The organism is Chryseobacterium capnotolerans (assembly GCF_021278965.1).
GTDB lineage: Bacteria > Bacteroidota > Bacteroidia > Flavobacteriales > Weeksellaceae > Chryseobacterium > Chryseobacterium capnotolerans.
Genome location: NZ_CP065589.1, coordinates 5,001 through 62,671, shown reverse-complemented (window position 1 = coordinate 62,671; position 57,671 = coordinate 5,001). Strand labels below are relative to the sequence as shown.

Genomic DNA, 57,671 nt, shown 5'->3' with positions numbered 1-57,671 from the left:
TAGGAAAATCAATTTTATAAACAGAGTATTTCTCCCCATCAATAAACATGAGTTCCGGAATTCCATCACCATCCATCTCGATTTGGTAGACCCTATCAAAATTTAAATATAAAGACCCTCCGGGATTGGTTAGATTGGGTATTGAAAATGGAATAGTTTCTGTTGAAGAACCTAAGGTTTTTCCTACTTCAAAAGCATTAATCTGGAGAGGTGACCATGCATCACCCGGAATGAAATGTATTAAATCTAGTAGGCCATCATTATTAAAATCTCCTGAAACATAATTATCACAATTGGCAGAAAGATTAAGAGACATTTGTCCGGTCATGATATCCCAAGTCCACGTCCCATTGGACTGAAATCCCGTACTCATTGTTCTCACTTCCTTTGTCAGAAGATCAATGACTCGTAAAGTAGCAAAAAGTCCAGTATTAGCGATAATCAATTGATCTCTATCCGTAATTTTATTATCATTACTAAGGGCCTTTCCCACAATTAACTTTGAACCTGGCTCAACCGGAATCCAATCTATTTTACTGCCTTTTGAACTAATTAGTGAAAAAGAGCCATCCGTTCCTTTTGCAATATAGAAAGTCACTAATTCCCCCGTCCCATAAAAGTCTCCTGCAACAATGTCTCCCAATTCTTTTGTTTCTTTCGGAAACTTACTAATACCCTTTACATATTTATTTACGTATCCTGTTGTTACCCCTAAGTTATAATCAAAAGCCAAAGGTTTAAGTCTTGATCCGTCCTTATTCTCAACATCAATACGTCTTATTCTTTCATTGGTATTACTATTGATAAAATCATGGTCCAATATATATTTTCTAAAGATCCCATCATAAGTAGAATGGCTGTAGATATTTGAAACCACATACTTATTAATATATTTTATCCCATTTCTATATGCCTCAGTCTGGGCTTTTCGTAATTTATATTCAAAATTAATACTAAACGGATCCCCTGTTCCTCCGTATGAAATCTTGGTAATCCTTGCAACATAATTGTCTACCTGATAAGTATAATTAATCGTATTATTAAAAGCATCCTGAAATACTGATATGTAGAATTGCCCTGGAGTAAGTTCTTTATACTTAGCCACTTTCCCATCTGTATACTGAATAATAAACTGAAATTCTCCGGTAGATTGTTTTGTAATCTTAATTTTAGAAAACTTCTCCGTTACAAAATTATTATCATCCAGTTTTATCAATCGAACTCCGTCCAGATAATAAGGATCTGTAGCATCATATTGAGCTCCTCGAGTAATACCATCAATCTCTTTATTCTGCCCACCTATCGAAATAGAGGAAAGTCCCATAATATTCCATCCCCATCCGGCCATTCCGTTTCCGCCCTGGCTATTATACGAAAGAGCAATATTAGGCTGAAAGTCATTGATTCCTTTATGAATTTCTATAGGCAGAGTATAAGTTAATGCACCCGACTCTCCCACAGACATTTCAGCACTGATGGTAGGAGTCAGTCTATCATCAATACCTTTCTGTGCATCTGCTGATTGGGGCGAACCTGCCTGTTTCTCCGCATACCCTGAAGTATTATACTCAAGAGGAACCTGGATAACTTCCTGAGATTGAAAACCTGAAGCGAAGAATAAAAACAATAATATATGAAGTAGATTTTGCTTTCTCATTTTTACCATCTTAAAACGTTCTTAGAAATAATTTGTCCTGTATGTAACACGAAATTCACTACAAATGCTCCCGGTAACTGGTTCTGGAGATTAAAACTTGTAGTACTCACTCCTTCAGCAGGCGCAAATCCATACACCGTATTGGCTGAAGAATTAAACACCTGAATATTATTAATCGTATTTAAAGCCGCTCCTGACCATGTAATTGTCACATTGTAAGAATCAGAAGCCTTGGTAGGATTAGGAGCGATCACGATGCTTTTTTTAATAGCATCAAGCTCATCTGCAGTATATTCCTCATTTCCGGATCGTAAAGCATCTTTAATTCCTGATGTACTGCAATCTTTTGTAACGATAAAGTTTCCGGCCGTATCATATATGAAACAATTACTGGATCCTGTACTTGATGTCTTAGGATCTTGTGAGATCCTTTCTATATTAATAGGACATATTCTATTCAGCACTTCATCCACATTATCCTTCCAGTCTAGATGAGCATAATTGGCTGTAAAGTATCCGCCCACCATGGATTCATAGCTTTTAATTGGAGGTTTTACTACCGCTTCCAAAGGATTAGGTATCCCTTCTGAATAAGTAGAAGTGCCATTATATTGTAAAGAATTGATGGTATAAAATTTATCTGGTGTACTCCAAACATTCGGTATAAAATTAGGAGCAGGCTCTTCATCATGCTTCCAATTAAAATCAATGCTTTCTACAGGGATATAACTGTTCAGATCCTCACCATTGAATGAATATCCCAACTCTACTTTTTCTCTTAAATTTCTTAGCATCACCCTATTTTGATAGATGATCTGATCTTCCTTTCCTGCTGTTGTAGTAAAATAGCTGGGAAAATCTGTCATATTATAAGGCATAGGACTATAGGCAACCACCATGAGCTGGCCTGATTTAATAATTTTGTCCGGAAGCCAGGCATAGCTTGCATAATCTCTTATAAACCAATTTCGAAGATTCAGATCCTTATCACTATAATTATAAATCTCTATAAACTCCCCCCTATGATGCCTTTTAGCGTCTACTGTTCCTTGCCCGAATTTAGGTCTCTCATTAGCAGGAGTATTATAATATACTTCTGTAATCATGATCTGCCCACTCATTGTTACGGCAAAAAGGAAACTGATTAAAAGTATAACTCTATTGCTCATATCTTTGATATTTGTAGGTTAAGATTCTGTATATGAACAGGTTTATCATAGTTCCTATTCATATTGATTAATGCCAATAATTTTACCAAATCATCTTCGCCATCCGCAAAAGATCGTGGCTGCATCGCAATTTTTACAATACGATTTTTACCATCTTTATCTCCGCTTTTATGATAAAACTCTGCTATAACAACATTCATTTTATCTATAATATGCGAATTGGAAAGACCTCTCATATTTTTACACTGCACTAAAATTTGTGCTTTAGCTTCTGGCAGATTATTTTTATAAATATTTAATCTTATTTTTCGAAGGTTTACTTCGAGTTCCATATTAAAATCATCCACCTCTTTTGCCATACTAACCAATAAAGAATCTAAAGTGGGAGAAAACGAGGTATTCTGTTCTTTTGATTTTAAAAAATAAATATCGAAAAGAGAAATAGCAGACCAGAATGAATTCTTTAACGCATGATTTTGAGTCTCAACTGTAATAAGGGTATCAAATTGCTTTTGATAGCGTCCTAATTGTCTGATATATCCTAGAAACAACGGATCTTTTTTGTCAATTGTATTATAGTAAGTAAGTGCTTTATTAAAGGCTTCAGGACCCTTTTTCTCTTTTTTAAGTGTGGTAACGCTTACTTTATACAGTTCTCGGATGTGTTGTTTTCTATCCGGAGAATCGGGTTTGGCTAACAATTCTTTCAACTCAATCTCTAGCTGGTCTGATGATAATGCATCAAATCTTTTTTAAAGCTTTGATATTGTTTTTTATTATACGCCTTTAGAGCCAAATTTTTATGAGGATGCACAGTATCGGCATTGAGTTCTACCAGTTTACAGATTTTAGAATATTGCTTATCTCTGTTATTACTTCTGGCATTAATGTCTGTTAAACCTTCAAATTTACTTTTAACCTCACTAAGCAAACGTCCGTCAAAGGCAATAAGTTTTTTGATTTTTTTATTCCCCAGAGAAGCATTCATATATTCTTTATAAAGACGACGCTGAAGATCAGAACTATCAGGATTTAAAGCCAGTGCAGCTCTAAACATAAGGATTACTTCCCATTCTTTCTTTTTATCAGATAGCAGGGCTTTTCTCATCCCGTCATAAGCTCTGATTTCATTAGGATATTGCTCAATAATTTGTTTGTATTTAGCTTGAGCTTCACTCCATTTCTTTTGCTTTCTTAAATCTGCGGCCAACTTCAAAAGCTTATTGACATCTTCAAAAGAACCAGGTTGGGTCTTTGAAAATAAAAAACTAGGAAATAATAGCGAAATCATCCCTAATGAACTTAGAGATAAGAATGTTTTTCTGGTTATCATGATATAGTTTTTTTAAAAAGGGGAAGACAGGATTTTCGGCCTGTATTGCGATACCTCTAGAGTCATAATAACAATTGTTCGACTTCCCCTTGATAACAAATTTAACATTTTTTATGACTTCTCCAAATAATTTCTGTTTTTTTTTCACCCCAACATGTAAAACCCTTTTAATACTGGATTTCAAAACATTACAAATTACAAAAGAAAGATAAAATTGATAAAAGATGAGCTGCTTTATATTACCAATTATTAAAGTTATTGAGTTTGAATTCTGATTTTACTCCATTATTTAAGATAAAAAAATAAAATTTTAATTACTTTGCAAAACATAATACTATCTTTTACATTGGTATGATTTTTAATACTACCTTTGTATAAATTTTCTATGATGAAAACAAACCAACAAACTATAAATCAAACGAATCATAAAATAAATTGGTTCCAGAAGTTCCTCATGATATGCTCCGGCGGGAACATCCATATTTTAAGAAAGACTCCAAGTGAGTGGAATAAATTTTCCGGTATTGGAGGAATTGTCCTATTCACCGCAGTATTTGCAACTCTATCTGCGGGGTATGCTATGTATACAGTATTTGATGATATATGGACATCAATAGGATTTGGAATTCTGTGGGGATTAATGATTTTTAACCTCGACAGATATATTGTGTCTTCCATCAAAAAAACGGGAACATGGTGGAATCAGATTCTCATGTCTATTCCTCGTTTAATCCTTGCTACATTTCTAGGGATTATTATTTCAAAACCTTTAGAGCTTAAAATTTTTGAAAAAGAGGTAAACAAACAACTCAACACCATTATCCAAAGGAATAAAAAACAGCTTCAGGGTGAAATGACGGGAAGAATTCTTCAGCAAAGCGGCCCTTTTGAAACAGAGAAGAAACAGATCGCAGAAAAAACTGCTTTATATCAGCAATCATATGATTCTGCATCTGTAGAACTTGAAAAGGAAATTTTGGGAAAAGAATCTGGTTTAACCAGTGGAAAAGAAGGATATGGGCCTAATGCCAAGCGTAAACAACAATTGAAAGAACAACGCAGACAGGATCTTGAAAATTATCAAAAACAGGTAGCTCCAAGACTGGAATATCTGGATAAAGAAATTTCAAAAGTATATACCAATCTTGAAACAGAAAGAAAATCTACAGAAACATTCGAAGATAAGTTCAATGGTTTTGCAGCCCGACTTCAGGCATTGGATGAATTGGGTAAAAATTCTGCCATTATAGGACTGGCAGCTACATTTATTATGGGGCTTTTTATCTGTCTTGAAATCTCTCCCGTTCTGGTAAAACTTATTTCCCATGTGGGACCTTATGATTATCTCCTGGAAAAGACTGAAAATGACTTCAAGCTTTATTCCAGGGAAAAAATTGAAAAGGGAAATGCATTGACAGATTTCAGAATTGATGATTTCAAGGATAATCTAAAAAAATAATGTATTTTTCATCTATGATTATTGATAAAGAAGAAATTCAGAAGAAAAAGAAAAAGCTGGACGATTGCAAAGCTTATCTTAAAAAAGAATTCATCGGCATAGATAAGATCATCGATGATATTATGGAATATATTCAGATCTGGTATCTGATGCCTGAGATTCTTACCCGTCCCGTGGTGATCAATCTATGGGGAATGACCGGAGTTGGAAAAACGGATCTGGTGAGAAAGATGGTTCGTTTTCTTGATTTTCAAAACCGTTTTGTAGAAATTGAATTAAGCAATACGGATGAAACATCCTGGAGTAAAAGTGTTTCAGATATCCTGCAGACTAACGGATTAAGTGATGAGAAACCCAGCATTGCCCTTTTTGACGAAATCCAACGTTTCAATACTATTGATCCGGATGGCATACCGGTTCCACAAACTAAGTTCACTGATTTTTGGGAGCTTTTGAGCGATGGACGCCTCAGCAAAAGAGAGCGGGAGGATCTTGAACATTATTTATTCTCTTACCTTTTCCGAAAAAAAGAAAACGATAGACGAAAGCTAAACGGAGAAACAGAACTGGATGAGAATCCTTACCTAAATCTATGGGACGCCAAAGAATTAAAAAAATACCTCAGCATGGATGATGATGTCATGAGCATCATTGATATGAAAGAGGAAGATATGATTAAGCTAATCCGCAAAAAACAGAAAGAAAAGAAAATCTATGAGCCGGTGGATTACAGCAAAATGCTTATCATCATTAGTGGAAACCTGGATGAAGCCTTTCAGATGTCAAGAGAGACCAGTGAAGCAGATGTAGATGCCAATATTTATCATGCATTCACTAAAAAAATAACGGTAGTTGATATTAAAAATGCTTTAGCCAGAAAATTCCGGCCTGAGCAGGTTGCCAGATTCGGGAATATTCATCTGATTTATTTTTCATTAAAAACCGAAGATTTTCATAAGCTGATCCAGCGGGAGATCAATAATCTGAAGCATAAAACCAAAACGAAATTTGGAGTTTCTTTAAAAATAAATAAAGCGATCAACGAACTGATCTACAGAAACGGAGTTTTTCCGGTTCAGGGAGTCCGCCCAGTATTCAGCAGCGTAGTAGATATCCTGGATACCAATCTTAGCAAGTTTCTTTTCGAAGCAATTATCCATGATGATAAGACTATCGAGATCAACTATCTTCAGGAAAGCAAGATTATTACCGGAAAAATTGGTGACAGAACTATTGAAATTCCATACCTGGGAAGAATCGACAGCATAAGACAGGCCAACCAACAGGATGCTGTGGCCAATATCAGTGTTCATGAATGTGGGCATGCGATTTCTTACATGCTCTATACAGGCTTTGCTCCTTTACAGCTTAAAAGTAAGGTAGCAAGCAGTTATGCAGCCGGGTTTACTTTTCCACATCAGATCCACGATACAAAGGAAAGTCTTTTGAATAGAGTCAAAATCTATCTTGCAGGGGGAATTGCCGAAGAAATTATTTTCGGAAACCAGCATGCCAGCATCGGAAGAAGTCATGACAGAGAGCAAGCAACAATCCTGGCTATTGATTTTATCAGAAAATATGGTTTCGAAGATGATTATCAGGCGGCTTATAATCTTGAAGCGTATCCTCACCGCATGCAGCAGCACATCACCGATGAAAGAATAGAAAAACTAATACAGGAGCTCGCACATAAGACAAGAGAAGATCTAATCCTACATCTTGATTTGCTTAAAAGTATGAGCATTACTCTTAGCGAAAAAGGAAGTATGTCTCCAAAGGAAATCTATGACATAGCTGCCCAACATCAATTAGTTGTGAGTATTAAAGAAGAAGGATATCTTCATATTACAAATTATCACGATTTATTAAATTCCTAGAGAAAATATCTATAGAAACAGCAAAAATCATTAATAAATTCAAACCTTTTAGTTCAATCTGAAAGGTTTTTCTTTTTAAATTTATACTAATAAAAATCGATTATCATGAAAAATTTACTTTATGCATCTACACTGTTTATGATCAGTGTATTTTCTCCTATACTAAAAGCTCAGGCATCAGAACCATTTGTAGGACAAATTGCTTTTGTTGCTTTTAATTTTGCACCGAAAAATTGGGCAGAATGTAATGGGCAACTTATGTCAATTGCCCAAAATCAAGCTCTTTTTTCTCTTTTGGGAACTACTTATGGAGGAGACGGAATTACAACCTTTGCATTACCCGACATGAGAGGAAGGGTACTTGTACACAATGGGCAAGCTCCCGGAGGACCTACCACTTACACGATGGGGCAGAATGGCGGTGCTGAGAGCGTCACTTTAACAGTAACTCAAATGCCTGCTCACAATCATACAGTAAATGCAGTAACTACTGATGGTAACCAAAATCTGCCTACAGGAAACCTTCCCGCCAATACAAAAGTTTTGGATAAAGAATATTCGGATGCAGCAACAAATACTACAATGAAGAGCACGATGCTGAACAATACCGGAGGAAATCAGGCTCATGAAAACAGACCTCCGTTTATTACTCTGAAATGTATTATTGCATTATATGGAGTATACCCATCACAAAATTAAAATTATGAAAATTCTTTACTTACTATGTCTGGCACTCGCAGGCTCAGCTTCAGCCCAGACAATCACTTTTAACGGATGTCATAATCTCTTTGAAGATCAAGATTTTACCTTCAACAAAACAGGAGTAGATGCTTTTAACAAAAACATCTATATGACAACCCCTATTAATGATCAGCAGCCTTGTGGTGGATTGGGTAACTGTGAGTTTAAAATTCAGTGGAACAATGCACTTACAAGATGGGAATTCCTTGGTGATGAAGGAGATGGTACTTTTACAACTCCCGATTTAATTTATTACAACTCAACAGGGAATAATTCCCTTCCTATACCGCCAGGCAATAATGCTGGAACATGGATTGAAAACACTGCGGTAACCACCGGCCAATGCAGTGGTAACTTAACACCTAATAATTCTATAATGACAGGTGATGTACAGGGTCCCGCACTTGGAATACAAGAAGTTTCTAAAGACAAAATTCAAGTTTTTCCTAATCCTGTTTCAGATTTCATCCAAATTTCAGGAATTAAGGATGGACAGATTATCCAGATTTACAATATTGACGGTCGACTTGTAAAATCCGAAATATTCAATTCAAAAATTGATGTTTCAGAACTTACTTCAGGTGCTTATGTGTTAAAAATTACAACCAGAGAATTTCAATTCTATGAGTTTAAATTCATAAAAAAATAGAATCGCATTTTTTTATAAAATTAATGAGAGCTTCTGGAGTTTCCAGGAGCTTTTCTTTCTCAATTCAGGGAATATTTTTTGATCGTAATAAATATGCCTTCTAGTGTTGTTAATAATTTTATATACTTTCCGGAAACTGAAATATTAAGAATCATATATCAGTCTGGGGCTGTATACGACTATTTTAAAGTACCACTTCACATTGCTGAAAACTTTGGCAAGGCATCTTCCAAAGGGAAGTTTTTGAATAAGGTTATCAAACCAAGATTCAAATATAAAAAAGTGAAATAAAAAATGCCTCCATTCATTGGAGGCATAAATATTTACTTAAACTTAATCAATTTATTTGATGATCAGCTTAGAAGTTTTGCTGTCTTTTCCATTAGAAACCTGAATCATATAAACCCCTTTTCCAAGTTGTTGATTTACTTTATAAATTCCATTTCCTTCTTCAGATACAGATGGACTTCCAACCAGTCTTCCTGCCATATCAGAAATTGAAACTTTCAAATTTTTAGCATTTTTAGCCTTGATGAAAACTTTATCTCCCGTAGCAACAGGATTAGGATAAATCATTAAATCAGTATTATTAGTTTTTACTTCATTAGTTCCAAGATTTGAAACTAATGTTACAGAATAATCCTCAGCTTGCCCATAATTTAGCTGTCCACATGCAATCATTTGTGCAGGGTCAGCATAATCAACCAAAACCCTCATTCTTAAAGGTGTACCTAATACTGCACTTGCAGGAGGTGTAAAAGAGGCAGAAAAGGCTCCGATCTCAGTAACTGGGTCAATTGCCACATCATCTCCAGATGCAACCAATTCAGAATCTTCAAATGTACCGTTATTGTTATAATCTATCCAAACTCTTACAGACTGATCATTTCCAACAAAACCAACCTGTATATTCTGTGATTGATTAACACCTAATGTTGTATGAACATTCGCTAAACAATTCTTTGATGTATAATCAATGTAATAATAAGGATCTCCAGCCCAAGAACCGGCAGTAGCATTATTAATTTGTCCTAATTTGACAGAAATAGGACCGACCAACGTTCCAGTTGATGGTGCATGAGCAACTCCAGAAGGAAGGCATACCGCAGCAATCGGAACAGTAGAGACAGTAGTTCCAGATAGTGCAGTTGCTCCTTTTGATGTTGTCAAATTGCTTCTAACCAGCATAAAAAGACCGTTTATTTTATCACCTTGCCCCGGAGTAAATTTCTGAGCTATGGAATTGGTATAATTCATCATATTATACTGTACTCCCTGATAGTTAGCTTGTGTACATGGGTTAATCTGAGCGTTTGTTGGAGGATAAGTTAAATAAGCAGCTCCCGCTCTTTCTGTGTCACAAACCATGTCATCATCTTTAGTACAGTCTCCCGTAGTAGGAGGGCAATAATCTGGACTTGTACTTGGAACCTGGTAGTCTCCTCCCTCGAATGTATGATATAATCCCATAGCATGCCCAAACTCATGAGCAAAAGTTGTATCATGTAAATTGGTAACTGTTCCTGCTTTCATGAAAGACTCGTACTGGTTATCTGGTGAATTTGGAAATGTTGCAAATCCCATCAATCCTGAGTCCTGATTTGTATCTCCATCAAACATACTTATTAAATAAATATTAAAATAAGAAGCTTCGGGCCAATGTGGAGCTAAATTCTTAATAGCAGCTCTTGTTGCACCATTTGGTGTATACTGGGCCATTCCGGAAGTGGCATATCCAGGCAAAGAGCTTCCGTTATATCTTACAATACCTGTTGTTTCTGTACATTGTGGGGTTCTTTTTGCCAGTACCAGCTTAATAGGAAATACAGCAGAAGTACCAAAGTCACCCGGTACCCCATTAGAGGGCCATGGATAAGTCCCTGCATACATTTTATTAGCATTTTCAATCCAAGCCTGAATCTGTGCATTCGTTCTGCTAAATGCACCATCTCCTCCTTCAATTACGTGTACAACAACCGGAATTTCATAAACTCCATTTACGGTCTTATTAAAAGCTGATGGATTCTTTTTCTGTTCTAACTGAATTTTTCTAGCAATATTCTCAAGAGCTATTCTTGCTCCTGGGTTTTCTTTGTCCTGTTGTTTTAAAAGCTGATCAAATCCACATAGTTTCTGTTTAGGTGGCTGTTGTTGAGCTGTTAATGAAAGCGAAAATAGCGCGGCTCCATAAAGGAAAGTTTTCTTCATTTCTATAATTTTTAAAAAGTTTTTTCAATTCACATTTCAGTCGCATTTTAATCAGTTACATTCATTTTCTACATATAAAAAACAAACACACTTTAAAAATCATAATGGTTAGTCGAAAAACATATTTTTTTGTTACAACAATCTAAATATTTATTTTCAAAAACAATTAGAAGTTACTTAAAACTAATTAAATGAATTATTTATTTTGATTAGTAATTCAAAAACCTCACTTTATTCATAAAAAAAGACTGCCTTTATGATGAGGCAGTCTTTTTTATATTATTTAATACTTTTATAAAGAATAGTTTGGAGCTTCCTGGGTGATAATCACATCGTGTGGGTGTGACTCTTTCAAACCACTTCCTGTAATCATTACCAATTTGGAATCTTTCTGTAAAGTTTCAATATCTTTAGCTCCACAATATCCCATTCCTGCTCTTAATCCTCCAACTAACTGGAAAATAACTTCTTCCAATTTCCCTTTACTTGGTACTCTTCCTTCAATTCCTTCCGGAACGAATTTTTTAGCCTCACTTTGGAAATATCTTTCTTTTCCTCCTCTCTTCATAGCAGAAAGGCTTCCCATCCCTTGGTATGTTTTGAATTTTCTACCTTGGAAAATGATTTCTTCACCCGGAGCTTCATCAGTTCCTGCTAAAAGAGATCCTAACATCACTGCTCCTGCTCCACTCGCAATTGCTTTTACGATATCTCCTGACAGTTTAATACCTCCGTCAGCAATTACTGCAATATTTTTAGTCTGAGCATATTCGTAAACGTTATAGATCGCAGATAATTGAGGAACCCCAACTCCAGCAACCACTCGTGTTGTACAAATAGAACCAGGACCAACACCTACTTTCAGAACGTTTGCTCCAGCTTCAATAAGATCTTTCGCCGCTTCAGCTGTTACGATATTTCCACCAACGATATCCAAATCCGGATATACTTGTCTGATTTCTTTGATCTTATTTAAAACTCCAATAGAATGTCCGTGAGCAGAATCAATACCAATGATATCAACTCCTGCTTTTACAAGAGCCTCGATTCTTTCCAATGTATCTTCGCCCACTCCAACACCTGCACCAACGATTAATCTACCGTTTTGATCTTTGTTTGCATTTGGGTATTCAAGCTGATTATCGATATCTTTAATGGTAATTAGACCAACCAATTTGTTTTCAGCATCTACAATAGGAAGTTTTTCAACTCTGTTTTTAAGAAGAATTTCTTTTGCTTTCTCAAGATTGGTATTTTTATCAGAGGTGATCAGGTTATCTTTAGTCATGATCTCTTCAACCTTTACATCAAGGTTTTCCTGATATTTTACGTCTCTGTTTGTGATAATTCCGATTAATACATTATTGGGATCAACCACGGGAAGGCCAGATATTTTATATTTAGCCATTAATTCTCTAGCTTCACCTAAAGTATGATCTTTTGAAAGCGTTACAGGGTCAGAGATCATTCCATTTTCGGAACGTTTTACTCTGTTTACTTGTGCAGCCTGTTCTGCGATCGTCATATTTTTATGGATGAAACCTAAACCACCAACTCTTGCCAATGCAATCGCCAAATCTGCCTCTGTAACAGTGTCCATTGCAGCGGAAACTATCGGAACATTCAGCGTGATTTTATCGGTAAGTCTTGATTTTAAAGAAACCTGGTTAGGTAAAACTTCTGAATAAGAAGGGACTAGAAGAACGTCATCGAAAGTGATGGCTGTCTCTACAATTTTGTTATGAATAGACATCTTTACTTTCTTTGCAAAATTAGGTTATTTTGATGACATATGAAAATCATTTTTAATAGTTTAAATAAAATTTAATAATCAATAAGTTAAATCGAAAAACCGCCCTTTTTAAGAACGGTTTTCCTTCACAAAATAAATTTAGTATATCCGAAACTACTTGTCTAGAGTTAATATTTTAAATAATTATGTCTATTTCAGAATATTTCCATTTTCGTCCAGATTCTCAATATGAGTCTGATTATTTTTATCAACGTATAACTTTAATCTTACTTTTCCTTTAGTATCACGAATAAAAACTCCCACATCTCCATTCGCAGCTTTGCCTGCAAAAAATCGTTCATTGGTTAACTTCCCCTGTTCTCTAAGCATGGCGTATGCTTTTTTGCTTGCAACAGGATCATTGAGCTTTTTCAGAGAATCTTCAAACTTAATAATCGCTTCTAGCGGAAAATCATCCGGACGATCCCAAAGTTTTAAACCGTACACTCTTTTTTTATCTTTTCCGGTTTCTTCCATATATTGTAACTGCATTATCTGATCTGTATTTCTCTGATCTATTGAATACACCATCCCGGATCCTTTTTCATCGGCATCATATACAAGTCCACCACATTCATCTCCTAATGAATTAAAGAAGATCAATCCTGCATCTCTTTCTCTTTGCTTCATATTTTTGTGATTCACCATCCCCGGATGCTGACGTTCTTTATTACTGATAACCATTTTTAAAGTTCCGTCTTTTTCAACAATATTGATGCGTTCTACATCTATCTCTTTAAAACGTTCAACAGAAGGAGTAGCTTTAAATGCCAGTATAAAAAGTAATACACAAACTACAGTAAGTGAAGCTGCATAAATTTTCAAAATACGAACTTCTTTGATCAGCTTTTCCATAAGAAGATTTTTGAAGTGAAAAAGAATTACTTATCTGAAACAGCATTAATCATTTTTGAAATATCATCAGGAGTAAAATCTCCTTTTACGTCCACAAAAACGAGTTCTTTATCAGAATTCACTGTAATCAGCATATTTTTAATGGCCTCTCCTTTTTGCTTTACACGAAGGTTAACATTTTCGCCATTATGTTTTATAGTAGCCCAGTCTTCGTAACGATTATTATTCAAAAATTTCGCATAATCATTCAGCATTTCTTTGCTTCCGTTTTCTACTGTAAGAACCTTTATTTTAGAAACCTTTTTGATAAGGCTGATGAGTTCTTCACTTTCCCCGTCTTGCCTTAAAGCTTTTTTGATGTATGGTTTAGCCAATAATAATGGCACATTAAAGCTTGTGAACTTGGCATCTTTGAAATCATACCTGGTATCTGAAAAGAAATCCATATTGGGTTTTTCAGAAACAATACAAGATTGAAGGCTGCCAATGACTAAAATTGAGAAGACAATAATTCTGAATGTTTTCATGGTCATGATTTTAATCCATTGGTCTTAGCAGTCCTCCAGAGGTTTTACTGATATTCGCATCGATTTCCGGTCTTCCTTTATATCTCACAGATCCTCCTGAAGATGCTCTTACTTTTAATTTATCCGATACGTTTACGGTAAGATTTCCTCCGGAAGTGGCTTCCGTTTCAAGGTAAGTGAATTTTAAATCATCTGCTTTACATAAGGCTCCGCTGCTGATATCTATCGTTCCGGAATCTGCTTTCCCGCTCAAACTCATATTAGATCCGCTTGAACTTTTGATTCCTATATTTCCGGCCGTTATTCCAGCTCTCACATTAGATCCTGATGACACTGAAATAGTTGCCGCATTTGAGATTTTGAAATCACCGGTAATATTAGCTCCGGATGAAGCATCAATTCTCATGTTTTTTTCCTGAATAGAATTTACAATGGTAAGATTAGAACCTGATGAAACATCAACACTTTCCATTCTTGGAGAAGATACATTAACACTTAAATTTTTAAATCTCAGGTTTCTTACCCCTTTATTATCAATATAAATTCTTAGAACACCATTCTCCACTTTGGTAATAATGTATTCTAATTTATCTGAATCTGCAATTACTTTTACACTGGTTGGTTTTTCCTGTTTAAAGATTACATTGACACCAGTACTTACCTGAATTCCTGAAAAATCACCTACATTTCTGGCTTCCCCGTTAAGGTAAGATGAATTATTATCAGAAGTAAGACTATTTCTTGTGACAGAGATCGGGCTCTTTTTCGTTTCGCTGGAATTAATAATCTTGCTTACATCATCCATAGACAGTTTTCCGTCAAGCATTACAAAAATACTTTCCCCGCTTCCGCCGTCAATACTTAGCAACAGATCGTCCAGAATACCGTTTTTAGCTTCTGCAGAAAGGAATTTTACCTTTGCTCCCGCATTATTTACGGACATGATTTCGTTGTAGTTCAGATTCTTTAAATAAGAAGAAATATCCTTACTCAATTGAGACATGTTACTCTGAACCTTACGTCCTTCGGCAGTATTTCCTTTCTCCGGATTTTCCGTGATAAGGATCTTAAGTCCGTTGATCTTTGACAATAACGGTTTTATCTGATCCAGCTGGGAATCATCAATATTGAGACTGCTGAGCATTCCGAACATCGGTTTGGCAATCTTAATGGAAGTTACTCCCTCTACTTCCTGATATTTGTCAAAGAGTTGATCAAATTTATCTTTTTGTCCATATACATTAAAGAAATGGGAAAAAGCAAGAGCGAATATTATGAATAGTTTTTTCATGAGTCAATTTTATTTTTTTTAAGTTAATGATGGCAACTGTTGTTCAGATTAATAATCATCATCTACCACCGTAGGCTGTGCCAATTTTTCACTAACGTTATTTGCAAATATCTGGAATGAGTATTTTGTTACATTAATTGCTTCTTCTACATTATCAATTCTTTTTCCGTTGACAATAACGTAAGAATTTTTATATCCTGTAGAATCTTTAGTTTTATTATTAAAAGAGGAATTGTCAGCATATCTTGGTTTTTTTTCCTTTTTCAGTCTTCCTCTTTTTGGTAAGATTTCATCCATTACATCTTTTTCAGCCACATGATTATCCTGAAAAATGGAATCTTTTTTGGTTCCTGAAATAGAATCGGTGTGATTCACTGCCACTTGTTCCTGATGATTATGGTTTTCTTCAATAAACCCGGACTTTTGTTTCAACACTTCATTTTTCACCATGTTTTCCTTATCCTGAACCTCTGCTCCCGAATTATTTTTAAGGAAAAAACCGATTCCAAAGACCAACATTACACTGGCTGCCATCCAGAACCATTTGGGAAAAGAGGGTTTTTTCTTTTCATCTAAAGGAATAATTGGCGTTGTATGGTCTTCAGAGGTTGTGCTTTCAGCCTGCTGAAGGAAGTCATCAAAGCTCCATTCCATTTTTTCTTCCTTTATCTCCCGGAAGATTTCATCGTATTTATCTTGTAATTGATCTTTTTCATAGCTCATCAGTTGTGAGATTTGTTCTTTTACTTTTTGTCTTGCCCGCATAAGGTTTACCCTTACTGCATTTTCCTCCATTTCCAGCATCTCAGAAATTTCGGAAACATCGTACTCTTCTACATCTTTCAAGTGGATCACCTGCTTCTGTTTTTCGGGGAGCTGATTGATAAATCCTACAATATGTTCCTTAAGGTTATCAACTTCCATACTGTAAAGCTCCGACCGGTGAAGCTGCATATCCGCAAAGCCTATCTTCACATCGTGATGCTTCAGGCGGTTCAGGCATTCGTTCCGGACAGACTTCAGCGCATAGGATTTTAAGTTCCCAAACTGCCCCAGTTCATCCCTTTTCTGCCAGAACTTCATCATAATATCCTGCACTACATCTTCTGCCTCATCACTACTCATGACGAATCGCTTCGCAAAACGATACATCTCGTCTTTGAGAATAAACACCGTATTCTTGAAAGTTTCTTGGGTCATGAGTTTTGTTTCTTATAGGTAAGACAACTGGTCTTTACAATCTATTACATCAAAAATAAAAAAACTTTGAAAAATTTGAAGTTTTTATTTTTCATGGGATCACCACATGCGACAAAACCATTCCTAAATCTTTTATTGAATTCGTTTTTTGGATGGTATTAATGTATTAAACAATAATATAGAAAAATTTTTTTTTAAAAACATTATAAAAATCTCCATGTTGTGATGTAATAAAAAATATTTATATTTAACGAATTAAAAAACACCCGTATGAAGAAAAATTTAGCACCGCGGCTTATGCTGCTGTTTGCTTTAGCCCTGTCTTTACAGTCCTGTAGAACCGGTGAAGATTATCTCTCAGCTAAAGAAGAACAATATTACTCCAACAAGTTTCAGGTATTTACCTCTTTCAATGATGAACCTATAGATTATGCCAAAGGTTTCAAAACTCTTATGGAAAACTATGATGGGATTCATAAAACGCATTATACAAGAACTTCTGCCATAAAATCGGGAAATCTGGGTAAAAGTGATGAAGAATATGTAGAATTCAGGCTGCATTCCCAGAGTATGCTTTTGGAAGATGAACGCTGGATTATTTATCCGATGGTAAGAAATGGACAGGTAAGCGGATTAATGGCCGGTATTCTGAGGAATGAAGAAACTGAAGTGGAATTCAGAAAGTTGGATTCCGGAAACGACTACTATGATGAAGTGCTGAAAATATTCAGTATCGCTTATCTAAAAAATAAACTGAAAAGCGGTTTGAATAAAGGCAGCGGCTGTGGATTTGACTCCAATGATGCCTGCGATATCGGAAATATTGATATTTCTCCACCCAAAGGAGGTCCGAAAGGCACTGGCCCCAAAAGTGGCTGTACAGGATTGAATAACTGCATCAAACCGGATGTGAGTCCTGGTGGCGGTGAAAGCAGTGGTGGCATGGGTGGTCCACCAACTAATCCTTGTGAGAAAACCAAAAACCTCCTGAACAAACCCAAAGTCCAACAAGGAATAAATGATGTAAAAGCACAGGCGTTGAAAACACTTAGCGACATGAAAGCTGGAGAGATCGGTTTTAAAGAGCCGAAAAATGGAGGACCTCTTGTTCCTGCTGATGTAAATCAAGCCCACAAAGTTGTATTTAATGATGTAATCGATTCATATGGTGGCTATCATAACCATACCGCAACCGGAACCCATATGTTTTCACCTCCTGATATTGTGGATGCTCTGTTTGGATTTGCAGCAGCACAAAGTGCACAAGATGGGGTCGGAAATGCCTATCTTGGCATGATTGCAGCAGAATGGTGCAATACTTGCCCTAATAATGCTCAATATATACATTATGTAATAAAGTATACAGGAACAGGGTCAGAATTGGGAGGCTACGTTTATACACCTGCACAAATGAATCAATTTGAAAAAGATTATCGTAAAACTGTTAAGGAATTAACTGATACAAATTTAAATGGAAACACATATATTAAAAATTCAGCCGGTGATCTTAATGAAAAGGGATTGGAAAAATTATTTTTTGACTCTTTAAAAAACATGGGATTGGACGGAAAAGTAAATTTACAACGAATAGAGGCCAATGGAACTGTTAATAATGTAGCTTTAAATAGCAATGGCATACCTGTTGGAACACCATGTCCTAATTAATAATTTAAAAATAAAATAATATGAATATAATACAATCCAAAATACTAATGGTATTTATATTAACCATAAATCTGATATCATGTAAAGGGCAAATTTTACCTCTTAACACTGCTTTTTCAACTATTCCTAATGGTGCTCACCTAAAAGATACTAATAACGAGTTAAATCCCTATATAGGAATCTACAAAGCTAACTTTAATGGTAATGAAGTTACCATATTCATTACCAAACAAGAAAATAAATTAGAAGAAAGTGCTAAAAAAAATTACTATATGGATGCATTGATAGTAAAGTATATTGTTAAAAATTCAGCAGGAGTTACCTTACAGGATACACAAAATAATAATTTATACAATATTGAATTATATAGCATTGGCACAACACCTTCTCAAGGTATCATCAATTTTATTTATAGTGGGACAAATTGTAGCGTAGGATGGGGAGATATTCGTTTAAAGAAAATTAATTCAACTCAGTTATCTTGGGAATATCGTCCGGATGATATTGTAACAACTGCAAGCAAATGTCCTCCAACTTTGGATACAAAGATCTATTTACCGGAAACGAAGGATTTAATTTTTACTAAACAATAGTGAAATGTTTATTTAAAATATTGGGAATATTTGTTGTGCTTTTTTGTAAAGCGCAACAAACTTATCCTTTGTTAACTTCAGTAAATAATGTTCCTAATATGTCTCACTTGAAAGATACAAACAATGAACTTCAATCATTTGTAGGTATATACTCATCAGTTTATAATGGAGTTCAAATCATTCTTTATATTACTAAAGAAAATGACAAGCTTTTTTAATACTAAAGGAAAGCAAATCTACAGGGACGTTCTATCTGTAAAATACATTGCCAAAGATTCTTCTGGCGCTATATTACAAGATACTAAAAATATAGGATTACCCGATAATAGCCTTAAATATACAATTTATAGCTTATGGGTTATAGAAAATGGAAATAAAGCAGAGTTAATATATAATGGAACTAATTGTAACGTTGGTTTTGGAGAAATTAAATTAAAGAAGATTAATTCAACACAAATCTCATGGGAATATAGACCCAATGATATTGTAACAACAGCCAGCAAATGTCCTCCAACCTTAGATACAAAGATATATTTACCAGAGACAAAGGATTTAATATTTACAAAACAGTAATGAGAAATGGTCTAATTATAATGGGGATTTTTGTTGTGTTTTCATGTAGAGCGCAACAAATTTATCCTTTAAGGACTGATTATACAGAAATTCCCAATTACTCCTACTTAAAAGATACTAATAATGAACTAAACTCTTTCATTGGAACTTATGAAGCTTCTTATCAGAATAATAAAATAACGTTATTCATTAATAAACTTATTCATAAACTTTTTGATGGTAGTCAATACAAATATTATAAAGATGTATTATCTATTAAATATATTATTAAAAATTCTTCAGATCAAGTAGTTCAAAATACTCAGGGTATGAATTTACCTGAGCAACAATTAATACACTCCATTTATAGCATGTGGGTTGAAGATAATGGAAATAAACTTTTATTATATTATGGAGGTACTAATTGTGGTGTAGGCTGGGGAAGTATAATTTTAAAAAGGCTTAATAGTACTCAAATATCATGGGAATATCGCCCAAACGATATAATTCTTGACAGCAAAAGATGTCCACCCGGAACAGATATTAACATTTATCTACCTGAAACAAAAGATTTGACTTTCACTAAGCAATAAATAGAGCCTCTTCGGAGGCTTTTTCAAGTGATGAAATATGAAACAAATACTATTTATCTTATTTTTTTTATCTGCTTGTTTTAACGCTCAAGTTATAAAAGATTCAATTTTAGGGAAACCAAAATTCGTAAAAGAATATGTCCTTTTTCTAAATGATTCAAGACCATATACTTTTTTGAGTAATGATAGTGAATATGGGCATGCTGTAATTATGACTCCAAAAAATCTAAGAAACAGAATGCAGGACACATGGTTTGAAACAGATTTCTGCCGATATATCAATAATGAAACATTCTATGATAAAAACCGGAATATAACAAAAGAAACGTGGTATTATAAATCAGGAAAAATTGTAGATGATTACAATTATGTTTATGATAGCTTAAATAGGTTGACGACTCAAAATACAAGAGGGTATTCAGAAAGTACTCGTCACTATTTTTATGATGGAAATAGCAAAACTGCCAAATTCTCAGAATTGTACTATAAAAGAAAGGATGAGCCTATGAAAAAATACGGGAATAACCTTGAAAGTTTCAACCCTTTATTTATTACCAAGTTTGATGCAATTTCAAAGACGGATAGCATTTTTGCAATTACAAATGATATTTGGAAGAAAGTAGGCAAAGGTTATACAGAAGGCAAGGACTCCATTTATCATCAGAAATTGAATAGAATAAAAATGTATGATGACCAATATAAAATAATTGAAGAGAAGTATTTTGATTATAAGAGTGATTATCAAAATAAAAAAATATCTTTAGGCAGACATCTTAAATATGAGTATGATGAGCATGGGAATATAATAAAACAAACAGACTTCAATAACGGAAAAATATTGTCATACATCATATATGAAAACGGAAAAATAATCAAAACTGAAAGTATAGATGATGATGGAAAAAAGACATATACTATTTATATATATACTAAAGATCAAAAGTTGAAACAAAAAACCATGTACTACAAAGAAAAACTTTGGCAAGATAGCAGGTATGAGTACAAAGGAAATTATATAATCAGATTAATTTATTTAGATAAACCTATACTGGAAGATAAAATCGTAGAGCCAATCATAATAAATTTCAAATATAAGTTTGATAAGCAAAAAAACTGGACAGAAATTATTAAAAATATAAATGGAAAAGATTTATATAAATGGATTAGGAAAATTGAATATTATTAAACGAAAAAAACCTCCGAAATCCGGAGGTTTACTTTTTTAATACGTTTCAAAAACATGTTTCAAAATCGCCTTATCTTCTTCTGTTAAAGCTACTTTTCTTCTCGCCATGGCTCTTTCTGCTACTTCATAGACTTTATCTAATCTGAATCTTTCATCATCTTTCAAGCCGCCCCATGAAAAGTTTTCCACAAGATTAGGTGGGAAACCTGGTTTGAAGATATTGGAGGCAACTCCAATGACAGTTCCTGTATTCAGCTGTGTATTGATCGCCGTTTTTGAATGATCACCCATGATCAAGCCGGCAAACTGTAAGCCAGTGTCTTCAAAAGCTTTGGTTCTATAACTCCAGAATTTTACATTTCCGTAGTTATTTTTCATGTTGGATGAATTGCTGTCTGCTCCAAAGTTACACCATTCACCAATCACAGAATTTCCAACAAACCCTTCATGACCTTTACTGGAATATCCGAAAATAATAATATTGTTCACCTCTCCTCCTACTTTACAATGTGGTCCTACTGTAGTGGCTCCATAAATTTTGGCACCAAGATTAAATTTAGAGTCATCACAAAGTGCGATAGGCCCGCGAAGATGGCAGCCTTCCATGATCTCTGTATTTTTACCAATATAGATTTTTCCGGTTTTGGTATTGATGGTTGAGAATTCAACAGAAGCTCCTTCTTCAATGAAAAGATCTTTTTTATCTCCTAAAAAACCGTTGGTGGAAGACAATTCCTGAGAAGTTCTTCCTTGGGTAAGAAGATCAAAATCAAAATCGATAGCATGATGGTTATAGGTAAATAAATCTTTCGGTTTTTTAAAGAAAATAAGCTCTTCTTTAATATCCGTCATTTTTTCGATCTGATGAAGAGAAAACCCTTCATATTGATCTTCGCTGCTACCAACTCATCTTCATATACTAACGCTTCACCCTGCTTAAGGTCTTTGATCTGCTGAATCACAGATTCTGTAGGGATAAAGTTCGGAACTAAAAAAAGGCTTTCCTTTTCTTCCGGGGTTTTAAACTTATCCTGAAGATACATTTCTGTAAAATAAGAAATTTCGGTATTCTCCAGAATTCTCTGCCATCTTTCAGAGAAGGTAAGGATTCCGCATCGCATGGCTGCAACCGGTCGGGTAAAGGTAAGCGGAAGAAAATCTTCCCAATATTGTGCGTCTGAAAATACTAATTGCATTTTTTGATTTTTAACTGGAGATTTTATACTCCGGGAGTTATATTTGGTTTCTAAGGTGTGTTTTGAACAAAAATACAAAAAAGATGAGAGAAGTTGAGATAGAAGATCGAAGATAATAGATTGATAGATAATAGACGGATAGATAATAGACTAAGAGATGGAAGACGATACTGTGAATTCATCTTTCCTTAATTTATAACTCTTATCATTTATCTTTTAACCACAAAAAAGCCTTCCAAAAAATTGAAAGGCTTTCATATTTTGAGTATACAAAAATTACTTAGCGAATTTTTTGTATTTGTTCATGAACTTATCAACTCTACCTGCAGTGTCAACTAATTTCACTTTACCAGTGTAGAAAGGGTGAGAAGTTGAAGAGATTTCCATTTTGATTAGTGGATACTCTTGTCCTTCGAACTCAATAGTATCTTTTGTTTCTGCAGTAGATTTGCAAAGAAACACCTCGTCGTTACTCATATCTTTGAAAACAACAAGTCTATAATTTTCTGGGTGGATTCCGTTTTTCATAATGCTATTTTTAAAAAATTAAAGTTTGCTTTCGAAATAGTAATGGATATTTCTCTGCTAATTTTAGGTTGCAAAAGTACAACTTTTTTCTAATATCCAAATACTGAATTCAATATTTTTTTCATGATAAGAAATTCAAAGTATTTTCGTTAAATTTGGAACTTACTAAACATTAATTTCAATGAAATTCAAATTATTACTGGCTTTTTCTTTCTGGATGCTCCTCGTAACAGTATCATGTAATAAGGATGATATTACCTTTGATGCCCCTTCGCAACAGCTGAGATTTTCAAGAGATACTGTATTTTGCGATACAGTTTATCATCAGGTGCGTTCAGAGACCTATGTAGTAAAGGTGTATAATAATGAAGATAAAGATGTTCTGATCCCAAGAATAAATCTTGAAAAAGGAGCGGCATCATTATACAGAATAAATGTAGATGGAAAGCCGGGACATGATTTTAAAGATGTTCCTTTAAGAAAAAAAGACAGTCTGTATATCTATGTAGAAATTGCTCCTCAGGCCACAGGGCCCGAAGCTATTGCTGAAGACAAAGTGATTTTCACCGGACCAGCCGGACAACAGCATGTGACTCTATTCTCAGTTGTTCAGGATGCTGAATTCTTTATTCAGACTCCCACGAACCCCAATGTGATTACTTCTTCTACAACATGGAACAATAATAAAGCGAAAATCATCTACGGAGATCTTACCATAGATCCTAATGTCACACTGGATATAGATCCGGGAACCAAAGTTTATTTTCACAAAAACAGTGGAATGAAGGTTTCTAAAAATGCAGTTTTAAATATTAACGGAACACTGGACAATCAGGTAATTCTTCGTGGTGACAGAAATGACCCTTATTATGATACCATTTCTAAAAACTGGAATTCTATCAAAATGGAACCCAACTCTATTCTAAATATGAACCATGCAAGGTTATTTGGCGGAACCAGAGGTCTTGAAATGAACCAGACAACAGCCAATATCAACAATTCATTTATTCATACTTTCTTTGAATATGGTATGTATGCGGTAAACTCTACTGTAACTGCCAAAAATTTAGTAATGAATAATGCTGGTTTATCATGTATCGGGATCTTCAAAGGTGGAAAACACAACTATACTCATGCCACTATTGCCAACTATTCTAAATCTATTGAATCGTTTGACAGAAAAGGAATTTTCGTAACAAATGAGTGGAAAAATGCTGCCGGGCAGACAGAACAGGGTGCTTTACAACAATTTAACTTATATAACAGTATTGTATATTCTGACCGAGAAAATTCGGTTCAGTTTGAACAAACACCGGGACAGCAATTTGAATATTTCATTCAAAACTGTCTGTTAAAATATTCCAGTACTTCCGAAGCTGGTTTTACCTTCGACAATAATGTGAATGTGGTGCAGAGCATCAAAAATACAGATCCGCAGTTCATGAATTATTTCGCTGCAAAAATGAATCTAAGGGTAAAAACCACCTCTCCGGCTAAAGGAAAAGGAGATCCTGTAATAGCAGGCACTCTGCCTTTTGATATTGTGAATGAATCTAGAACTCCTAATCCAACTATCGGAGCTTATCAATAATGGAAATTACTCAATTACAACAGCAGGTTGACGAATGGATCAAAACCATCGGTGTAAGATATTTTAATGAACTGACCAATATGGCTATGCTGACTGAGGAAGTGGGTGAAGTGGCAAGAATCATCGCCAGAAGATATGGTGAACAGAGTGAAAAGGAAAGTGATAAAACCAAAGACCTTGGTGAGGAACTGGCAGATGTACTTTTTGTTACCTTATGTCTGGCTAATCAAACCGGAGTTAATCTACAGGATGCTTTTGACAGAAAAATGAAAATCAAAACAGATCGTGATAAAGACCGTCATCAAAATAATGAAAAATTAAAATAAGATTCCTGAGATCAGATTCCAGATGTCTATAGAAGTATTTGAAATCTGATCTCAGGCTTGAAATATGAAGAAATAATGAAGAAGCTAGAAAAATCAACATTAATAGGAAATAAAACAGTACAGATCAGCGGTTCGAAAAGTATTTCGAATCGTTTATTGATTCTGGAAAGTCTGTTTAGTAATATAAAAATCGGAAATTTATCCAATTCCCAGGATACTCAGCTGCTAAAAAAGGCATTATCTGAGGTTACCGATGTGGTAGACATTCACCATGCAGGAACAGCCATGCGTTTTCTTACGTCCTACTACTCTATCCAGGATGGAAAAACAACGATCCTTACCGGTTCCGGAAGAATGAAGGAAAGACCTATCAAAAATCTGGTAAGTGCCTTGAAAGATCTTGGTGCTGAGATTGAGTATATGGAGAATGAAGGATTTCCTCCTTTAAAAATTACAGGAAAAAGATTACGCAGACTTCTGTGAATGTTCCTGCGAATATTTCCAGCCAGTTTATTACCTCTCTGCTTCTTATTGCAGGAAAACTTGAAAACGGATTGGAGATTCATCTTGTGGGTGAAGTGACTTCAAGATCTTATATTGAAATGACTCTTGATATTCTTACAAGATTCGGGATTCAAAACAGTTTTGAAGGAAATACAATTAAAGTAGCTCCTTTCACTCCGGATCATGAAGCTTCCACCAAAAGCTATGAAGTGGAAAGCGACTGGAGTTCGGCTTCTTACTTCTACTCGATCTGTGCATTGGGAAGAGAGACTATTCACCTAAAGAGCTTTTACAAAGAATCTACACAGGGAGATTCTGCCATTGCAAAAATCTATAAGGATTTCTTCGGCATTAAAACAACCTACTCTGAAGCTGAACACAAACTGACTTTGGAGCCTCAGCCTGATTTTTCTTTCCCTGAAAAAATTGTTTTGGATATGAACAACTGCCCGGATATTGCACAAACACTTTGTGTAACAGCAGCTGCATTGAAAATCCCTTTTGAAATTTCAGGATTGGGAACATTAAGAGTAAAAGAAACAGACAGACTTCAGGCTTTATATAATGAACTGAAAAAACTGGGTACTGAAACAGAAATCACTGATTTAACCATTGAGTCTGTAAGTTTCGGAGAACCTGAGAAACATATTTCAATCAAAACATATCAGGATCACAGAATGGCGATGAGTTTTGCGCCTTACTGTCTGATCGGAGAACTGTCTATTGAAGATGAAGATGTAGTGGAAAAATCTTACCCGGTGTTTTGGGAAGATCTTGCCAGTGTAATGACAAAATAATTTGAAAATCTCATCATGTGGTAATTTGAGGATGAATCATTGTATTTTCTCAAATGACCACATGATCTAAAAACTACACCCAATCATGAAAAAATTTCTGATCTTATTTGCCTTGGCAGTTCCTCTGTCAATTTGGGCACAATATCTCCTTCCTAATGAAGAAATCATATACTCCTTTGAAACAAAGAATGGAAAGAAGAAGGTGGTATTGGTAAAAGATAAAAAAGATGCCTATATCCAATATCGTTTCGGAAACAAAAATAAAGTAGAAATGGAATTTCCTTCAGAAAAAACCAAAGATAGCTGGAAACAGTTTAGCTACAGATCTTATATGAGAGGCGGCGGAAAACAAAATGCAGGAATGGAGCTTAATTATCTTTCATTTGCTAATAATGGCTATCAATATCAGTTATATAAATCTTATTATGCTGAAGACGAATCCTATTCCACAGGAATTACGGTAACTGATGCTAAAGGAAAGGAAACTGATATTACAGGAATTTACAAAACGATCAAAGGCTGCCTGTGTACTTTGAGTGATTCGAACCTCATCGTAAAGGAAGACACTGGATTATAACATCAAAATCTTTATGAAAAAACTGCTTTCTTTTATTATCATCTTATTTTTCACGATCTCTTATGCTCAAAACCTGAAGAATTTTACTGTTCCCAGAGGTTATAAAAAGGTAACTGAGGTAAAAGGAGATTTGGATAAAGATGGAAAAGATGAAACGGTTATTGTATTTGATACAGGCAAAACTGTATCTGACTATGAAAGCACATCCGGAAAAAGGATTATAAAAGAGTCTTCTATATCTTAAAAAACGAACAGGGACAATTTAAAATCTGGAAAGAGAATTCCAGCCTATTGTATTCAAGCGGCCTAGGCTTCTATCCTGAAGATAATATTCTTAACATCCAGATAAAAAATAATTGTCTGGTGGTGGAGCAGAGTTTTTTCAGCAATTCAAGGCATACTCAGATTAATAAACATACCTTCAGGTTTCAGAACGGTGATTTTTACCTAATTGGCTCATATGATAATTTTGCAGACACCTGTGATTTTAATTTTACCCAGGAAATTAATTTCTCCACCGGAAAAGTAATTGTAGACAGAGAATATTCATCATGTGATGATGAAGCAAAAATACCGGAAAACGTTTATAAAGAATTCATCCATAAGTTTAAACCTCTTATTAAAATGAATGATTTTAAAATAGGAGAGCATAAGTTCAAGATTCCGGGAATGAAGGAAGATTTTGTTTTCTAAGAAGGGAGCAGGATGATGGAAGCTGGAGGCTAACTATCCTGGAAAAGCTATAATAGACTTTTGATCTACTATTTCAGTATAAATAAAATGAAAACAGCTCATTCTCAACTTAAAGAGCTTCCCTCTTCCCGCCTTTCAACACAACAACTTAATCATCTCTTAAAACTAAGTTAACTCCTCATTACTTGACATATTCTTAATTTTAGCTACCATTAAAATATAAACTATGTTCAAGCACCCAATCAAATACGTAAAATTTTTTACGCTTAGTATGGCCACAGCAGCTGTATTCTATTCATGCGCTGAAGGAATGGCAGAAAGAGATTCTAATGAAACAGGTCTGACCTCTGCAAACAAAGCAAACTATAAAATAGCTTCATTGGCACCTGTACAAATGAACAGCTGGATGGCTGGTCTTCAGGATAATATTTCAATTTCAAAAATTTCAATCCCCGGAACACACGATTCCGGAGCACGTATAGATGCCCCTGTAATTTCAGGAACAGCCAAAACACAGGACCTCAGTATTGCTGAACAGTTAAATGCAGGAGTTCGATTTCTTGATATCCGCTGCAGACATATTGATAATTCATTTACCATTCATCATGGTGCTATTTACCAGAATTTGAATTTCGACGATGTCCTGAATGCCTGTTATGCATTTCTGGAAAGTCATCCATCTGAAACCATCATCATGTCTGTAAAAGAAGAACATGATCCTTCCAACACTACAAGAAGTTTTGAAAGTACTTTCGATTCCTACGTACAGAAAAATCCTTCAAAATGGAATCTTGGAACAAACATTCCTACTCTTGGAGAAGTAAGAGGAAAAATCAGATTGCTTAGACGATTCCCTACACAAGCTGCTAAAGGAATCAATGCGACTTCATGGGCTGATAATACAACCTTTGAAATTAATAATCCAGGGGCTCAGCTTAAGGTTCAGGATTATTATAAAGTTACTAATAATGATGATAAATGGAACGGAATTTCAACCCTGTTCAATGATGCCAAGAACAGCAACAGTGATAGACTTTTCATCAACTTCACCAGTGGCTACAAACCGGGAATCTTTGGAATTCCAAGCATTCCTACCGTTTCCAACGCAATCAACCCGAAACTTAAAACATTCTTCCAAAGTAATACAAAAGGATCGTATGGAATTATGCCTATTGATTTTGTAAATGCTGAACTGGCAGAGCTGATTGTAAAGACTAATTTTTAGAATAGTTAAATATAAATTGTAGTAGTAAAGCTGTCTCTTTCTTGGGATAGCTTTTTTATTTATTCTCGCGGATTATGCAGATTGAGCAGATGTTACTGTAAAATAGGTGTGAGAATATCATATGAAAATGTTTAACCACAAAAGGCACAAAAGTTTTAAACCCTTAAGTCAATTTTAAGTGATAAGCTTTGTGTATAGAAAGTACACTACAGCTTTGAAAATCTTATGACTTTCAGTGACTGTTTTTATACTGTGATATTTGTAAAAGTAAAAATGTAGTCTTTAGCTATTAAATATTAAAGACTACATTTTTTATTAAGAATTATGGTTGATTGAATTCAACTATTTTTCAAAGCCGTAAGCGGCCATGATTTTATTGAAAATTTCTGTATTTTCAAACAGTCCTGTAAACTCTTTGGAATTCGGACCATAGGCAAAAACACTTGCGGGAATAGAAGTATGGTCATTGGTACTGAAATTTCCAAATATCCAACCGTCTTTCAGACTTCCATCTAAAAGCGTTAATCCACCAGTTTCATGATCACCCACAACTACAACCAGCGTTTCTTTATTTTCATCTGCAAACTTCATAGCCTTTCCTACTACATGATCAAAGTCTAGTAATTCGGTAACCAGCTGTTCTATATTATTGCTGTGCCCGCCGCCATCAGTTTGGGAAGCTTCCACCATCATAAAGAATCCTTTTTTATTATTCTTCAAATCATTCAAAGTAACATCAAAGGCATCAGCCAGCCAGTTTCCTCTTCCGTTTGTGATTCTTTGTGAAGCCAGAGGATCAATAACCAGTGTTCTGTTGTTGATTTTCTCTGCAGATTTCAGGCTGTGATAAATATCTACTTTAGCCTCTTTCAATTGCTGCTCTGTGTCTTGAGTTAACCCACTGGTGGGACCTCCGATAAGAATTTTAGCCTTAGAAGAAGCAAAGTCTTTCAGAATAGGTTCAGAGCTGTTTCTGTTATCAGAATGGGCATAAAAATCGGCAGGAGTTGCATCCGTTACATCACCGGTAGAGATCAATCCGGATACCAATCCTTTTGCAGCAATAATATCTGGAATCTGTGCTAAAGCTTTTCCAGCTCCATCTACCCCTACAAATGTATTTTTTGTTTTTACTCCTGTAGAAAATGCTGTAGATCCCGGTGCTGAATCGGTAATATAGGCGTTTGATGAATTGGTTTTAGATAACCCTGTGGATTTCATATTGAATACATTCAGCTTTCCTTTATTGGCCGTAAAAGCAGCGTAGTATTGAGGAAGAGAAGTACCGTCTGGAATCAAAAGAATTACATTTTTTACTTTTTTGCTGATTCCGTCCGTTTTATAGGTTGGAGTATAAGCTGCATATTCCTTGGTATTTTTATAGAAATTCCTTGGAATGGTATTCATGAATTTTTTAAGATCCGGAATATGATCGGTATTGATGTAATCTACTCCCATATCCATCAGGTTTACCCAGGCATTAGGAAAATCAGGAGCACCATAGAAGCGCATTGGTTTTTGCTGAGCATGCGCTTTATCCACAGCTTTTTTGATTTTCTCCGTTTCTTCATCTCTAGGAATTCCTTTTCCATTCCATTTTACCAGTTCTGGCAAATCTGCACTGAACATTCCAACTCTTTTTAACTGATCTGCGGAATAGTCTTTATTCAGGTCTCCATCAAAATAAAGATAATTGGGATAGTTTTTAAAGTCAACCGGCTGAGGTCTTCCACCCGTGATTACTATCTTTACTCCTGAATTGTTAGTAATTTCAGGATATTTTTTCAATGTATTAACCAAAGCTGTTAAGCTTGTTTTATAATCCTGTTTGATATCAATCAACAACTGGAGCTTTTTGTTCGCATCCTTATAAATATTCCCTTTATTCAGTTTGATCTGTTTTGCAATATTATCCAGATAAAGGTTTTCCAGCGTTCTGTCTGCGGAAAGTTCTTTTTCTGTATGGGCCACCCAAAGCTTTCCTTTCACCAGAAAAACATCTGCTTCAATAGAACCGAAGTTGGCATAATATGCCTGCCAAAAAGGAATCTCCTGCATATAATCATTGTGAGAATGGGCATTTCCCACATTATAATTCAAATAATTTTGTGCCTGGTTTTCAGAGAAAACTGCCAGGGCCAGCAAACCCAATATTTTTGATAGTTTCATTCGTAAATTTTTATGGTTTTTGTAGGCTAAATAGAATATCACTCCTATCATTAACATGGTTATTCTATATTTCCTTTTAAAACACAATATCATCACAGAGGTCCTGCAATGATACCGTGACTGATAGATAAGATTAAAATTTTACCAACCTTCGTTTTGTTTAATAACACCGTGGCTGTTTACAATCTCCACCTGTGGTACCGCCCAAACATTATGAACTGCTGGATTAAAGTTTCTGGCTGCCCAAGCTTCTTTTCCATCCATGCCATGAAGAGGCTTAGCATAGGTTGCCTGTGCGTCTCCCCAACGGACAAGGTCTCTGTGTCTGTCTGCCCATTCACCGGCAAGCTCACAACGTCTTTCATGTTTCAGATCTGCCATAGTATAACCGCTTTTCAAAGTAAGGCCAGCGCGTTTTCTGATCATATTGATTTCCTGATCTGCAGGTTTATTCTGCATAAGTAATGCTTCCGCTTTTATAAGGATTACCTCAGCATAACGCATAATAGGAACTGCAAGGTCTGTACAAGGGTAATCTCCATTAGCATTTACATGCCCCTCTTTAAATGGATATTTGAATGCATCCATATACTTATTAAACTGAGCTTTTGTAAGGGAATTAGATGTAGCATATGTTCTTACCGCTCCATCAAAGGTAAACTGATCCCCTTCTTTAAGGATAGTCACACTTCTTCTAAGGTCTCCGGCTTCGTATTCATCATACAATTCTTTTGTAGGCTGGAAGTATCCCCAACCATTATATTTCCCCCAACCTTTGTTTTCCAGCATTACCCCCGGAAGGATACTTCCTACTCCATTAAACTTAGTAGTACTTGGTACGGACCAGATATATTCTGAACTGTAATTATTTTCTGCTTTAAAAACATCGCCGAAATTATTCAACAGTTTTCTGTTTCCTTTGGTCATTACTTCATTTGCCCAATATTCTGCATTCTTCCAATCTTTCATAAACAGATATACTTTTGCCAGCAACGCCCAAGCTGCAGCTTTATGAGGCCTTCCATAATCTTTGGTTGGAAGTTCTTCCTGGCCAGGCAGTAATTCTGCTGCTTTTTTCAGATCATTTACAATGTAATTATAGTTCTCCATTACATTGGCAGCCCTTGGAATCGGGTTTGGATCCGGTTCTTTTGTACGGTCTATGATTGGAATGCCTGCTTTTTCATTTCCATAGCTGTAAGCCAATTCAAAATACATTCTGCTGCTCATAAACAGTGCCTCACCCAAATATTTGTTTTTTACAGCTTGTGAAGCCTGGACATTATCAATATTACGGATAACACGATTCGCAACACCAATTACTGTATATCTTTTGTTCCATTGTGTTTCCAGATCTCCGGCAGCAATATAATTACTGCTAAAATTCTTCACATTATCGGCTTCACTTTTTGATCTTCCTGTTACCATATCATCACTGGCATTAATAAACCAGAAAAACCCTCTTCCATAAAATTCGCTGTCAGAAAGCGGTTTATACATAGCATTAGCACCGGTAATCAAGTCATTTTCGTTTTTCCAGAAATTGGCTTCCGTGGGTGTCCCTTCCGGCTCTATGTTCAGTTCATTAGTACATGATAATACTGAAGCAGACAGCCCTGTTATTAAAATGATTGTATTGAAAATCTTCATCTTTTTACTTTTAAATTTGTTTTTAGATTAAAACCCGACTTCCAGTCCGAAAATAAATGAACGGGCCTGAGGATATCTTCCGGTATCTACACCATACGTTTCCATTCCCACTTCAGGGTCAAAACCTGTGTATTTGGTAATGGTAAACAAGTTATTGCTGGTAACATACACTCTGATTTTATTCACATCAAGTTTTTTGTAAAGTTCACGTGGTAATGAATATCCGACTGTAAGGTTTTTAAGCCTCAGATAAGAACCGTCTTCTACATAAAAATCGGATACTTTGGAATAATTACCACTTGGATCACCCTGCACCACTCTTGGAATATTGGTATTGGTATTCTGAGGAGTCCATGCATTCAGGATCTCTCTGTCCATGTTATAATTCTGTCCTGTTCCTCCCGGGTTTAATGAAATAAATTTCAATCCGTTGAATATTTTGTTCCCATAAACACCCTGGAAGAATAAGTTAAGGTCAAAATTTTTCCAGGTCATATTATAAGATAATCCGTAAGAGAATTTTGGATATGGATTTCCAAGGTTTACAAAATCATTATTATTCAATGCTCCTGTATTGCCTTCTTTTTCAGGAATTTAATATCTCCGGGTTTCGCATTAGGCTGAATAAGATTACCGTTAGCATCTTTATAATTATTGATTTCTGCCTGGCTCTGGAAAATCCCATCGGTCTTATAACCATAATAGGAATAAAGAGATTCGCCCACTTTTATACGGGTAGGTTTCAGAACTCCACGTACATTATTACTGTTGATAAAGATCTCATCTACATCGGCCAATTGCTTCACCGTATTTTTTAGTTGACTAAGAGTTGCTCCGATTGAATAGGTAAAATCTCCGGTATTTTTACCATTAAAATTAATTCCTATTTCATATCCTTTATCCTGAAATAATCCTGCATTTACATACTGATCTACATACGTTGCCGTACTCGGAAGGTTCACATTGAAAATTTGATCAGTTGATTTTTTCACGAAGTAATCAAACTGCACAGCAAGCCTGTTACGGAAGAAGGAAGCGTCCACCCCAAAGTTGGTTTGCTCTGATTTCCCCCATTTCAAATCCGGATTGGGCCTTGTTTTCGCATAATAAGCAATATTCTGTGCCGGGTCCTGTCCGAAAATAATGTTATTATCACGGATCATCTGCGGATTTACTGCCTGGTAAGAAACCCCGCCAAGGTTTCCTAAAATACCATGACTTCCTCTTAATTTCAGGTTGGAGAGCCATACAATATCTTTCATGAAATTTTCTTTAGATACCATCCACGCTCCTGAAATTGAATAATAATCTGCAAAATGTTTTTCTTTAGAAACTAGAGATGTTCCATCTCTTCTTCCCAGTAAACTGATCATATATTTCCCGGCATAGTCATAGTTTACTCTTGCCAGATAAGAAGTTAAAGCACTTCTGTATTTATAACTTTCTGCTTCTTTATAAGTATCTGCAGCATTCTGAAGATATCGGAAGGCTTCCGCTTCACTTCTGAAATCAAAAGTTTTTGCCCGGAATCCGTCTTCGGTTGTTTTCTGGAACGTTAAACCTGCAAGGAAGTCAAAATTATGTTTACCCGTTGTAAATTTGTAAGTAAGGAGCTGTTCAGCAAGAGAAGTAGAAATATTATTGTTCTGATATTCCAAACTGTTGGTATCAAAGATCTTTCCTACCTCCAACACTCTGGAAGTAAATTCTTTTACATTCCCTATTTTAAAGGTTTGAGCAAAATTGGAGCGGAATTTCAAGTCCTTAGCCAGCGTAATTTCCATGTAAGGATTGAGCAAAATCTCATGGGTAGGATTTTGAATACTGATTCTTTTCAAATAAGCAACAGGGTTAATCATATCTCCATATCCGCCTGCTACATCAATCGGTAGTCCTGAAAAAGCTCCGGATGGAGTATAAACCGGAACGTTTGGCGGGTAATACATGGCGGCAACCAAAGCTCCTGTGTATCCATTCTTTGTATTGGCTGTGTTTCCGTCAGAATAGTTATAGTACATATTCTCTCCAATCGTCAACCAGTCTTTTACTTTGTGTTCAGAGTTTACCCTGAAATTATATCGTTTTGCCTGAGTGTTTAATAAAATTCCTTCAAGACTTCTATGGTTCATTCCCACGAAGAATCTGGATTTTTCATTTCCGCCATTAAGATTTACGTTGTATTCCTGAATAGTTCCTGTACGAAAGATCTCTTTCATCCAGTTGGTTCTGGTAATTCCTCCGTCAGCATATTTATCTGCATTGAAGGCTAAAGGAAGGTTATTCAGCTTTCCTGCATTCTCGTATGCCTGGCGCATTACATCCTGGAATTCAGCTGCATTTAAAGATTCTCTTAATTTCCATGCCTGGTTAATTCCGTATTTAACATCAAAATCTACTGTCAGAGTTCCTTTTTTACCTCTTTTAGTGGTGATCAGGATTACCCCTCCGGAAGACCTCGCTCCATAAATAGCTGCAGAAGCATCCTTAAGCACAGAAATATCCTGAATATCATTGGGGTTAATAGCAGGAGTTCCATTAAAAACTACTCCATCCACAACATAAAGAGGAGATTCACCATTCACCCCGCCCAAACCACGGATATTCACTTTGGGTGAGCCATTAGGATCTCCCCCTTCGTTCACAACAGTCACTCCGGGAGCCTTCCCCTGAAGAGCTTCTCCTACTCCTGATAAAGATCTGGAACTAAGTTTATCCAACGAAGCCTCCGTAACAGCGCCGGATACCTTACTTTTTTTCTGTGTTCCGTATCCCACAACAACAATCTCGTCAATGGATTTTTCTTTTAAGCTGTCTTTTTTTTTGAGAGAGGAACATCGGTGAAACTGAAATTGCACCAATAAGTAATACCCTACCCGTTAAGTATGTTACTGAGACAGGGATTTTAAATACATTCATGACATCCTTTTTAATTAGATGCAAAATTAGAACAGCCTTACCTCCTATTACATTAAGATTTTCTTATGTTTTTATTAAGAAATTTTAGTTTTCCCTTTCCTTGGATTCTTTATCAGGAAATTAAATCACTTTTTTCAATACTATAGAATCAAAAAATAACTATTCTATTAATATTCGATACACAACTGATATTAACTTTATTTTAAATTTATAACCCAACTGAGACAATAGACTATAATGAAAGTGTAGATTCACTTATTTTCCGCTGAAGTATTCCTGGATAATAAATCACAGACTTCCCTTTTCTTTTTTTACATTTGCTGAAAATAGATTTTCCTGCTTACCACCAATCAAAACTGATGCTTGATAAGCAAGAAAAATGAATATAATAATAAATCGTACGAATTAAATGACCATTATCATCACAGGAACCTCATCAGGAATTGGATTTGCTTTGGCCGAATATTTTGGTAAAAAAGGACACAAAGTATATGGTTTAAGCCGAAAATATACGGAAAGTCAATATTTCAAATCTATTCCAACAGATGTTACCGACAACACTGCCGTTAAGAATGCTGTTGCAGAAGTACTGAAATCTGAAACAAGAATTGATGTCCTTATCAACAATGCAGGAATGGGAATGGTAGGAGCTGTTGAGGATTCTACCCAAGAGGATATCCTTAAACTTTTCAGTCTTAATCTTGCCGGGCCTGTTCAAATGATGAGCGCCGTTCTTCCGACCATGAGAGCACACAAATTTGGAAAGATCATTAATGTATCCAGTATCGGTAGTGAGATGGGACTGCCATTCCGAGGATTCTATTCTGCTTCAAAATCTGCTTTGGATAAAGTAACGGAAGCAATGAGGTATGAAGTCTATCCATGGAATATTGAAGTATGTTCACTGCATTTAGGTGATATTAAAACTAATATTGCAGACAACAGAGTGATTGCCCAGGTTTCCCAACCCTATAAAAATGTTTTCGATAAAGTGTATGCCTTGATGAATTCTCATGTAGATGACGGAACTGAACCATTGGAGGTAGCAGAATACATTGAAAAACTTTTAGGGAAAAATAAATGGAAAGCTCATTATTATTTTGGTAAATTCGGGCAGAAAATCGGAGTTCCGTTGAAATGGATTCTTCCACAGGGAGTCTATGAAAATTTGATGAAGAAATATAATAAACTGGATAAAAATTAGTTGATTGATAGAACGCATTGTCATGCTGAACGAAATGAAATGCAGTGAAAAATCTTTTGTAATTTTTCACAAGCCTTCAACTTATATTCGAATGGCCCATTGAAATTATTTTTAAAAATATTTTTTGTCCTGTTCTGCGTTTTTACACAAGCGCAGAAAAAACAGTATTGGCTTATTGATACAGAAACCAAGGTTAGGAAGAAAGTAAAGGATTCAACTTCTGCTGTAAAGTTTCTGGATTCTTTAGCTCAAAACAATTATTTTTTCACTCAGCTGAAACAGGTAAAAGTAAAAGGAGACAGTACGGAGATTTTCTTTGACAAAGGGAAAAACTTTAATGAAACCTATGTAAACCTCTCAGATTCAATTGTCCAGAAACTGAAAGTTCAGAAGGATTTTTTTACAAAGAATTTAGATTCTACCAAGAAAAGCATCAATAAAAGTTATATTGATGACGGTTATTCTTTCAGCAGGATCAAATCGAAATATAAAGGCCAGAAAAATGGTTTTCCGGTTGTAGAACTTGACATCAACAAGAATGATAAAAGAACGATCAATGGTTTTGTTGTAAAAGGTTACGAAAGAGTTCCAAAAAGGTTCATTAAAAATCTTGAAAAGGAATTCAAAGGAAAAAACTATGATGATAAGAACTTACTGGCAATCAACAAAAGTTTTCAAAGTCATCCTTTTGTCATGCTGGATCGGCAGCCACAAACTTTATTCACCAAAGATTCTACCAATATTTACCTGTTCTTGCAGAAGAAAAAGACCAACACCTTTGATGGGGTCATTGGTTTTGGAAATGATAAGACAGATAAATTTACCTTAAATGGTACTATGAATGTGAACTTCAGGAATATGTTCAATGGTTTCGAGGCTATCAACCTTTACTGGCAGAGAAACCCGGACAGAGGGCAGACTTTTGATCTTCAGGTAGACATTCCTTATCTTTTCAAATCTAATGTCGGGATGAATACAAAGGTGAATATCTACAGACAGGATTCTACATTTGCCAATGTAAAATTCCTTCCCGCTTTTTATTACCACATCAATAACCGCAACAAAATTGGTCTCCGTGCCACATTGGAAACCTCAACCATTATAGATTCTTTATATGCCGCCGGAAAAGATTACAACAAAAAAGGGATCGGGATCTGGTTTGAAATGACTGAGCCTACCGATATTGATCTTTTTCTTTACAAAACAAGGATCAATGCCGGGTACGATTATTTAACAACCACTTATACCAAAGGAAATATAAAAGCGCCCCAGAACCAGTTTTATTTCTCCGGGGAGCATAATTATCATATTTCAGGAAACCATTTCCTCAATATCAAAGCAGAAGGAGCCATGATGGATTCTAAGATTGAATTTTCTGCCAACGAGCTTTACCGTTTTGGGGGATGGAATTCCATGCGGGGCTTCAATGAGAATTCTCTTGCCGCCGACTTCTATTATTATGGAGGTCTCGAATACCGATATCTCATAGGCAACCAGGCCTTCTTCGACCTCTTTGGGCAGTATGGGCAGCTCAATAATAAATCCCTGAATGTAAAACCTAAGCTCTACAGCGTTGGGCTTGGATTCAATTTCTTCATTCCGATCGGACTGATGAGTTTCCAGCTGTCCAATGGTAATGAGTTTGGAAATCCATTTAAATTCAATGATATAAAGATCCATTGGGGTATTCTGAGTAGATTTTAAGAGAGAAAGGAAGCTGGATGCAGGAAGCTTGAAGTTACTGTAAGGTTACTATTTTAAGTAGCAGCCTTGTGATAAAAAGCTAATAGAAAGTGTTTCAGTTATTTTAAAGACTTCAATAACTTCCATCCTCCCACTTCCCACTTCAAGCAATATAATCTAAAAATTCCTCCATTATCAAAAGCTAACAGAAAGTGTTTCAGTTATTTTAAAGACTTCAATAACTTCCATCCTCCCACTTCCCACTTCCAGCAATATAATCTAAAAATTCCTCCATTACCAAAAGCTAACAGAAAGTGTTTCAGTTATTTTAAAGACTTCAATAACTTCCATCCTCCCACTTCCCACTTCCAGCAATATAATCTAAAAATTCCTCCATTACCAAAAGCTAACAGAAAGTGTTTCAGTTATTTTAAAGACTTCAATAGCTCCCAGCATCTGACTTCCGGCTTCCAACCTTATATAATAAAACAGAAACAACGATATAACAAGCGTCTCTCATTTTACCATTTTATTAATTATTTCTGTTAAAAAATACACAAATTGTATTTTTATCTTAATATGATCGTAAAATTTACGTAATAGTACCCGGCTAAATTTGCATTCAAAAAAAATGAAGAAAGCTTTAGCTACGTTTGCCGTTTTTTTACTTCCCTTATATATTACAGCTCAGGAGATTGCCGTTTCCGGAAATGTAAAATCTGAAAATGGGACCAGTGTTTCCGGGGTAAATATTACCGATAAAAACACAGGAAAAACCGCTACAACAGATGAAAATGGGAATTTTACCATTTCAGCCAGCCCCAAAGACATTCTGGAGTTCTTTTCTCCTGATTTTTCTGTTTATACTGTGGAGGTTTCTTCAAAAAAGCAATATTCTATTGTGTTGAAAAAGACCAATGAAAAACAGATTGAAGGTGTTGTTATTACCGCTTTGGGAATTGCTAAGAAAAAAGAAAAGATTGGATATTCTACCCAGGAAGTGGGAACTAAACAGTTTGAAACCATCACCACACCAAGTATTGGTAATTTATTCTCAGGACAGGTAGCTGGTCTGAATGTTTCTAATCCAACAGGGATGCAGCAAGCGCCTCAGTTTACTTTAAGAGGAAATTCCAATCTGGTATTCGTCATTGATGGAGTGATTGTAGAAAAGGAAGTTTTTCAAAATTTAGATCCTAACAATATAGAAAACATCAACGTTCTGAAAGGAGCCACTGCTTCTGCTCTTTACGGTTCAAGAGGTCGGTATGGAGCTATCCTGATTACTACAAAAAGTGCCAAAAAGAAAGGATTCTCTGTGGAATTTTCTCAGAATACCATGATTACGGGCGGGTTTACCAACCTTCCAAAAACCCAGACTGAATATGGTAATGGTTCTCAAGGCAAATATGAATTCTGGGATGGTGCAGATGGCGGAGTAAATGATGGTGATATGATCTGGGGTCCTAAATTTGTTCCCGGGCTAAAGCTTGCTCAATGGAACAGCCCCATCCGAGATAAAGCAACAGGGCAGGTTATTCCATGGTATGGAGCAGTAACAGACACCCAGTATAATGATAAATCAAGATATGAAAGAGTTCCGATCGACTGGAAATACCACGATAATTTGAGCACTTTCTTAAAGCCTGCCATTATCAACAATAATAATTTTGCAATCAGCTATCGAAATAATAAAGATATTTACAGGTTTTCGGGGAACTTTATGAATTATGATGACAGGGTTCCGAACTCTTATCTTCAGAAATACGGAATCAACTTCTCTTCCGAAAATCATTTTGGAGATAAATTAATCTTTGATACAAAATTTAATTTCAATCAGGCTTTTACTCCAAATGTTCCTAATTACGAGTACAATCCCAGCGGACACATGTATACTATTCTGATCTGGATGGGAGGTGATGTGGATGGGAATGCCTTAAAAAACCACATGTGGATTCCCGGAAAAGAAGGCAGAGCTCAGGCTAACTGGAATTATGCATGGTACAATAACCCTTGGTTCGGAGCTGAATATTATAAAAATCAAAACAGAACTAACATTATTAATGCCCAGACCGGATTAGAATATAAGGCTACACAAGATTTTTCAGTAAAAGGAAAGATCTCCCTTGTTGAAAATCACAGTAAGTCTGAAACATTCAGCCCTTATTCTTATTTCAATTACAGTGCCCCAAGAAGTGGCGGATATATCGTAAAAGATCTGAAAACCTGGAACCTCAACTACGATGTTCTGGCTACTTATAAAAAGAAAATCTCTGAGAATTTTGATTTGACGATCAATGCCGGAGGTTCAGCATTTTACTTTAAAAACAATAGGGATGAGACCTCTACTGATGGTTTAAAAATACCGGAAATATATTCATTTGACAATTCTATCGGAGCTCTCAAAAAATATATACATATCTGAAAGAAAAGCTGATCTATAGCGCTTATTCTACAATTGACATCGGGTTATACAATGCTTTCTTCATCAACATCTCCGGACGTAATGACTGGTCTTCTACTCTGCCAAAAGCCAACAGATCTTACTTCTACCCTTCCGCATCCATCAGTGCTGTGATTTCCAATCTGGTAAAAATGCCGGAAGCTGTCAATATGCTGAAACTTTCCGCTTCATGGGCAAAAGTGGCATATGATTTCCAGCCTTACTCCATCCGAAACTATTATTCGAATAATAAAGGAATTAGTTTTAATGGTAATCCAACCTATCTTTATCCTACCATCCTGAATGTAGAAAACACACTGAAACCAGAACAGACCAAATCTTATGAATTGGGATTAAGCGCCGGCCTATTCAATAACAGGATTACTTTAGATGCTACTTATTTCAGAACTCTTGATTACAACAATATTCTGGAATTTCCAAGCGCTGAATCATCAGGTTTCATCTCTCAGTATGTAAACGGTAATGAATATACTACAAAAGGATTCGAAATTTCACTTGGACTGATCCCAATAAAGACTGCTGATTTTACCTGGAAAACATTAATTAACTGGAGTACCTATGAGCAAAAGCTGACTTCTATTTATGATAATATGCCTAACTACAACAATATCAAGTTGGGAGAAAGAATGGACAGCTACTATGATTACACGTGGCAAAAATCTCCGGATGGACAGGTAATTCTGGATGCCAAATCAGGAATGCCGACCAGAGCTAATACACCAAGTAATCTGGGACACTTCAATCCGGACTGGACCTTTGGGTTCAACAATACCTTCAAGTATAAAAAACTATCCTTAAATATCGGAATTGACGGAAGTATTGGTGGAATCATGAGATCTCAGGTAGTTGAAAAAATGTGGTGGGGTGGAAAACATCCCAATTCTGTAGCGTATAGAGATCTTGAATATGCTAACCCGGGAACCTATTATTTTGTTCCAAATGGGGTAAACTATGATCCTGCAACAGGCAAATATACTCAGCATACCAAGCCTATCAACTTCCAGGATTGGGCACAGAATTACCCATACCAGGCCAGAGTAACTCAGGATGAAAGTGAAGAATTTGCCAATGTTTTCGACAGAACCTTTATCAAGCTAAGATCCGTGGTACTAGAATATGATTTCTCTTCTTTACTGAATCCAAAAGGAATGATCAAGGGATTCACAGCCAATATCTCTGCTTACAATCTGGCCATGTGGAAAAAATCGAAGAATCTTTATTCTGACCCTGATTTTCAGATCAGATCGGGAAGAACGGGTGATACCACCAATGACATTCAGGATCCTTCAAGCAGATGGTTCGGAATCGGATTTAATCTTAAGTTTTAATTTAAAGACGACCTTACAATGAAAAATAATATATTCAAAACAAAAGACTTAAAGAACAAAAAAGTAAAAAAACTGATTACAGCTGTATTTACAGCAGGAGTACTGGCATTGACATCATGCGAATCCAATCTTGATAAAATCAATGAAAACCCGAACGACCAGGCAAGTATTGATCCTAAATACCTTCTCACTTATGTTGCGAAAGATGCCTTTTGGGTAAATGGAGACAATATGTATGCCTCAAGAATGATGATTGGTACAGATGGTGAAAATACGTTTCAATACCTGAAATGGAATGATGCCTCTTTTGAAGTTTATTCTAAAGGGCTTCTTAATACGGGAAAAATAATGCAGGAGGGTGAAAAGAGAAATAATAAAAACTATTTGGCTGTAGGTAAATTCCTGAGAGCCTATTACTTCTTTAATACAAGTTTAAAAGTAGGCAGCATTCCTTATTCGGAAGCTGTAAAAGGTGAATCAGGGATAACACAGCCTAAATATGACACTCAGGATGTAGTAATGGCCGGAATTTTATCAGAATTAAAAGAAGCCAATGATCTTATTAATTCCAATGATAAAATTGAAGGAGATATTATCTTCAACGGGGATGCTGCCAAATGGAAAAAACTCATCAATTCTTTCCGTTTGAAAATCTTAATCACTTTATCTAAAAAAACAACGGTTGGAAGCTATAATATCGCCACCGAATTTGCTTCTATCGCAGGAAGCCAGCCTTTGATGACTTCTATTGCAGATAATGGAGAGCTTAAGTTCGCAGATGCTGCAGACAGCCGATATTCCATGTTCAACAACAGTGGATATGGATCAAGCTTGTACATGGCAGATTATTTCATTAATCTATTTAAAGACAGAAAAGATCCGCGTTTGTTCACATTTGCCTCTCAAACCACAGGCGCTAAAGAAGCAGGAAAAGCAATCACAGACTTTACAGGATACAATGGCGGAGATCCTATTTCTCCTTATTCTGAAAATGCTAAATTAATTACAGCAAAGAACATCTCCAAGGTAAACGATCGTTTTTATAAAGATCCAACCAATGAACCGTCTTCGATTTTAAGTTATTCAGAACTGGAATTTATTTTGGCTGAAGCTGCGGCAAGAGGATGGATTTCCGGATCGGCAAAGACTCATTATGATAATGCAATCAAGGCAAGTTTTAATTTTTATCAGACCTATGTAAAAAATGCCGGGCAGTATTTTACAGGTTTTGATGTAAATCAGTATCTGGCAACACCTTTGGTAGTATACAATAATTCTGCTCCCGTACAGGAACAGGTGGAAAAAATCATCACTCAAAAATATATGATCATGTTCCACCAGTCACAATGGACTTCTTATTATGATTATTTAAGAACAGGATATCCTAATTATCCTTTAAGTACTGGGACATCGGCGCCATTTAGGTTCAGGTATCCTCAGTCTGAATACAATTACAACAGTACTAATTTAAAGGCTGCTCTTGCCGCTCAGTATGGAGGAAATGATAAGATAAGCTCCAAACCTTGGTGGTTACAATAGAAATCTGACTTATTTTTATACCCAACAAAGAAATCGCAGGAAAATCCTATTAACTTGCGGTTTCTTTCTTATTACGATAGATCATGAACAGAAGAGAATTTTTAGAAAAATCAAGTATTTTATTGGCTGGATTAGGAACCTCAAGTGTTTTACATCCAGCTATTCTAAAGGCTTTGGCTATAGATCCGGCTGCACAGTCCACATTTTATGATGCAGAACATGTTGTTATTCTGATGCAGGAAAACCGTTCATTCGATCATGCTTTTGGAGCCCTTAAAGGAGTCCGCGGATTCCTTGATAAAAGAACTTTCATAAAACAGGATGGTCACTCCGCTTTTTTTCAAAAGGAAAAAACAGGAAAATATGCCGCTCCGGCACGTCTGGATCTGAGAAATACCAAATCAACCTGGATGAGCTCCCTTCCCCATTCATGGGAAAATCAACAGCAGGCATTTAATAAAGGAAAATATGACCAGTGGCTTCAGGCTAAAGCTTCGGGTAATGAAAATTACAAAAATATTCCACTTACCTTAGGGTACTATAATCGTGAAGATCTTCCGTTTTATTATCAGCTTGCAGATGCCTTTACCATATTTGACCAATACTTCTGTTCTTCAATGACTGGAACTACTCCAAACAGGCTTTTCCATTGGTCTGGGACCTTGAGAGAGCAGCAAAATGGTAAATCAAAAGCTAATGTGGTCAACGATGATATTGATTATGATAAAGCAAGACAAGCAAAATGGAAAAGTTTCCCTGAAATTTTAGAGGAACAAAATGTTTCATGGCGTATTTATCAAAATGAAATCAGTCTTCCAAAAGGATTATCAGGAGAGCAGGAAGCATGGCTAAGTAATTTTACAGATAATCCGATTGAATGGTTTTCAAAATTCAATGTAAAGTTTTCTAAAGGATATTATCAACACATTCCCAATATGATCGCTTCGCTGAAGCAGGAAATTCTGAAAAAACCTAGTCAGAAAGAAAGACTGGAGGCTATTATTGTGGAGCTCCAGGAAGATCAGGTGAAATATCACCCTGATAATTATTCAAAGCTTTCTCAAATGGAAAAGAATCTTCATGAAAAAGCTTTTACTACCAATTCAAATGACCCTGATTATCATAATCTGGAAATTGGAAAAGATGAGCATGGAGAAAGATTGGTAGTACCCAAAGGTGATGTATTATTCCAGTTCCGAAAGGATGTGGAAGAGAAGAAACTTCCATTGGTTTCATGGCTGGTAGCTCCTGAACACTTCTCAGATCATCCGGGATCTCCATGGTATGGGGCATGGTATATTTCTGAGGTTCTGAATATCCTGACCAAGGATCCTGAAATGTGGAAAAAAACAATCTTCATTATCAATTATGATGAAAATGACGGTTATTTCGATCACGTCATCCCTTTTGCTCCGCCATTGAACCCTAGCCAACCGGTTGATATCAATGGAAAAAGCGGTGTGGAATATGTGGACAAGGCTCAGGAATATATGTCTGATCCCACTTTAAAAGACTATGAAAAAGCAGAAGGAACAGTAGGATTAGGATACAGAGTTCCTATGATTATTGCTTCCCCATGGACGAAAGGAGGTTTTGTTAATTCTGAAGTTTCAGATCATACTTCAGTATTGCAGTTTCTGGAGAAATTCATCATGAAGAAATTCAATAAAGATGTTCATGTAGACAACATCAGTGAATGGAGACGAGCGGTTTGTGGAGATCTTACTTCAGCTTTTAATTCTTCAAATATCAAGGCTCCACAAATGAATTACCTGGATCAGAAAGATTATGCTAAAACAATCAATGCAGCTAAAAATAAACCTGTCCCCCAATTGAAATGGTATACTGAGAATGAGCTGAACAAAGATTTACTAGAAATTCAGGAAAAGGGAATGAAGCCTTCCAATCCTCTTCCATACAACTTTCAGGTAAATTTGGATGAAGGTAAGATTACAATGACCAATTTAAAGGAAAATGGTGTTCCCCTGCATCTTTATGACAGAACACAATTTATCAATACCAGTAATTATTATTTCTCCTATACATTATATTCCAGGAAGGAACTATCCCATCCGGCGGTACAATCAGGAAACTATGATTATGAAGTGTTTGGGCCTAATGGCTTTTTCCGAAAATTTAAAGGAAATAATATTCCGGAATCAAACATTACTTTAATCAATAATCCATCAAAAAATCAGGTTGAACTGATCATTAAAAATGGGAAAAAAGGAAGTATTACTTTTGAAAATCTGTATGAAAAAAGCAAAAAAACAGTTGCTATTCAGAAACCGGAAGAGAAAATAGTGATTGATCTTACCTCATTCAAAGGCTGGTATGACTTAAAAATAACCTCAGGTGAACATATCTGGCACTTTGCAGGAAGAATAGAAACAGGAAAAGTTTCTGTTTCAGATCCACACTGGGCATAAAGCAATATTCTTATCAAAACATTGTAAATCCTGTACAAATGTGCAGGATTTTTTGTACGCTAAAGGTGAAATATTTTTCAATCATATCACATTACAATAGAGAAATATTTAACAATATGAAAATTATCATATATTTATTTCATAATTAGTTGATTTTTATTATTTTCACTCTACTAATAATTAAGATCATGAATAAATTAAAATTAACGGTAGCAATGTCTTTATTTACAGCTGCCATATCCGGAAATTTAAGAGCTCAGGATTCCAATACAGACAGCCATACGATTACCATTTCGGTTCCGGATGTTGCCCTTGTAGATATTGAACCTGCTGCTACAAAAAATATCACGTTAGGATTTACTGCTCCTACTGAGGCAGGTAACGCTATTGTACCTAGTGCAGCCAACAATACTTTATGGCTTAATTATTCTACTATCAAGTCCGATGCTAAACCTTCCCGTAGTGTAACTGTAAAACTTAATGCTGTTATTCCCGGAATAGATGTGCAAGTAACAGCCGCTTCTGCTACAGGAGCAGGAGGAGGAGGTGTAGGAACAACCGCTGGGCTTTTAACTTTAAGTGGTGCTGACCAGACCCTTATTTCCGGTATTGGAAGTGCTTATACAGGCAATGGTGCTAATAATGGACATAATCTTACGTATGCCCTTGCTGCAGGAAGTGGCCCTGGTGGCGTAGCCAATTATTCAGATTTAACGGTAAAAGCATCTACTATGGCTACTGTTACCTATACCTTAGTAGACAACTAGAACTCTAAATATTCAATTCTGTATTTCAAAAAACAAGAAGAAATTGTATTCCAGTTTCTTCCTGTTTTTATATTATTAATTATAAACCAACATTTTATATGATCATTAATCGTATTCTTTTGTTAATCACTATGATTTTGCAGTTCAGCTTTTTACATGCCGGCATTGTGGTTCTTAACGGGCTTACGCATTCCTACAAAATAGAAAACGGAAAAGTTTACAAAGGGAAAATTGCGATTGAGAATACGAGCAGCAGCCCACAAAATGTAAAATTATTTTTGCAGGATTTTTCTTACCATGCTGATGGTACCATTAATTATACGGAATTGCATACTCAGAAAAGAACTAATGCAGATTGGATAAAACTGAACACCAATCTGGTCACCCTGAAAGGTAAAGAAAAAACAGAAGTGTTTTATGAAGTTACTGTTCCCAATCAAGCTATAGATCCCGGAAGCTATTGGAGTGTCATCATTGTAGAGCCTGTAGACGAGATAAAACCAAGCGACAAGCAACCTGGTGTAAGCATTACCTCTGTAATCCGGTATGCTATTCAGGTCATTACAGATTACGACACGGAAAAGGCCAAACCGGACCTTATATTCGAAAATATCAAAGTAGAAAAAGAAGAAGGAAAACAAACTGTAAAAATGGCAATAGCCAATCATGGAAATCTCTATTGCAAATCAACAGCATCCATTGAGATTTATAATCGTAAAACCGGAGATAAGGTAGGAACCTTCTCAAGTTTAACAATGGGGTTACTACCTTCTACTTCCAAAACTTTTTACATTGATATCAGTAAAGTGCCACCTGCTCAGTACAAAGCTACTGTAATAGCAACGGATGAAGATGAGAACGCCTTTGCGATCAATGTGGAACTAGAAGTAAAAAATGATTAAAACCTGGACATTATTTATTGTTATCCTATTCCCGTTATTTACTTTTTCTCAACAGTCAATCAACCGATTGGCGAGTAAAAAGGATAGCTTAATACCGGGAACATCTACTTCTGTTCCTTTCAGTCTGGAAAACAACTCGTCTGAAAATAAGGTATATGATATCTCAGTTATCACTTCAAGTCCGCTTATCACTCCTATCTTAGAAAAAGGAGATTTTCAGCTTCCATCACAGGAAACTTCCGTATATCTTGTTCCCTTGCGTATTTCTGCAGAGGCTGCTCAAGGAGAATATTCAGTCACGTTAAATATAACTGATCGTTCTAGTGGAATGTCAACCCAAAAGGTCTCACTGATTACCATTGCTGCCAATAGAAAACTTTCTCTTACTCCATTAGATTCACCGGAATTCATAAGAGCCGGAGAAACTATCCGGGCCACCTTTCTTTTAAAAAACAATGGAAATATTACTGAAAATATCAGCCTGGAAAGTAAAAATGCCATTGTCGATCATGATTCATCAATTATCCTTGCCCCAAACGAATCCAAAGTTGTTACCATCCATAAAAAGACCAATCCGGAACTTGGTCAAAATGAATTTCAAAATCTAAATCTTTCGGTGTATTCTAAAGATAATCCTAAAGAAAATCAAAGCATTTATATCAGTACCCAGGTGATCTCCATACAGCCAGCCAATATGGACATCTATCACAGGCTCCCGGTAGTGGCCTCATTATCCTTTGTTGGGATGAAAAATATGGGAGTCTACCATGACGGTTTTCAAGGTGAGATCTATGGGAAAGGAGCTTTGGATAAGGAGAATAAAAATCAGATTGAATTTCATGCTGCCACCCACAATCCAATTGAGCTCAATACATTTACTCAATATGAAGAATATTTTGTGAACTATAAAAGGGATAATTTATTTGTTCATCTGGGTGATAAAACATACTCTTCTTCTTATTTAACTGAATTTGCCAGGTATGGCCGCGGTGCAGAAATCCGGTATAATTTCAATAAGGTAAGTTTAGGTGGTTTTTACAACCATCCCCGGTTTTTCAGAGATATTAAAGATGAGTTTAATATTTATTCAGCATTTAAAATCCGTAAAGAATCTGAAATTTCAGTTGGATATCTTTATAAAATACCAATGAAGGAAAACTCTGATTTCAGGAATATACAATTAGATTCTGAAGCTCATCTTCCTTATACTAAAGGGAAATTCAAAATCTCTAAGAATATTAATATCTCCGGAGAATTTGCCTATAGTACAACCAAGAAAAACGAGGGAACAGCGTATATGGCACAAGCTGAGGTCAATTTTGAAAAACTCAATGGAAATCTGATGTATATGAAAGCAAGCCCTGAGTATGCAGGATACTTTACCAATACCAATACTTTCAGCGGATATTTTCAGTATAGATTATCTAAGAAAATCAATGTTTTTGCCAATTATATGCAGGATGCTAAAAACTTTCAGCGGGATACCTTGTTTCTGGCGGCTCCCTATCGAAAGTATTTTCAGTATGGAATACAATATAAATACCTATCCAATGGTTCTATTACCTTTAATAATGGATATCAAAAGTATCAGGATCGTTTAGAACCCAAACAGTTTGATTACTATGAGCGCTTCTTCAGAGCTTCTTTAGATCAACGTATCGGAATGTTTCAGGTTAATCTTGAAGGACAGTTTGGAAAGACAGACAATTATTTGACAGGATTTAATGGCAACTCAACTTTATATTCTGCAAATCTATCCTTTGAAAAATTCAAAACATCATTCAATGTCTTTGGAAGCTATGCGGTTACTTCCAGATATCTGTTACAAAATCAAAAACAGTTGTACTATGGAGCAAGAGTTTTTAGCAAATTCTCTGATAAGACCAGCTTAAGTATTTTTTATCAGAACAACTACATGCCTGAAGAATATTTTAAAGACCGGAATTTATTTGAATTGTTATTCCATCAGCAACTATTTCCTGGAAATGAACTTGATCTTTCGGGCAGATACTCCCTACAAAGAGGACAAATAGGAGATAAGGATTTTATATTTTCACTGCGTTATACCTGGCGGCCAAACATCCCGGTGCAAAGAACAGCTGAGTATGTTTCACTTTCTGGCAATATCAGTAACCTTGGAATCAAAAAAACAGAAGGAATACGATTACTGCTGGGTAGTTATTTATCCGTTACAGACAAAGAAGGGAATTATCTGTTTAAAAATGTTACTCCCGGAAATTATTTCCTGGAAATAGACCGCACCACCACAGAGATTAATGATATCCCGACTGTCTCTCTTCCAGCAGCTTTATCTCTCAATACTAAAGAAAACATTTTTAATTTTGGGTTAACTATAGCAGCTAATGTACAGGGCTCTGTTCAACTTTCGGAAACAGAAGAAAAAAACCAGACAGATATTGACGCTTTACAGACTAAAAAAGGGAAGAATAAAAGGGAAAGTATTATTATAGAAGCTACTAGCAACGATCAGACTTATCGTAAAATTTGTTTTATAGGGGAACCTTTTGATTTTACTTATCTCCGCCCGGGAGACTGGACCGTTAAGCTCTATAGAAACGGCCTTGATAAGCGATATAAAATTTCAACAGATAAATTTCAATTTACTTTAAAATCTTCAGAAACAAAGAAACTCAATATTCAGATCGTCAAGCAGCAAATAGAAATCAAGTATCAACAGGAATCCTTAAAAGTAGGATATAATCAAATAAAAAATAAGAAATGATTTTGAAACACTCCCTATTATTAGCATCTTTTATTTTTTCCGGTTTATTATATTCTCAAGCCAATGTTACATTGACTTTACCTGTTGTGACTTTAATGGACATAGAACCTGCAGGAAATATTATTCTAAACTTCACAGCCCCTACTGAAGCTGGAAATCCTTTGGGAAACCCAACTCCTAACACCTCAAAATGGATCAACTATACTTCTGCAATTACTTCCGGAGGACTTACCAGGAGAATTACAGCAGCTATTAGTGGCACAACTCTTATACAGGGGGTGAATATCAGGCTGCAGGCTGCCGCGGCATCCGGAGCAGGAGGTGGTACCTTAGGAACCCCTTCGGCACAGGTAACCCTTACCAATACTCCTATTACCATCATAAGTGGCATTGGAGGAGCTTACACTGGTAATGGTGCTAATAATGGACATCGCCTTACGATATCTCTCGTTCCAAGCACATATGCAAATTTATCTGCACAAAGCAATACAGCTCTTACCATTGTCTATACCATTACAGAATAAAAACGGAAATATGAAAATGAATAGCTTTTTCTTCGAAAAAATCCTTATAAAAAGGCATATATATACTTTTATTTTGTTCGTAATCAGCAGTTATATGGAAGCTCAAGTAGTCAATGTTTCCGGAAGTTGGACTGCCAATATCCCTTCCATTACTGAAGCAGGAAATAATTATTCCGGAACTTATGATAATACGGGTAATACTGGCACTAATCAAATAAAACTATCTGGAACATTACCCGGATCCTTTCTCAATCTTCTTTCAAGCTCAGGGGCAAAGATGACAATGCACTACACATCCAATCCATGGAACAGTTCTATGACTCTTTCTGCAAGAAGAACCGGTGGAACAACAACAATAAACGGAGTCTGCCTTCTTTGTACGGCCTCTATTAATGGAGGCACAACTTACATCCCAATACCATCAGCATCCGATGTAACGTTTGTTACTTTTACTTTTAGCGGGGTTTTAGGTCTTGGCAATAGTGTTAATTTTTCAGATATTGTTTTACTACTGCAGGTATCCGGTGTTTCCGTTACAATTCCCGCAAGCACTTATGGTGCGCGGGTGGTTTTCACCATAGTCGCAAATTAATGGAGAAAGCTATTGAAAATAACGGCATACAATAAATCCCCCTTTTCAAAATTTGGAAAGGGGGATTTATAAAATATATTCCGTTTAGTGCTTTGCCCACCAAAGAGGAGTGAGCACAGCATCTTGTCCACCCAGCAATTGAACTGCTTTTGTATATCCATCCTGATCTGTATTCCTGAAGGTACTTGGGTACCTTAACCTTTGAGGGAAATTCTGAATAGAATTAGTCATATAATTTCCTGAATTTAGATTAGGTAAATTAACCAATGGTGTTTCTATTGCAGGATTTTCAAAGAAAGGTAATCCCAGTCTTCTTTGATCACTCCAGGACTCTAACGGAAGCCATGGCATATTCGCAATATATTTTTGAGTAATGATTTTCGTAAGTTTATCGTTTTTCACCGAACCATTTTTGTAAATCGTATTTACAGGGTATTTAATCTCAACAGAAACCATACTACCTGTAGAAGGATCTTTATAATTCATCGTATGGCTGGCTCCAGGTTCTGCTACATGACTGTAAGCAACAGAAGTTCCATCACGATTATAATCAGTTGAGGTAATATATTGGTTATAGAATTGAGATACTCCATTATAGGCAAAGCTATCCTGAATTCCTTTATTATAAGCGGCAACATCACTCATAGGAACAGACCATCCTTTTAAAGCAGCTTCCGCCATCAGGAAATAGGTTTCCCAGCTTGCAAAGAAAATTCTATCGTTTTTACCTTCTCTGTACTGTTTTCCTAAAGCCGGCATACATCCAATAACACCTCTTAATCCGTTTCTTTGTCCCTTTACTCCCCAATTCCCTATTGTGGTCGTATTCCAGGTATTTACCGTATTAATTGTAACCTTAGACCCGTTGGCAAAAGTAAGATCCCCTTTATTGGTACTCGCCTGGTTAGTATAAGTCGGATAAAGTGAATAAATGGGATTATTAAAATCTCCTGGAATATAGAATGTTTTATAGGCTCTCGGATCTATTTTGTTGGGAAGCCCATCCAGCCAATATCCGGCACTTGGATCGTTGGTCATTGTGGAGAACTGTTCATCATATTTTATACCGATATAATCAGAGGCTTTCACGGCTGCATGCTGTGCAGCCGGCAGTTGATCTGTAGAATTGACCCCTCCTAATCCGATATACATATTATTAAGGGTTGCTGATAAAATCTGAGAATTCCATTCTCTGGACATGACTCCTGATAAAGGATTCCATCCGGTATCTTCTTTCACTTTAAAATTATCATCACTTGTACTGATCAGCATGTTTGAATTCGCCGCTGCCTCAAACTCAGTTTTTGCTTTGGCAGGATCTACTTCTGAAATTCTCATAGCAACTCTCATTCTCATGGAATTGGCATACTTTACCCATTGACTCCATTTAAATCCGTATACCATATCGTAGGCGTTAGGATTTGAAGGTACAGGCTGGTTCACATCCATTTTAGCCGTTGCATCCTTTAGCTCATCTAAAATAAAATAGTATACTTCTTTTTCAGAATTAAATCCGGGATTTACTCCTTTAAATGCCTGAATAGGCTGCGGGCCGAAATTATCAGAAAACTCACTCATTACATAAGCTCTCCAAATCCTCGCTACCTGAATAAGATTATCATAGTAAGGTTTACCCTGACCTATTTTTTTCTTTTCATTGGCGATTTCAATAGTTGCATTGGCATTATTCAGCCATTCTGAGATTCCTTTCCAATACTCTATGGTCCATGAATCATCATATGAACCACCCGCAATCCCTGTTGACAGATGCTGTCTTGCAGCGGTTTTCCAGTACAAAACAAAAGTACGTTCAGCAATATTAGGATCCTGTTGAGCTCCTAAAATAGAATTATTTAAAAAATATTCCGGTTCGGCTTTATTAATGTCTACCGAGAACGGATCGTTATTGATGTCTTCAAAATCATTACATGAGGTACAAACTACAGCCAATGCAATGAGAGATAAAATATATTTTTTTCATGATGTTATTATTAAAGTTAAAAACCTAAGGTAATAGAGAACAAATAAGATCTTGTTGTAGGAAATGCAAGATTTTCAAATCCTACAGCATTAGAATTAATTGCAAATACAGATTCTGGATCTATTCCTTTTGCTTTACTATAAATCATCCACACATTATTGGCAGTAAAGGAAACTTTAGCACTTTGCAATGCCAGCTTTTGAAAAATACTTTTAGGAAAGTTATAAGATACCTGGACATTTCTTAGCCTGATATTGGTAGCATCATAAATATTTTGTTCTGTAATACCTAGGTTTCCTGCTGTTACAGCACCCCAATAATCTTGTTGTGTGATTTCCTTTGTATTGTTGGTATACCCTCCATTTTGCTGTACCACAGCATCAAGGATAAAATTGTCTCTTCTTCCTCCTGGAGCTGTATCAGAGGCAAGTCCTACTTTTTGTAATGCAGATTGGGTAGATGAATAGAACTTTCCACCAATTCTCCCATCGATAAGAAATGAAATCCCAAAATTCTTATAGGCAAAGCTATTGGTAAATCCAAACAACGCTCTTGGTGTCTGATCTCCTAAATAATATTGTTCAGCAGTAGCCTGAGGTAAACCATTCAGTCCCACAATAAGTTTTCCATAATGAGGACTGTTAGGATCTTCTACTCTTAAAAATTTTGTTCCGTAAATAGATCCATAAGGCATACCTACTTCTGCAAAAAAGCCGACGTTATCAAATCCTGCCAAAGGATATTTTAAAACCTCCCCATCTATCCTGTCAATTGTACTCTTCAATTTAGAAAAATTTGCATTTAGATTCCATGTAAAATTTTCTTTCTTAAAAATATCTGTATTCAAAACAACTTCAATTCCACTATTACTAAGACCTCCTGAGCTTATTTTTTTATATTCATATCCGGAAAGCGGGTTCATAGGTAAATCTATGAGCTGATTGGTTGCTGTATTTCTGAAATAACTTACATCCAAAGAAATCTTATTAAAGAATTTAAGATCAGCTCCCACTTCAAAAGTTTTAAGTTTCTCTGCATGTAGGTTGGGATCATAAAGAATTTTCTTTCTACCAAGAATGGCATGCCCACTTGGATCTGCGCCTAATTTATAAGTATTGTATAGTTCGTAAGGATTTAAAGAATTTCCGGTTACCGCATAAGCAGCACGAAGCTTAGCAAAAGTTAATATTTTAGAAGTAGTACCGTTCAGCTTATTCAGCATTTCTGTTAATACTAATGATGTACTGATAGAAGGATAGAAATAAGATCTATTCTCTAGAATGAGTGTAGAAGACCAGTCATTTCTTGCGGTAGCATTAATAAACCAATACCCATCATAATTAATTTCCGCGTTCGCAAATACAGAGTTAATCTTTTTCCAGAAATCCACTTCATTATTAGCAACACTAGCAATATCACTTGTATTATTTACACTAAATACATTGGGAACAATCAAGTTTTGGGTACTAAAATACATAGCTTTTGTTCTGCTTTCCATCATTTGTCCATACACGGAAACTGTCCCACCCCATTTTCCAATTAAATTATCTTTTTTCGCTGTAAGACTTGCTATATAATTATTCTCATAAAATTTTTCTTCACTGGTTGCATAAGAATTTCTTCGTGAAGAACCTGTCCACACTCTTGCATCTGCATTCAAAGCATAGAAATCTGTGCCTACCCTTACATCTCCACTCAACCAATCATTAAATTGATACTTAAGATATCCATTCAAAAGGAAACGATCTTTCTTATCTGCATTAAGGCTATTATAAGCAGACCAATAAGGGTTGATACCATTAGGAGTAATCCAACGTGATTTTACATCGTTTTGAGTCTGTCCTTCCCTATAATCTCTTACATCAATATTCTGGGGCATAAGAAGAATATTTGGATAGTAATTACCATCTCCTTTTCCTCCCGAAGGTCTGTTATTTGCTTTTGTACTTATATATTGAACTTTTACTTCGGAGGTCCATCTTTTATTTACACCAAAATTTGAGTTCATTTTAGCCATAAAATTAAATCTCTCAAATTTAGAATTAGGAATCTGACTGTTATCATTTAAATAATTAGCTGAGGTATACAAACTCGTCCCTTCTCCTAGATTTTCCTGGAAACTTAAGGTGTGCTGCGAGCTTATTCCTGTTTTAAAGAAATTTTTTAGATTATCATAACTTTTGGCTCCTTCCAATGCTGGCCCCCAAGAAGTGGAATTATCACTAGTCGCAGAATTTACAACACCATTGAGCCCTAATCCAAAACTACGTTGCATATCTGGTTTCATAAAAAGAGTTTCAAAGCCTAAGCTTGTGGAATAGGTAATGCCTAAGCCACCTTTTCTTTTCCGGTTTTCGTTGTGATCAGAATAACCCCGTTACCCCCTCTAGATCCGTACAAAGCAGAAGCTGCTCCTCCTTTAAGAACAGACATACTTTCTATATCATCTGCATTAATATCAGCTAACCCATTTCCCATATCCAGATCCGGATTCCAGAAATCATTATTAAAGTACCCATCATTCTGTTTTGCTTTTGAACCAGCATTATTACTTAATGGCACTCCATCAACCACAATTAAAGGCTGATTATCCCCTTTAAGCGAATTGAACCCTCTAAGGTTTATTTTTGATGAAGAGGCAGCACCAAAACCTCCCTTAATCACCTGCATTCCCGCTACTTTACCAACTAAGGCATTTGTAACATTCGTTTCTTTAGCTTCAACAAGTGTTTGGCCTTTTACATCCTGGAAAGAATAGCCCAAACTCTTTTTTTCTTTTAACTCCATAGGCAGTTACGACAACTTCATCAATTTTTCCAACCTTAGCAGAATCTGTATGTTGTGCAGACAGCCTGATAAAGCAAAAAAATAAAGATGAGAGAAGTCCCGCCTTAACTATAGTTCTTTTCATAATTATATTTAATATTTTGAAATCAAATATAATATTTTAACAGTATTTAATACCATACCATTAAAAAATAAGCAAAACATTTGAGATATCCCTGAAACAATTGAAGTTATGATTTTAAATTAAAAAAAAAAGCCACTATTTTAATAGCAGCAGAAAATTTTTGAATACAAAAAAGCTTATCAACAATAGAAAAATCTGATGACTATTTTGAACGACAGTTTTTTGGTTTGAATAATGAAAATTTCTTTTGGTAATGAATGATGAGTAATCTCAGAAGAATGATAAATATTGGGATGATGTAGTGATACCAGGAGTGTATCTGTTATAGAATAAAGAATAAAGAATAAAGAACAAAGAACAAAGAACCGGATAAGAAACCGGTGGTAGGAATAGCAGCCACACGGGAATACAAGTATCATTTGATTACTCATTACTGATTGCTGATTACTGATATTTTCTCTTTTCTTTCCCTTGGGGATAAAAAGTATAAAGCAAAAAAAGTCTCACACATTACTGTATGAGACTTTTAAAAATAAAATAAAAACTGGCGGCGGCCTACTCTCCCGCGTTAGCAGTACCATCGGCGCTGGTGGGCTTAACTTCTGTGTTCGGAATGGGAACAGGTGAGCCCCACCGCTAAAACCACCCTAAAGGTTGTATATAGCAGCTGGCTTATTGCTTATTGCTATTGGCTTGTATGCCAATCGCTAATTGCTTTTTGCCAATTGCGTTTTTAAGCGATAAAAACTTTCACAAAGACAAAACCTTTACTGCGCATAAAGTACTTGTCTATTTAATATGATATTATTCTAGATTACAGCAACCAATAGGCTATAAATCTACGGGTAATTAGTACTACTTGGCTATGACATTACTGTCTTTACACCTATAGCCTATCAACGTCGTCATCTACAACGACCCTTAAAAGATGTCTCATCTTGAGGCGAGTTTCGCACTTATATGCTTTCAGTGCTTATCTCTTCCAAACGTAGCTACTCAGCGGTGCACCTGGCGGTACAACTGATACACCAGAGGTTTGTTCAATTCGGTCCTCTCGTACTAGAATCAAGCCCTCTCAAACATCT

The 57,671-nt window shown here is 35.8% G+C and carries 43 protein-coding genes, 2 rRNA genes and 3 pseudogenes (2 of these 48 cut by a window edge); 27 read left to right on the top strand and 21 right to left on the bottom strand.

The annotated features are described in order from the left end of the window. The 4 genes in view from H5J24_RS00260 to H5J24_RS00245 are tightly spaced (at most 8 nt apart) and all read right to left on the bottom strand, a layout consistent with a single transcriptional unit that may run on beyond the window. Positions 1 to 1,657, bottom strand: the 5' portion of a protein-coding gene (locus tag H5J24_RS00260; RefSeq protein ID WP_232815957.1) for a SpvB/TcaC N-terminal domain-containing protein. 2,741 nt of this gene lie to the left of the window's left edge; the window shows 1,657 of its 4,398 coding nt (coding positions 1-1,657); its start codon is at positions 1,655 to 1,657; the stop codon falls past the left edge of the window. Between the two features lie 2 nt (positions 1,658 to 1,659). After that, positions 1,660 to 2,826, bottom strand: a complete 1,167-nt coding sequence (locus H5J24_RS00255) for a lamin tail domain-containing protein (RefSeq protein ID WP_082811302.1) — start codon at positions 2,824 to 2,826, stop codon at positions 1,660 to 1,662. Then, on the bottom strand, positions 2,823 to 3,536 hold the full coding sequence (locus H5J24_RS00250) for a hypothetical protein (RefSeq protein WP_232815956.1): 714 nt from the start codon (positions 3,534 to 3,536) through the stop codon (positions 2,823 to 2,825). The genes H5J24_RS00255 and H5J24_RS00250 overlap by 4 nt, the downstream gene beginning before the upstream one ends. 8 nt (positions 3,537 to 3,544) lie before the next feature. Further along, on the bottom strand, positions 3,545 to 4,159 hold the full coding sequence (locus H5J24_RS00245) for a tetratricopeptide repeat protein (protein WP_232815955.1): 615 nt from the start codon (positions 4,157 to 4,159) through the stop codon (positions 3,545 to 3,547). A gap of 388 nt (positions 4,160 to 4,547) precedes the next feature. On the opposite strand from H5J24_RS00245, the gene H5J24_RS00240 reads away from it, so the two are divergent. The 5 genes from H5J24_RS00240 (at position 4,548) to H5J24_RS00220 (ending at position 9,176) form a co-directional block, all read left to right on the top strand. Further along, positions 4,548 to 5,618 carry a DUF4407 domain-containing protein gene (locus H5J24_RS00240; RefSeq protein ID WP_068945230.1) on the top strand — a complete coding sequence of 357 codons (1,071 nt, stop codon included), beginning with the start codon at positions 4,548 to 4,550 and terminating at the stop codon, positions 5,616 to 5,618. Next, a complete protein-coding gene (locus H5J24_RS00235; protein ID WP_228407685.1) occupies positions 5,618 to 7,495 on the top strand; it encodes an AAA family ATPase in 1,878 nt (625 codons plus the stop codon). Before H5J24_RS00240 ends, H5J24_RS00235 begins: the two co-directional genes overlap by 1 nt. A gap of 105 nt (positions 7,496 to 7,600) precedes the next feature. Continuing rightward, positions 7,601 to 8,194, top strand: coding sequence for a phage tail protein (locus tag H5J24_RS00230; RefSeq protein ID WP_082811303.1), 594 nt, complete (start codon positions 7,601 to 7,603; stop codon positions 8,192 to 8,194). 4 nt (positions 8,195 to 8,198) lie between these two features. After that, positions 8,199 to 8,885 carry a T9SS type A sorting domain-containing protein gene (locus tag H5J24_RS00225; RefSeq protein WP_068945233.1) on the top strand — a complete coding sequence of 229 codons (687 nt, stop codon included), beginning with the start codon at positions 8,199 to 8,201 and terminating at the stop codon, positions 8,883 to 8,885. Between the two features lie 93 nt (positions 8,886 to 8,978). Further along, the gene (locus H5J24_RS00220) at positions 8,979 to 9,176 is read left to right on the top strand and encodes a KTSC domain-containing protein (RefSeq protein WP_068944968.1); all 198 of its coding nucleotides are present in this window, start codon (positions 8,979 to 8,981) and stop codon (positions 9,174 to 9,176) included. A 51-nt stretch (positions 9,177 to 9,227) separates the two neighbouring features. Here the strand turns inward: H5J24_RS00220 and H5J24_RS00215 are convergent, their stop codons facing one another. The 6 genes from H5J24_RS00215 to H5J24_RS00190 all read right to left on the bottom strand — a co-directional run bounded on the left by H5J24_RS00215 (position 9,228) and on the right by H5J24_RS00190 (position 16,758). After that, entirely contained in the window at positions 9,228 to 11,093 is a 1,866-nt protein-coding gene (locus H5J24_RS00215) for a zinc-dependent metalloprotease (protein WP_068944969.1), read from the bottom strand. A 292-nt stretch (positions 11,094 to 11,385) separates the two neighbouring features. Beyond that, positions 11,386 to 12,846, bottom strand: coding sequence for an IMP dehydrogenase (gene guaB, locus H5J24_RS00210; protein ID WP_068944970.1), 1,461 nt, complete (start codon positions 12,844 to 12,846; stop codon positions 11,386 to 11,388). Positions 12,847 to 13,035: 189 nt separating this feature from the next. After that, positions 13,036 to 13,740, bottom strand: a complete 705-nt coding sequence (locus tag H5J24_RS00205; protein ID WP_068944971.1) for a hypothetical protein — start codon at positions 13,738 to 13,740, stop codon at positions 13,036 to 13,038. Positions 13,741 to 13,766: 26 nt separating this feature from the next. Beyond that, positions 13,767 to 14,267: a DUF4252 domain-containing protein gene (locus H5J24_RS00200; protein WP_068945234.1), complete on the bottom strand. Its 501-nt coding sequence runs from the start codon at positions 14,265 to 14,267 to the stop codon at positions 13,767 to 13,769. 10 nt (positions 14,268 to 14,277) lie between these two features. Then, positions 14,278 to 15,558 (bottom strand): DUF4252 domain-containing protein, encoded by a 1,281-nt coding sequence (locus H5J24_RS00195; protein WP_068944972.1) that lies wholly within the window; start codon positions 15,556 to 15,558, stop codon positions 14,278 to 14,280. Between the two features lie 48 nt (positions 15,559 to 15,606). Continuing rightward, the gene (locus H5J24_RS00190) at positions 15,607 to 16,758 is read right to left on the bottom strand and encodes an RNA polymerase sigma factor (protein ID WP_232815954.1); all 1,152 of its coding nucleotides are present in this window, start codon (positions 16,756 to 16,758) and stop codon (positions 15,607 to 15,609) included. Positions 16,759 to 17,028: 270 nt separating this feature from the next. Between H5J24_RS00190 and H5J24_RS00185 the strand changes: the two genes are divergently transcribed. From H5J24_RS00185 to H5J24_RS00165, 5 genes are all read left to right on the top strand, one after another. Next, positions 17,029 to 18,423 carry a hypothetical protein gene (locus H5J24_RS00185; protein WP_068944974.1) on the top strand — a complete coding sequence of 465 codons (1,395 nt, stop codon included), beginning with the start codon at positions 17,029 to 17,031 and terminating at the stop codon, positions 18,421 to 18,423. A 20-nt stretch (positions 18,424 to 18,443) separates the two neighbouring features. Next, positions 18,444 to 19,016 carry a DUF6705 family protein gene (locus tag H5J24_RS00180; RefSeq protein ID WP_068944975.1) on the top strand — a complete coding sequence of 191 codons (573 nt, stop codon included), beginning with the start codon at positions 18,444 to 18,446 and terminating at the stop codon, positions 19,014 to 19,016. A gap of 201 nt (positions 19,017 to 19,217) precedes the next feature. Further along, positions 19,218 to 19,589, top strand: a complete 372-nt coding sequence (locus H5J24_RS00175) for a hypothetical protein (RefSeq protein ID WP_232815953.1) — start codon at positions 19,218 to 19,220, stop codon at positions 19,587 to 19,589. After that, positions 19,589 to 20,161 (top strand): DUF6705 family protein, encoded by a 573-nt coding sequence (locus H5J24_RS00170; RefSeq protein ID WP_068944977.1) that lies wholly within the window; start codon positions 19,589 to 19,591, stop codon positions 20,159 to 20,161. Before H5J24_RS00175 ends, H5J24_RS00170 begins: the two co-directional genes overlap by 1 nt. Positions 20,162 to 20,198: 37 nt before the next feature. Beyond that, positions 20,199 to 21,347, top strand: coding sequence for a hypothetical protein (locus H5J24_RS00165; protein WP_068944978.1), 1,149 nt, complete (start codon positions 20,199 to 20,201; stop codon positions 21,345 to 21,347). A 36-nt stretch (positions 21,348 to 21,383) separates the two neighbouring features. Here the strand turns inward: H5J24_RS00165 and H5J24_RS00160 are convergent. Both H5J24_RS00160 and H5J24_RS00155 read right to left on the bottom strand, forming a co-directional pair. Beyond that, positions 21,384 to 22,543, bottom strand: a pseudogene (locus H5J24_RS00160) (GlmU family protein). Between the two features lie 276 nt (positions 22,544 to 22,819). After that, positions 22,820 to 23,071: a type B 50S ribosomal protein L31 gene (locus H5J24_RS00155; RefSeq protein WP_027375398.1), complete on the bottom strand. Its 252-nt coding sequence runs from the start codon at positions 23,069 to 23,071 to the stop codon at positions 22,820 to 22,822. Positions 23,072 to 23,252: 181 nt separating this feature from the next. Here H5J24_RS00155 and H5J24_RS00150 point away from each other — a divergent pair, with 181 nt between their 5' ends. The 7 genes and pseudogenes from H5J24_RS00150 to H5J24_RS00120 all read left to right on the top strand — a co-directional run bounded on the left by H5J24_RS00150 (position 23,253) and on the right by H5J24_RS00120 (position 28,784). Then, on the top strand, positions 23,253 to 24,662 hold the full coding sequence (locus H5J24_RS00150) for a hypothetical protein (protein WP_068944980.1): 1,410 nt from the start codon (positions 23,253 to 23,255) through the stop codon (positions 24,660 to 24,662). Continuing rightward, positions 24,662 to 24,988 carry a nucleotide pyrophosphohydrolase gene (locus H5J24_RS00145; RefSeq protein WP_047385875.1) on the top strand — a complete coding sequence of 109 codons (327 nt, stop codon included), beginning with the start codon at positions 24,662 to 24,664 and terminating at the stop codon, positions 24,986 to 24,988. The genes H5J24_RS00150 and H5J24_RS00145 overlap by 1 nt, the downstream gene beginning before the upstream one ends. A 75-nt stretch (positions 24,989 to 25,063) precedes the next feature. Beyond that, positions 25,064 to 26,289 (top strand): annotated as a pseudogene (locus tag H5J24_RS00140) (3-phosphoshikimate 1-carboxyvinyltransferase). 85 nt (positions 26,290 to 26,374) lie between these two features. Next, on the top strand, positions 26,375 to 26,866 hold the full coding sequence (locus H5J24_RS00135; protein WP_232815952.1) for a hypothetical protein: 492 nt from the start codon (positions 26,375 to 26,377) through the stop codon (positions 26,864 to 26,866). 13 nt (positions 26,867 to 26,879) lie between these two features. Then, complete coding sequence (locus H5J24_RS00130; protein WP_232815951.1) at positions 26,880 to 27,110, top strand: hypothetical protein; 231 nt, start codon at positions 26,880 to 26,882, stop codon at positions 27,108 to 27,110. 47 nt (positions 27,111 to 27,157) lie between these two features. Beyond that, positions 27,158 to 27,559 (top strand): hypothetical protein, encoded by a 402-nt coding sequence (locus H5J24_RS00125; RefSeq protein WP_232815950.1) that lies wholly within the window; start codon positions 27,158 to 27,160, stop codon positions 27,557 to 27,559. A 271-nt stretch (positions 27,560 to 27,830) separates the two neighbouring features. Further along, entirely contained in the window at positions 27,831 to 28,784 is a 954-nt protein-coding gene (locus H5J24_RS00120) for a phosphatidylinositol-specific phospholipase C (RefSeq protein ID WP_068944984.1), read from the top strand. A 342-nt stretch (positions 28,785 to 29,126) separates the two neighbouring features. On the opposite strand, the gene H5J24_RS00115 is transcribed toward H5J24_RS00120, so the two are convergent. The 4 genes from H5J24_RS00115 to H5J24_RS00100 all read right to left on the bottom strand — a co-directional run bounded on the left by H5J24_RS00115 (position 29,127) and on the right by H5J24_RS00100 (position 35,377). Further along, a complete protein-coding gene (locus H5J24_RS00115; protein ID WP_068945235.1) occupies positions 29,127 to 30,953 on the bottom strand; it encodes an alkaline phosphatase in 1,827 nt (608 codons plus the stop codon). Between the two features lie 141 nt (positions 30,954 to 31,094). Further along, positions 31,095 to 32,603 carry a RagB/SusD family nutrient uptake outer membrane protein gene (locus H5J24_RS00110; RefSeq protein ID WP_068944985.1) on the bottom strand — a complete coding sequence of 503 codons (1,509 nt, stop codon included), beginning with the start codon at positions 32,601 to 32,603 and terminating at the stop codon, positions 31,095 to 31,097. A 27-nt stretch (positions 32,604 to 32,630) separates the two neighbouring features. After that, complete coding sequence (locus tag H5J24_RS00105) at positions 32,631 to 33,167, bottom strand: hypothetical protein (RefSeq protein ID WP_232815949.1); 537 nt, start codon at positions 33,165 to 33,167, stop codon at positions 32,631 to 32,633. Further along, a complete protein-coding gene (locus H5J24_RS00100; RefSeq protein ID WP_232815948.1) occupies positions 33,164 to 35,377 on the bottom strand; it encodes a SusC/RagA family TonB-linked outer membrane protein in 2,214 nt (737 codons plus the stop codon). The genes H5J24_RS00105 and H5J24_RS00100 overlap by 4 nt, the downstream gene beginning before the upstream one ends. Positions 35,378 to 35,928: 551 nt before the next feature. On the opposite strand from H5J24_RS00100, the gene H5J24_RS00095 reads away from it, so the two are divergent. The 10 genes and pseudogenes from H5J24_RS00095 (at position 35,929) to H5J24_RS00045 (ending at position 51,694) form a co-directional block, all read left to right on the top strand. After that, positions 35,929 to 36,723, top strand: a complete 795-nt coding sequence (locus H5J24_RS00095) for an SDR family oxidoreductase (protein ID WP_068944987.1) — start codon at positions 35,929 to 35,931, stop codon at positions 36,721 to 36,723. A 99-nt stretch (positions 36,724 to 36,822) separates the two neighbouring features. Next, complete coding sequence (locus H5J24_RS00090; protein ID WP_068944988.1) at positions 36,823 to 38,427, top strand: autotransporter assembly complex protein TamA; 1,605 nt, start codon at positions 36,823 to 36,825, stop codon at positions 38,425 to 38,427. 610 nt (positions 38,428 to 39,037) lie between these two features. Continuing rightward, a pseudogene (locus H5J24_RS26075) lies at positions 39,038 to 42,198 on the top strand (SusC/RagA family TonB-linked outer membrane protein). 18 nt (positions 42,199 to 42,216) lie between these two features. Continuing rightward, on the top strand, positions 42,217 to 43,737 hold the full coding sequence (locus H5J24_RS00075) for a SusD/RagB family nutrient-binding outer membrane lipoprotein (RefSeq protein WP_068944990.1): 1,521 nt from the start codon (positions 42,217 to 42,219) through the stop codon (positions 43,735 to 43,737). Between the two features lie 83 nt (positions 43,738 to 43,820). After that, positions 43,821 to 46,166: a phosphocholine-specific phospholipase C gene (locus tag H5J24_RS00070; protein ID WP_068944991.1), complete on the top strand. Its 2,346-nt coding sequence runs from the start codon at positions 43,821 to 43,823 to the stop codon at positions 46,164 to 46,166. Positions 46,167 to 46,354: 188 nt separating this feature from the next. Further along, positions 46,355 to 46,933: a hypothetical protein gene (locus H5J24_RS00065; protein WP_068944992.1), complete on the top strand. Its 579-nt coding sequence runs from the start codon at positions 46,355 to 46,357 to the stop codon at positions 46,931 to 46,933. Between the two features lie 98 nt (positions 46,934 to 47,031). Further along, positions 47,032 to 47,835: a WxL protein host-binding domain-containing protein gene (locus H5J24_RS00060; protein WP_228407686.1), complete on the top strand. Its 804-nt coding sequence runs from the start codon at positions 47,032 to 47,034 to the stop codon at positions 47,833 to 47,835. Then, positions 47,828 to 50,578, top strand: a complete 2,751-nt coding sequence (locus H5J24_RS00055) for a hypothetical protein (protein WP_068944993.1) — start codon at positions 47,828 to 47,830, stop codon at positions 50,576 to 50,578. The genes H5J24_RS00060 and H5J24_RS00055 overlap by 8 nt, the downstream gene beginning before the upstream one ends. Continuing rightward, a complete protein-coding gene (locus tag H5J24_RS00050) occupies positions 50,575 to 51,102 on the top strand; it encodes a hypothetical protein (protein WP_068944994.1) in 528 nt (175 codons plus the stop codon). Before H5J24_RS00055 ends, H5J24_RS00050 begins: the two co-directional genes overlap by 4 nt. A 94-nt stretch (positions 51,103 to 51,196) precedes the next feature. Continuing rightward, the gene (locus tag H5J24_RS00045; RefSeq protein WP_141395741.1) at positions 51,197 to 51,694 is read left to right on the top strand and encodes a hypothetical protein; all 498 of its coding nucleotides are present in this window, start codon (positions 51,197 to 51,199) and stop codon (positions 51,692 to 51,694) included. Between the two features lie 84 nt (positions 51,695 to 51,778). Here the strand turns inward: H5J24_RS00045 and H5J24_RS00040 are convergent, their stop codons facing one another. The 5 genes from H5J24_RS00040 to H5J24_RS00020 all read right to left on the bottom strand — a co-directional run. Next, positions 51,779 to 53,644, bottom strand: a complete 1,866-nt coding sequence (locus H5J24_RS00040) for a SusD/RagB family nutrient-binding outer membrane lipoprotein (protein ID WP_232815946.1) — start codon at positions 53,642 to 53,644, stop codon at positions 51,779 to 51,781. Between the two features lie 47 nt (positions 53,645 to 53,691). Then, complete coding sequence (locus H5J24_RS00035; RefSeq protein ID WP_232815945.1) at positions 53,692 to 55,962, bottom strand: SusC/RagA family TonB-linked outer membrane protein; 2,271 nt, start codon at positions 55,960 to 55,962, stop codon at positions 53,692 to 53,694. A 41-nt stretch (positions 55,963 to 56,003) separates the two neighbouring features. Continuing rightward, entirely contained in the window at positions 56,004 to 56,462 is a 459-nt protein-coding gene (locus H5J24_RS00030; protein ID WP_232815944.1) for a TonB-dependent receptor plug domain-containing protein, read from the bottom strand. Between the two features lie 666 nt (positions 56,463 to 57,128). Continuing rightward, positions 57,129 to 57,236 (bottom strand): 5S ribosomal RNA (gene rrf, locus H5J24_RS00025). A 179-nt stretch (positions 57,237 to 57,415) separates the two neighbouring features. After that, a 23S ribosomal RNA gene (locus H5J24_RS00020) occupies positions 57,416 to 57,671 on the bottom strand; it runs 2,501 nt beyond the window's last position.

What these genes read in the sequence shown, in the direction of transcription:
- H5J24_RS00120 (WP_068944984.1), top strand. Translation starts at nt 27,831, where the DNA reads ATGGCCACAGCAGCTGTATTCTATTCATGCGCTGAAGGAATGGCAGAA.
- H5J24_RS00205 (WP_068944971.1), bottom strand. Translation starts at nt 13,740, where the DNA reads ATGGAAAAGCTGATCAAAGAAGTTCGTATTTTGAAAATTTATGCAGCT.
- H5J24_RS00180 (WP_068944975.1), top strand. Translation starts at nt 18,444, where the DNA reads ATGAATATAATACAATCCAAAATACTAATGGTATTTATATTAACCATA.
- H5J24_RS00195 (WP_068944972.1), bottom strand. Translation starts at nt 15,558, where the DNA reads ATGAAAAAACTATTCATAATATTCGCTCTTGCTTTTTCCCATTTCTTT.
- H5J24_RS00255 (WP_082811302.1), bottom strand. Translation starts at nt 2,826, where the DNA reads ATGAGCAATAGAGTTATACTTTTAATCAGTTTCCTTTTTGCCGTAACA.
- H5J24_RS00065 (WP_068944992.1), top strand. Translation starts at nt 46,355, where the DNA reads ATGAATAAATTAAAATTAACGGTAGCAATGTCTTTATTTACAGCTGCC.
- H5J24_RS00230 (WP_082811303.1), top strand. Translation starts at nt 7,601, where the DNA reads ATGAAAAATTTACTTTATGCATCTACACTGTTTATGATCAGTGTATTT.
- guaB (WP_068944970.1), bottom strand. Translation starts at nt 12,846, where the DNA reads ATGTCTATTCATAACAAAATTGTAGAGACAGCCATCACTTTCGATGAC.
- H5J24_RS00035 (WP_232815945.1), bottom strand. Translation starts at nt 55,962, where the DNA reads ATGAAACCAGATATGCAACGTAGTTTTGGATTAGGGCTCAATGGTGTT.
- H5J24_RS00155 (WP_027375398.1), bottom strand. Translation starts at nt 23,071, where the DNA reads ATGAAAAACGGAATCCACCCAGAAAATTATAGACTTGTTGTTTTCAAA.
- H5J24_RS00190 (WP_232815954.1), bottom strand. Translation starts at nt 16,758, where the DNA reads ATGACCCAAGAAACTTTCAAGAATACGGTGTTTATTCTCAAAGACGAG.
- H5J24_RS00225 (WP_068945233.1), top strand. Translation starts at nt 8,199, where the DNA reads ATGAAAATTCTTTACTTACTATGTCTGGCACTCGCAGGCTCAGCTTCA.
- H5J24_RS00220 (WP_068944968.1), top strand. Translation starts at nt 8,979, where the DNA reads ATGCCTTCTAGTGTTGTTAATAATTTTATATACTTTCCGGAAACTGAA.
- H5J24_RS00045 (WP_141395741.1), top strand. Translation starts at nt 51,197, where the DNA reads ATGGAAGCTCAAGTAGTCAATGTTTCCGGAAGTTGGACTGCCAATATC.
- H5J24_RS00150 (WP_068944980.1), top strand. Translation starts at nt 23,253, where the DNA reads ATGAAATTCAAATTATTACTGGCTTTTTCTTTCTGGATGCTCCTCGTA.
- H5J24_RS00165 (WP_068944978.1), top strand. Translation starts at nt 20,199, where the DNA reads ATGAAACAAATACTATTTATCTTATTTTTTTTATCTGCTTGTTTTAAC.
- H5J24_RS00245 (WP_232815955.1), bottom strand. Translation starts at nt 4,159, where the DNA reads ATGATAACCAGAAAAACATTCTTATCTCTAAGTTCATTAGGGATGATT.
- H5J24_RS00030 (WP_232815944.1), bottom strand. Translation starts at nt 56,462, where the DNA reads ATGGAGTTAAAAGAAAAAAAGAGTTTGGGCTATTCTTTCCAGGATGTA.
- H5J24_RS00200 (WP_068945234.1), bottom strand. Translation starts at nt 14,267, where the DNA reads ATGAAAACATTCAGAATTATTGTCTTCTCAATTTTAGTCATTGGCAGC.
- H5J24_RS00095 (WP_068944987.1), top strand. Translation starts at nt 35,929, where the DNA reads ATGACCATTATCATCACAGGAACCTCATCAGGAATTGGATTTGCTTTG.
- H5J24_RS00115 (WP_068945235.1), bottom strand. Translation starts at nt 30,953, where the DNA reads ATGAAACTATCAAAAATATTGGGTTTGCTGGCCCTGGCAGTTTTCTCT.
- H5J24_RS00215 (WP_068944969.1), bottom strand. Translation starts at nt 11,093, where the DNA reads ATGAAGAAAACTTTCCTTTATGGAGCCGCGCTATTTTCGCTTTCATTA.
- H5J24_RS00175 (WP_232815953.1), top strand. Translation starts at nt 19,218, where the DNA reads ATGACAAGCTTTTTTAATACTAAAGGAAAGCAAATCTACAGGGACGTT.
- H5J24_RS00060 (WP_228407686.1), top strand. Translation starts at nt 47,032, where the DNA reads ATGATCATTAATCGTATTCTTTTGTTAATCACTATGATTTTGCAGTTC.
- H5J24_RS00130 (WP_232815951.1), top strand. Translation starts at nt 26,880, where the DNA reads ATGAAAAAACTGCTTTCTTTTATTATCATCTTATTTTTCACGATCTCT.
- H5J24_RS00135 (WP_232815952.1), top strand. Translation starts at nt 26,375, where the DNA reads ATGAAAAAATTTCTGATCTTATTTGCCTTGGCAGTTCCTCTGTCAATT.
- H5J24_RS00075 (WP_068944990.1), top strand. Translation starts at nt 42,217, where the DNA reads ATGAAAAATAATATATTCAAAACAAAAGACTTAAAGAACAAAAAAGTA.
- H5J24_RS00070 (WP_068944991.1), top strand. Translation starts at nt 43,821, where the DNA reads ATGAACAGAAGAGAATTTTTAGAAAAATCAAGTATTTTATTGGCTGGA.
- H5J24_RS00050 (WP_068944994.1), top strand. Translation starts at nt 50,575, where the DNA reads ATGATTTTGAAACACTCCCTATTATTAGCATCTTTTATTTTTTCCGGT.
- H5J24_RS00185 (WP_068944974.1), top strand. Translation starts at nt 17,029, where the DNA reads ATGAAGAAAAATTTAGCACCGCGGCTTATGCTGCTGTTTGCTTTAGCC.
- H5J24_RS00235 (WP_228407685.1), top strand. Translation starts at nt 5,618, where the DNA reads ATGTATTTTTCATCTATGATTATTGATAAAGAAGAAATTCAGAAGAAA.
- H5J24_RS00110 (WP_068944985.1), bottom strand. Translation starts at nt 32,603, where the DNA reads ATGAAGATTTTCAATACAATCATTTTAATAACAGGGCTGTCTGCTTCA.
- H5J24_RS00145 (WP_047385875.1), top strand. Translation starts at nt 24,662, where the DNA reads ATGGAAATTACTCAATTACAACAGCAGGTTGACGAATGGATCAAAACC.
- H5J24_RS00055 (WP_068944993.1), top strand. Translation starts at nt 47,828, where the DNA reads ATGATTAAAACCTGGACATTATTTATTGTTATCCTATTCCCGTTATTT.
- H5J24_RS00240 (WP_068945230.1), top strand. Translation starts at nt 4,548, where the DNA reads ATGAAAACAAACCAACAAACTATAAATCAAACGAATCATAAAATAAAT.
- H5J24_RS00170 (WP_068944977.1), top strand. Translation starts at nt 19,589, where the DNA reads ATGAGAAATGGTCTAATTATAATGGGGATTTTTGTTGTGTTTTCATGT.